The sequence below is a fragment of the Methylobacterium sp. WL9 genome (genome assembly GCF_008040035.1).
GTDB lineage: Bacteria > Pseudomonadota > Alphaproteobacteria > Rhizobiales > Beijerinckiaceae > Methylobacterium > Methylobacterium thuringiense.
Genome location: NZ_VRVE01000018.1, coordinates 1 through 50412 on the forward strand (window position 1 = coordinate 1; position 50412 = coordinate 50412).

A 50412-nucleotide genomic window follows, 5' to 3' on the forward strand; every position below is an offset into this window, starting at 1 on the left:
GCCGTGGCGGGCGGCGTTGGTGAGGCATTCCTGGGCGATGCGGTAGACGCTGACGGCCGCCTGCGCCGGCACGGCGGCGAGGTTGCCGGCGACGTCCAGGCGGAAGACCGAGCGCGGTTGGCCAAGATGTCGGCTTCTGGCGTTCCAGCCCGAGACGAGCTGGGCGAGGCTCGCCTCCAGGCCGAGCTCGTTGATGTCCTGGCTGCGCAGGCGCGACAGGGCCTCCTTGAGGCTCCCCATCATCCGGGCCGTCACCCGCGAGACCGAGCGGGCCTGGGTGGCGAGATCCGGCCGGTCGGGTTCGGCGCCGGCCTCGATCGCGGCGGCCAGCGCCGCGGTCGCGGTGAGGCACTGGCCGAACTCGTCGTGCAGGTCGCGGGCGAGCGCCCGGCGCTCCTCCTCCTGGACTTGGAACAGGCGCTTGGTGAGGGCGGCGCGCTCGGCGGTGGTGCGGGCGAGGCGGCCGGCAAGGTCCTCGACCGCGCGGCCGATATGGCGGAACTCCGCCGTGGCGAAGGCCGGAAGGCGCGGCCCGAATTCGCCGGCCTCCAGCCGGCGCAGGGCACGGGCGATGGTGCGGGCCGGCATCACGGCGTGGCCGATCAGCAGCGCCGCGAGCAGGCCGATCCCGGCCGCCATGGCGGCGGCGATGCCGGTGACGATCCGCACCTGCCCCCAGACCTGCCGCAAAGCCGCCGCCGGATCCGGCGCGGCGGTGATCGTGCCCGCCCTGAGCTGGCGCACCGTCAGGGGCACGCTCACCGAGGGATGCGCGCCGAAGGCCGTCTCGTAGACGCCGGCGAACCAGGCCGGCGGGCTCGCACCGACGCCCTCGACCTGGCTGCACAGCGGCTTCGCGCCCTGCACGGCGCTCGTGAGCGTGATGCAGATGCCGGGGGAGATGACGCGCAGCGTCTGCACGGCCTGCCATTCGGGCAACGGCAGCAGCGGCGCCTTCTCCATGCCGTCGCGCCAGAGCAGCTGGCGCCAGTACAGCACCGAGAGGTCGCGGGCGACGCGGGCGGCCGAGGCCTCGGTCTCGGCCCGGATGCCGTTCTTGGCGTCCCAGACGATCCAGCCGACCGCGCAGGCGAGACAGAGCAGCACCACGCCGACGAGGCGCAGGATCAGATGAGCCAACAGACGCATGGCGGCCTCCCCGGGATCGTGAGCGAGTTGGAGCGGGCCGTGACGGCCTTGGCAAGGCCGCGTCGGGGCCTTCGGTCAAATTGCCCGGCGGTAGGCGGGCACCCTGCCCTGTCGGCTACGGCTCCGCGCGGCGAGGTTCTGCGAGCCGAAACGGAGACGCCGATGCGACTGCCCCGCTTCATCCAGGTCTGGTTCGCCCTCGACCTGCTCCTGGCCCTGCTGCCGCCGCTGCACTGGCATCTCGGCGTGGCGGAGCCGGTGCTCGGGATGCCGTGCACCCTCGCCTACCTCTGGGGCGCGAGCCTGTTCATCGCGGCGAGCGTCGTCGCGGCCTATTTCGCCGATCCCGCGCGCGCCGTGGAGCGTTGACCCAATGGGCATCCTCGTCACCTACGGCGCGCTGGCGCTGTTCTTCGCCGCCGTCGTCCTCATCCTGCAGCGTTCCTACGTCGCCGACCGGAATTTCGCGGATTTCACAGTGGCCGGCCGCTCCTTCGGCGGCTTCTTCCAGGCGATGGCGTTCTTCAACACCTACCAGCCGGGCACGGTCTTCCTCGGTGCCTTCGGCTTCATCGTCGGCAACGGAGTCGTCGGCCTCGGCGTCTCGACCATGCTCGCGCCGGTGGTCATGTACCTGATGGCACAGCGGGTCTGGACCTGGGGCGCCCGCCACGACCTCAAGACGCAGCCCGACCTGATGGCGCTCCGCTACGGCTCGCGGGGGATCCGCGTGGTCGCGGCGCTGATCGGCGTGCTCGGGCTGTTTCCATGGATGGTGCTGGGGATGCAGTCCCTCGGCGCGGTGTTCTATGCCCTCGGCCTCGGACATCTTGGCTTCACCACTTCGGTGATCCTCGGCGTCGCGGTGATGTCGCTGCGCCAGGTCTGGACCATCCGCATGGGCATGCGCGGCATCGTCATCTCCGACGTCTTTCAGGGCATCGTCGCCTACATCGTCGGCAGCGGCCTGATGATCGGCCTCATCGTCTGGCTATTTTCGCAAGGGGCCTCGCTCGATGCCGTGCCGGCGACGAAGCTCGCCCTGCCGGGTGCGAACTCGGACGTGCCGCTGCTGTTCTTTTCGCTGACGCTCTTGCCGCTGCTCTGCTCGCTGTGCTGGCCGGACCTGTTCATCCGGCTCTACACCGGCTCCGGCGTCGAGGCGGTGAAGCGCTCCTCGGCCTATTGCGCGCCGCTGTCACTGGTCTTCGTCACGAGCCTCGGCTTCCTGGCGCTGCTGGCCTCCTCGCGCCCCGACGTGCTGGCGAGCCCGGAGACGGCGTGGTTCACGCTGAACCAGGCGGCCGGGGGCGTGCCGCTGCTGGCGCTCGCCGGCGTCATCGTGTTCGCGGCCTCCATGGGCAACATCGACGCCACCGTGCAGTCCATGGGCGCGCAGATCGCCAACGACGTGGTGCATCCCTACCGGCTCCTGAGCGAGCGCGGGCTCATGCTGACCTCCCAGATCGCCATAGCCGCTATCACCGCCCTCTCGGCCGTCATCGCCTGCCTGCCCCTGCCCTCGCTGTTCTCGATCGGCCTGTTCGCCTTCCAGGTGATGGTGCAGATTGCGGTACCGCTCTACCTCGGCATTTTCTCGAAGGCCGGCAACGCCGCCGGCGCTCTCACGGGCATGCTCGCCGGCATCGCGGTCGTGGCTGTGCTGCAACTGCTCTATCCGCTCGGCGTCCCCTGGGCCTGGGGCCTGACCTCCGGCTTCGTCGGGCTGATCGTCAATCTCGCGATTTTCTTGGGGGCGGCCGCATTGCTTCCCCGGAGCGCCGCCGAGCAGGCTCGGCTCGACACGCTGTTCGGCGAGGGCGGCAGCCCGTCCGCTGCGACCGATGCCGGACAGGGTCTGAGGGTTCGGCCGGCCTGACGACCTTGGTCGCTTGCGGGGAGTCGCGTCCTGTTCCAGGATCGCGGGTCCCCGTAAACCGGTGGCGCCCGGCCGCGCCGATCGAAAGCGCCCGATGACCCCTCCGCCGTGCCCGATCACCGGCGAGCCGGCGATCCGCCTCGTGCAGTGGGTCGGCGCCGGGTTCCTCGCCGACCTCTGGCGCATCACCCTGCGCGTGGACGCGCTGCCGAGCTTCAAGGGCACGACGCGCTTCGGGTTGTGGGAATCGGCGACGGGTCTCTACTTCTTCGACCCGATGCTGGAGGGCGATGCGGGATTCTACAGGTCGCTCTACGAGCGGCTGAGCAGCCGTTACTACCCGCGCGAGGGCCATCCGCGCTCCGAGTTCACCCTCGCCGCACGCCATATCCGCCCGAACGAGCGCGTCCTCGACGTCGGCTGCGGCTTCGGGGCCTTTCGCCATGCGGTGCACCACGCGCGCTATACCGGCCTCGATCCGCATTTCTCCGGCGAGCCCGGATCTGAGTGGGCCCGCATCGAGACGCTGACCGATCACCTCGCGGCCCATGCCGGCGCCTATGACGCCTGCACCGCGTTCCAGGTCCTCGAACATGTCGAGAACCCGGTGGCGATGCTCGGGACCATGATGCGGGCGGTCCGGCCCGGTGGGCGCGTCATCATCGGCGTGCCGCACGTGCCGGCGGCCCACACCAGGATTCCGAACTACCTGATCAACGCCGTGCCGCACCACCTGACCTGGTGGACTGCGGACGCGCTGACGGCGATCGCGGCCCGCGTCGGCCTCGTGAACGCGACGGTCGAGACGGCGCCCTGGGCCGATGTCGACGGACTGGTCTACTGGATGGCGCGCTGCTCGCCGGTGAAGTGCCGGGACCGGCACTACCGGCATTCCTGGGCCTGGCATGCCTCCACCGTGATCGGCTTCCTCGGCGGCTACGCGATGTGGACGATCAAGCCGACACCGAAGACGACGGACGAGGGCGCGTCGCTGCTGCTCGTGGCCGACACGCCGGCCGGATAGGCGGTCTCCCGACTGCGAAGCGGGTCACCGACCCTGGCCCGGCCGGAAGCGTTCGGCGACGGCGATGCCGCCGAGGACCAGGGCGAGGGCGGTCGCCTGCGTCGCGCCGAAGGGCTCGTCCAGGAGCATAACCGCGAGGCCTGCGCCGAAGACCGGTACGAGGTTCACGAACAGGCCGGCGCGGTTCGGTCCGATCAGCTCGACGCCGCGGATGAAGAAGAGCTGCGCGGCCAATGTCGGGCCGATCGCGACGAAGGCGACGACGGCCCAGCCCTTCGCGGTCGGCCAGATCAGGTGGCCGGCCGCCCATTCGACGGCGAGCGGCGGCAGCGAGGTGACGAGCGCCGTCGCGGCGATCGCCGTGAAGAAGGCCAGTCCCGCCACTCTGGGCCGGGAGGCCAGCCCCACGGTGTATCCGGCGTAGAACAGGCAGGCGGCGAGCATCAGCCCGTCGCCGAGATTGAACGAGAAGGTCCGCAGCACGCTCCAGTCGCCATGCGTCGCCGCCACGCCCGCGCCCATCAGAGTGATCGCTGCGCCGACGGCCTGTCCGCTGGTTACCGGTGTCCGGCTGACGAAAAAGTTCATCAGCATGACGAGCACGGGGATCGAACCCTGGAACAGGGCGACGTTGGTCGCGCTCGTATAGGTGCCGGCGAGGTAGAACAGGCTCGCATAGGCGGTGAAGCCGCTGGCGCCCATGGCGAACAGATAGACCGGCCGGCGCGCCAGCAGGCGCCAGTCCTCGGCCGACTGGCGCGGCGCGATCAGTGCGAGCACGGCGAAGCCGATCGCCCAGCGCAGCGTCGTCAGCACCTGCGGCGAGACCTCCCCCGTCGCCCATTTGCCGGCCACCGCGTTGCCCGCCCACATCAGCGTGGTCAGGACCAGCATGGAGTAGGCGAGCGCTGCCGGGTTGGAGCGGGCGGGGACAGGTAGGCTGGTGTGGGACTCCACGATCGCCTCGGCATGGTGGGACGCATTTTGACGAAAGCGATCGACCTAATAAGGTTGCCGGAATGTTCTCCGTCAACAAGGTCGCGCCGCTTTATGGGCCCCGAGGATAACGAACCGGTTCACTTGGTCGAGGAGCCGGAAACCGGCGATCGCTTTCTCGTGTACGCAACCGACAAAGGCCTTCGGCTGGACATCCGGTTTGTGGGCGAGGCGCTCTGGATGACGCAGGGGCAGATCGCTCAGCTTTTCGGTCGCGACGTCTCGACCATCTCCCGGCACATTGCCAACGTGTTCGAGGAGAAAGAGCTCGACGAATCGGCTTCTTTGCAAAAAGTGCAAACAACCACCGGTCGTCCGGCGTCCCTTTACAGCCTGGATATGGTCATCTCGGTTGGCTACCGTGTCTCCTCGGCGCAAGCAACGTTGTTCCGGCGATGGGCAACCGGCGTTCTGGTTCAATTCGCCAAGAAGGGTTTCGTGGTCGACGCACCACGTCTGAAGCAGCCCGACAACGCCGATCGGATCACGGAACTACGCGAAATCATTCGCGATATCAGGTCCGATGAGGCGAATGTCTACCGTGAGCTGCGTCAGATCTGCGCACTTTGCCGAGATTACGATGGAACGACAGCTGCCGCGAGAGAATTTTATCAGCATACGCAAGCGAAACTTGTTTACGCAGTAACCTCGCATACGCCAGCGGAAATCGTATCGACAAGAGCCGACCATTCTGCCGATAACATGGGCTTACAAGCTTGGCCAAATGATAGCATCAGAAAGGCCGATGTAAGTGTCTCGAAAAATTATCTCACGGAAAGGGAAATCAGAGAACTTAATAGACTTACAACAATATTGTTAGATATATTTGAAGACCAATTAGATCTAGGTAGAATTTTAATAATGGAAGACGCGAGAAGCCTTTTGGTTCGACAGCTGCAACAACTGGGTCGCGCTATTCTCCGGGCAGGCGGTCGCGTGAAGGCCTTGGATGCGAAGCGCCTGGCGGAGCAAGAATACGATCAGTTCGATTATCGGCGTAAGTTGGAACGTCAGCGGGAAGCGGACGAACGGATTTCCGCACTTGCAAAAGAGGCCAAAGCCCTCGGCAGGATACCGCGCAAGTAGAGAACCCCGCCGCCTTTGTCCGATCGCGGCAGAGCGCGTCTGGCCGCTGAGCCCCTATCGCATCTGCCCCGCCGGGCGAAGTGACCAGTTCGCGCGCGAAGAAGAGCTATCGCCGGACCGGCCGGTCGTCCCAGCGGATCGCCGGATCGTATTTGCGACAGCCCGCGATCATATCCTCCGGCGGCTTGCGCTCGACCCGGCTGCCGGAAAAGCCCTCCAGCACTTCCCAGCTATCGCTGTGGGAGAGAAAGTCTTGCAGGCGTTCCGGTGGCTTTGGCTCGGAAGGGGCGAGGCAGCCCCTTCGGCAAGGGCGCCGGAAGCTGCCGGGATCGCCCCAAGAGGATGAGCGCCGATCGTCCCGTCACGCGCCCGCCTTCCACAGCGACCATGCACTGCCCTCATTCCTACTCGCGGTCGCAGCGGAGGACGATGCGGTCCGCTGCCGTGAGGCTCAAGCCTGCCCGCGCCAGTCCCGGATATCGACGAAGCGGCCGGCCACCGCCGCCGCCGCCGCCATGGCCGGGGAGACGAGATGCGTGCGCCCGCGATGGCCCTGGCGGCCCTCGAAGTTGCGGTTCGATGTGGAGGCGCAGCGCTCCAGCGGGCTCAGCCGGTCGGCGTTCATGCCGAGGCACATCGAGCATCCGGGCTCACGCCAGTCGAAGCCGGCCTCCTTGAGGATGCGGTCGATGCCCTCGGCCTCGGCCTGCGCCTTCACCAAACCCGAACCCGGCACCACCATCGCCGAGATGCTCTCGTGCACCTTCCGACCCTCGACCATCTGCGCGACGATGCGCAGATCCTCGATGCGGCCGTTGGTGCAGGAGCCGATGAAGATGCGGTCAAGGGTGATGTCGGTCATCCGCGTGCCGGGGGTCAGGCCCATATAGGCGAGTGCTTGCTCCTTCGACTGCCGTTTGTTCTCGTCGGCGATGACGGCCGGGTCCGGCACCACGCCCTGGATCGAGACCACGTCCTCCGGGCTGGTGCCCCAAGAGACGATGGGCGGGAGGCTGGCCGCATCGAGCCGCACCTCGCGGTCGAAATGCGCGCCTTCGTCGGTGACGAGGCTTTCCCAATAGGCCCGCGCCTTGGCGAAAGCCGCGCCTTGCGGCGCCTTCGGCCGGCCCTCGACATAGGCGAAGGTGGTGGCGTCCGGCGCGACGAGGCCGGCCCGTGCGCCGCCTTCGATCGACATGTTGCAGATCGTCATCCGGCCTTCCATCGAGAGGGCGCGGATGGCCTCGCCGGCATATTCGATGACGTGGCCGGTGCCGCCGGCGGTGCCGATCTCGCCGATGATCGCGAGCACGATGTCCTTGGCGCTGACATGCGGCGGCAGGGTGCCGTCGACCGTCACGCGCATGTTCTTGGCCTTGCGCTGGATCAACGTCTGCGTGGCGAGCACGTGCTCGACCTCCGACGTGCCGATGCCGTGCGCGAGAGCCCCGAAGGCCCCGTGGGTCGAGGTGTGGCTGTCGCCGCAGACGATGGTCTGGCCGGGCTGGGTGAAACCCTGTTCGGGGCCGATGATGTGGACGATGCCCTGGCGCCGGTCGAGGGCGTCGTAGAACTCGATGCCGAAGTCGCGCACGTTCTCGGCCAAGGCCTCGAGCTGCGTGCGGCTCTCGGGATCCTCGATGCCCTTGGAGCGGTCCGAGGTCTGGACGTTGTGGTCCACCACCGCGAGCGTCTTTTCGGGAGCGCGCACCTTTCGGCCGGCGACGCGCAGTCCTTCGAACGCCTGGGGGCTCGTCACTTCGTGGACGAGGTGGCGGTCGATGTAGAGCAGCGTGTTGCCGTCCGGCAGGGTCTCGACGACGTGGTCGTCCCAGATCTTGTCGTAGAGGGTGCGGGGAGCGGTCATGGCGCTGTCGGTCGAAGGGCTGCGGGTGTCGGCCTCGCGGCGCGACTGATCGCGCGCACGGACTGGGATCGTTCCAGATCCCATCTAGTAGCGCTCCCGAGCGCGTTTCGGAAGAGGCCGGCTGTCATGCTCGACCGCGATGCCTGCAGCCGAAACTCAGGCTGGGTCGAAGCGCTGCTGGATTGTCCGTCGGCGAAATCACACGCTACAGTCGAGCCAAGAACACGCTCGGAGCCTCCGAGGGAGTGATGTCGAGACCGCTTGAGGCCTTCACGTTCCCTCACCGCCCGGTGATCGATCCGTTGGAGCACGGGACAACACCGCGCGCGTCGCTGGCGACCGCGATCCGCCGGGCCGTGGCGGCGCTCGGCTGGCGGCGCCGGACGGACGGGCATTGGGTGTTTCCGCTCGAGGCGGACGCGACGATCCCCGCCGACTACGTGCTGCTCCAGCACTATCTCGACCGGATCGACGAACCGCTGCAGGCGCGGATCGGCACCTATCTGCGACGCATTCAGGCAGACGAAGGCGGCTGGCCGATGCATCCGGGCGGCCGCTTCGACCTGTCGGTGAGCGTGAAGGCCTATTTCGCCCTCAATGGCGCCGGCTGACGGATCGAGCGGGGAGCAGGCCATGGATCGACGTTCTCTCCTGCGGGCCGGCGGTGCTGCCGGCTTGCTCCTCGCCCTGACCGCGTCCGCCCTTCGGGCCGAGGAGGCCAAACCGCTGCATCGCATCGCCCTCCAGGTCAGCTCCGCCGATCCGGCGCTGATGAATCTCGCCCTCACCAACATCGTGAACATCGCCAAGCACTACGCGGGCACGGGCGACAGCGTGGCCATCGACCTGACGGCGTTCGGGCCGGGTTACGCGATGGTGCGGGCGGATACCTCGCCGGTGAGGGCGCGGATCGCCGAGATCAGGCAGCGCTATCCGTTCGTGCGGTTCTCCGCCTGCCAGAACGCCCGGCGGGCCATGGCCGAGGCGGAGGGGAAGACGCCCGACGCGATCCCGCAGATCGCGGAGGCCGACGACGTCCCGGCCGGCGTCGTGCATCTCAGCGAGTTGCAGGAGCAGGGCTGGTCCTACCTGCGACCTTGACGCTCTCCCGAGCGGCTGCGCTGGACCGCCATGCAGCCCGGCGCTAAGCCGGCGGGAACCGCCATACGGGACTCCAGGCCAGTGCCCGATACCTCCGCGCCCGACATCCTGACGATCCGCCACCTGCAGCCCGACATCGTCGAGGCACTCGATGCCCGGTTCCGGATGAACCGCCTCGATCAGGCGCCCGACCGTGAGGCGTTCTTGAACGAGATCGGTCCGCGCATCCGCGGTCTCGCCGTCGGCTCCCAGACCGTGGTCGATGCCGCCTTGTTCGAGCGGCTGCCCAATCTCGAAATCGTCTCGAATTTCGGCGTCGGTTACGACACCATCGACGCGCTCGAGGCCGGACGGCGCGGCATCGTCGTCACCAACACGCCCGACGTTCTCTCCGACGAGGTCGCCGACCTGGCGCTCGGGCTGCTGTTGGCCACCGTGCGCCAGATCCCACAGGTCGACCGCTACCTGCGGGCCGGCCGCTGGCCGGAAAAGCCCTACCCGCTCACCGCAACCCTACGCGAGCGCCGGGTCGGCATCCTCGGGCTCGGCCGGATCGGGCAGGCAATCGCCCGGCGTCTCGAAGGCTTCGATGTCGCGATCCACTACCACGGCCGCAGCAGGAAGCCCGGCGTCGCCTACACCTACCACACTACCCTGATGGGGATGGCGAAGGCCGTCGACGTGCTGATGGTGGTGGCGCCCGGCGGACCCGGCACCGACGGCATGGTCGACGCCGCGGTGCTGGCGGCGCTCGGGCCGGACGGAATCGTGATCAACGTCGCCCGCGGCAGCATCATCGACGAGGCGGCACTGGCCGAGGCGCTGAGATCCGGCACGATCCACAGCGCCGGGCTGGACGTCTTCGCCAAGGAGCCGCACGTCTCGCCCGAACTCCTCGCCCTCGATCACGTCGTGCTGCTGCCTCATGTCGGCTCGGGCTCGGTCCACACGCGGAGGGCCATGGGCCGGCTGCTCGTCGACAACCTCGTCGCCTGGTTCGACGGCAAGGGGCCGCTGACGCCGGTGCCCGAGACGCCGTGGAGCCGCGGAGCATGATCCGCGGCTCGGCTGCCGGGCTCGCAATCCTGATCGCCGCCTGCCTGTCCCTGCAGGCACAGGAGACGCCGTTGCGCGGCGACGAGACGCCGGCAGCCGTGCCCGAGGTGCCGCCGACGCAGGCCGCTCCTCCCGTTTCTCCGCTCAAGACCCTGCCGGAAACCCTCGGGGACGCCGTCGGGATGTGGGACATGTCCCTCGACGGCAGCAACCGGCGCTGCGAGTTGACGCTCTCGGCCGATAGCGGGCCGGACGGCCGCGTGCTGCGTTTTCCCGCCGGTTGCCGGCGGGCGCTGCCGATCCTGTCCGAAGCGGCCGGTTGGCTGTTTGCCGAGAAGGGCATCCGCATCGTCGACCGCAACGTGCGACCGGTGATCACCTTCACGCCGCGTGCCGACCAGGGGAGCCTCGGCGGCCAGGCCGAGCACGGCGGCACCTACAGCCTCGTTCCGCTTCAGACGCTGGCGATGCTTCCGCCCCCGCCCGCGGTCGAGCCTGCAGCGCCGGACGGCGCCGTGGGCTCGAGTCTTTCCGACGTCGCACCGTCTCGCGACATTCCAGGCTCTCAGCCGGTACTGGGGGCGGGCATGCTCGCCAACCGGGAGGTGACCACCCGTGCCGAGTCGCAGGCCGGCCCGCGGCAGGACCGTTCCGGCCGGCCGGCCGTCGGGACCTACGCCCTCGACCGTTTCGCCGAGAAGGACGTCTGCCGGATCGCCCTGGAGTCCCGTCCTCCTGCCGCGAAGGCGGAGCGTGAGCCGATCAAGGAGCTTTCACCCGCCCGCATCCTGCCGGGCTGCCGCGACGGCGGCATCGCGACGTTCGATCCGGTCTCGTGGCGCTACGCCAGCGGCCACCTGACCCTGAAGGCGCGGCGCGGCCACGCCATCAACCTCGTCCCCACCGGCGAGGGAAGCTGGCGGCGCGATCCCGACACCGGCACGACGCTGGTGCTGCGCAAGGTCGAGCCTTGAACGACGAAGGGGAAGCGACGACGCTTCCCCTCTCGGTTTCCGCTCGGGGCGGTGGCTCGATCGGCCGGATGGTCCCTTGTGGACCGAACGCCGCCGCTCAGCGGTCTCGCAGGACCAGGTAGAGGGCGTGGATCGAGCCCGGGAGATAGAACAGCAGGCAGAGCAGGATGTTGAGCAGGAACTGCAGGCCGAAGCCGTTCGTCATCAGCACGGAGATCGGCGGCAGGAAGAATGCGATCAGGACTTGTACGAGTGTCGACACGATGGCTCCGCGCAAGAGGGTCGTCGCCAGAACGCAAGCCTGGGCATTCGGTTCCCATGGCGTCGGTCTGTCGATTTCGGTGGGCTCGAGTCCATGAACGGTCAGCCGGTTCACGGACGGTCTCGTCGCGCGCGGCGATACGGACGTGTCGGGCAACGACGGTAACCGCTGCCTCTCGCCGAAAGGGCGCGATACGCTCGTGCCCCTTCGATGATGCCCTGCCAGCAACTCTGACGCTTCGCCGCGATATGCCGGCTCGCCACAGGTCCCATTTCGCGACCGGTTACGGGAGACCGGCCGGGCAGCACTTTCGTTCGGCGGCTCAGGCCGCCTTCTTCTTCAACGCGTCGTAGAAGCGGCCGCCGCTCTCGGCCATGGCGGCCAGCGTGTCCGGCACCGCGAAACGCGGGCCGTGCTTGGCCTCCAGCTCCCGCGCCAGGGCGACAAAGCGCTTCGGCCCCATGAAGTCGATGTAGGACAGTGCCCCCCCGGTGAACGGCGCGAAGCCGAAGCCGAGGATCGAGCCGACATCCGCTTCTCGCGGATCGGTGATCACGCCCTCGCCGACCGTGCGTGCCGCCTCCAGCGCCTGAACCACGAGGAAACGGAGCTTCAACTCGGCCACGTCGATCTCGTCGGCCGGAAGGTGCGTCGCCTGCATGTCGCGGAGTGCAGGCCAGAGCCGCTTCTGACCGCCCTCCGGATAATCGTAAAAGCCCTTCCGATTCTTGCGGCCGAGCCGCCCCTGGTTCTCGACCAGTTCCGTGAGCAGCGCCTTCTGGACGGGATCGACGGCGTCGGGGCCGAGCTGCGCCTCGGTGGCCTTGAGGATCTTCAGGCCGAGGTCGATGCCGACCTCGTCGTTGAGGGAGAGCGGGCCGACCGGCATGCCGGCCATCTTGCCGGCATTCTCGATCATCGCCGGCGGTACGCCCTCGGCGAGCATCCGGTGCCCCTCGTCGAGATAGGCGATGACGCAGCGGTTGGCGAAGAAACCGCGCGAGTCGTTGACCACGATCGGCGTCTTCTTGATCGCGCGCACGAAGTCGAGGGCGGTGGCGATGGCCCGGTCGCCCGTCTCCTCGCCCTTGATGATCTCCACGAGCAGCATCTTCTCCACCGGCGAGAAGAAGTGGATTCCCACGAAATCCTTCGGCCGGGCGGAGGCCTTGGCCAGCCCCGAGATCGGCAGCGTCGAGGTGTTGGAGGCGAAGATCGCGCCCTCCCCGATCACCGCCTCGACCTTGGCGATCACCTCGGCTTTGACCTTCGGATCCTCGAACACCGCCTCGATCACCAGATCGCACTCGGCGAGGTCGGTATAGGCGTCGCTGGCGTGGATGCGGGCGAGCAAGGCGTCGCGGTCGGCGGCCTTGGCGCGGCCCTTGTTGACCCGGTCGGTGACGAGCTTCTGGGCGTGGGCCTTGCCCTTCTCGGCGGCCTCCAGGCTCTGGTCGACGAGCACCACCTCCATGCCGGCATCGGCGCTGACATAGGCGATGCCCGCCCCCATGAAGCCGGCGCCGACGATGCCGATCTTCTTGAGCTTGGTCGGCGGGATGTCCTTCGGGCGCCGGGCGCCCTTGTTGATCTCACCCATGGAGATGAACAGCGTCCGGATCATCGCCTGCGCTTCCTTGGTGCGCAAGATGTTGGTGAAATACCGGCTCTCGACCTTGAGGGCGAGATCCATCGGCAGCTGCAGGCCCTCGTAGACCGAGTGCAGGATCGCCTTGGCGGCCGGGTAATTGTCGTGCGTCTCGCGGCGGTAGATCGCATTGGCCGGCGGCCAGATCATCATGCCGGCCGGCGAGTAGACCTTGCCCGAGGGCGGCTTGAACTTCGGTACGTCCCAGGGGGCGACCGCCGAGCCGCCGGCCTTGATCCAGGCTTTCGCCGTCTCGACGATGTCCTCGCGCTTGGTGACGGCGTGGACGAGGCCCATGCCCTTGGCCATGGGGGCGCGGATCTGCTCGCCCTTGAACAGCATCTGCAGGGCGTCGCCCGTCTGCATCAGGCGCGGCACGCGCTGGGTGCCGCCGCCGCCGGGAAACAGCCCGACCTTGATCTCGGGCAGGCCGACGCGGGTCTTGTCGTCGTCGGACAGGACGCGGTGATGGCAGGACAGGGCGAGCTCGAAGGCGCCGCCGAGGCAGAGCCCGTGGATCGCCGCCGCAAACGGCTTGCCGCAGGTCTCGAGCCCGCGGAAGACGAGGTTGAGCCGGCGCGCACCGTCGAAGAAGAAGCGCATGGCCTCCTCCTCGCCGGCCGTGGCCTTGAGCTTTTCGTACTCGGCGCCGAGGCCCTGGAGCATGGTGAGGTCGGCGCCGCCGGAGAACGCCTCCTTGCCCGAGGTGATGACGCAGCCCTTGATCGCCGCATCGTCCGCGACCGCCTTCACGATCCGCTCCAGCTCGTCCATCACCTCCATGGTGATGACGTTCATCGAGCGGCCCGGCATGTCCCAGGTCGCCAGCGCGATCCCGTCGGCATCGGTCTCGAAGCGGAAATTCGTGTAGGCGCTCATCGCGGATCCTCTGGCGTGGGCGGCGGCCGGCGCCGTCGCTGCGTGCGGCGGGCGCGGCCTCGATGCCGCGCCCGCGAGCCGTAGGTCGTTCTGTTACTTCGGCATCTGCATCGGCTGCTGGCCGGGCACGCCGCCCTTCTGCTCGCCGGCCGCGGCCAGAGAGAGCATGTTCAGGAGGCGCGTGACGGCGGCCTGCGAGATCACGTTGATCTCCGACTTCGGATCGGCGTTGATCGCCTGATACTTCTGGTAGATCGGATCGTCGTAGATGCCCTGCAGGTGCTTCAGGTCGGCGAGGCTGAACTTTTCTGCGTAGTGCTTGGAGATGCCCTCGAGCAGCCCTTTGCGCTGGGTGTCGAATTCGGCGCGGGCGTCCTTGCGGACCTTCTCGGCCTTGTCCTCGGGCATCTGCGCGACGGTCTTTTCCAGGGCGCCGGCGAAGCCCGTATCGAGGGTCTTCAGGATCGTCTTGTCGACGAGCGTCTTCGCGACGGCGATCTTGTCGGCCGTCTCGTCGGCATGGGCCGCGAGCGGCATGCCGAGCGCGAGCACGAGGCCGGCGGTTGCGAACAGTCTCATCATCTTGGCGTTTCTCCGTTTCTTTACGCCGCACGCTCGAGCGTGCGGCGGGTGGCCGCCTTTACCAGCCTTTGCCGGCGGGCTGCCACCTCTCGGTCGTTCCTGCGGCGACGGTTCCCGGCGATGGTCGCCCTCGGCGACCGATCATCGGGCAAGCGCGACTGCGCGTCGCCGCCCGTGCGGCGGACGTCTCGCGATGCGACTGCGTCGTGAGACACCAGCGTTAAACTCTTTCGATGATCGTCGCGGTGCCCATGCCTGCGCCGATGCAGAGCGTGACGAGCGCCCGCTCTTTGCCGGTGCGCTCCAACTCGTCGAGCACGGTGCCCAAGATCATCGCGCCGGTAGCGCCCAGCGGATGGCCCATGGCGATGGCCCCGCCGTTGACGTTCACCCGGGCCGGGTCGAGGTCGAAAGCCTGCTGGAAGCGCAGGACGACGGCGGCGAAGGCCTCGTTGACCTCGAACAGGTCGATGTCGTCGAGGCTCATGCCGGCCCGCGCCAGAACCTTCCGCGTCACGTCGACCGGGCCGGTGAGCATCAGGGCCGGGTCCGAACCGATATTGGCGAACGCCCGAATGCGAGCACGCGGCTTCAAGCCGGCCGCTTGCCCGGCCTCGGCCGAGCCGATCAGCACGGCCGCGGCGCCGTCGACGATGCCGGACGAGTTGCCGGCATGGTGGACGTGGTTCACCGCCTCGACCTCCGGATGCGCGTCGATCGCCACGGCGTCGAAGCCGCCCATCTGGCCCATCTGCACGAAGGAGGCCTTGAGGCTCGCCAGCGACTGCATGTCGGTGGCGGGCCGCATGTGCTCGTCACGTCCCAGCAGCGTCAGGCCGTTGATATCGCGCACCGGCACGACCGAGCCGTCGAACAGGCCCTGGTCCCAGGACTGGCCCGAGCGCTGCTGCGACTGGACGGCGTAGGCGTCGCAATCGTCGCGCGAGAATCCGTATTTGGTTGCGATCAGATCGGCCGAGACGCCCTGCGGCATGAAGTAGGATTTCACCGCGATGGCCGGATCCACCGGCCAGGCGCCACCCGAAGCGCCCAAGCCCACGCGGCTCATCGACTCCACGCCGCCGCCGATCGTCATGTCGTGCTGGCCGGCCATGACCTGTGCCGCGGCGAAGTTGATCGCATCGAGCCCCGAGGCGCAGAAGCGGTTGATCTGCACGCCCGGCACGTGATTGCCGTAGTCGGCCACCAATGCGGCGGCACGGGCGATATCCCCGCCGGCCTCGCCGACGGGATCGACGCAGCCGAGCACCACGTCGTCGATTCGGCGCGTATCGAGATCGTTGCGCTCGGCGAGCGCGCGGAGCGCGGTCTCGGCGAGGCGCAGGGCCGTGACCTCGTGCAGCGCCCCGTCCGGCTTGCCGCGGCCGCGCGGCGTGCGGACGTGATCGTAGATGTAGGCGTCTGCCATGTGCGCTTCCTCTTGCTCACTAGCGCCAACCCCTCTCACCTCTGCGGGAGAGGGTAGCCCGCGAAGCGGGTCGGGAGAGGGGAGCGACATCTCCGGAGAGGGCGCTCCCCTCTCCCGCCTGCTCCACAGGCACCCTACCCCGCAGAGGGGGAGGGTTTCGTAGCGGGTCTAAAACGCCTCCGCCGCCAGCGCCATCGTCGTCTCCGAGCCCGCCTTGATGCGGGTCAGCCGCAGGGCCGTCTCCGGCAGCATCCGCTCCATGTAGAAGCGGCCGGTGATGCGCCGCGCCTCCATCCGCGCCGCGTCGCCGCCCTCGGCCGCGTTCACCGCGGCCGCCCTCGCGATCTTGGCCCACATATAGCCGATGGCGACGAGGCCGAGGAGGTGCATGTAGTCGGTGGCGCCGGCGCCGGCGTGGTCGGGCTTCGCCATCGCGTTCTGCATCAGCCACATCGTCGCCGCCTGCAAGTCGTTCACCGCGGCCTGCAACGGACCGGTGAAGGCTTTGAGCGCCTCGTCCTCATTGTGGTCCTTGATGAAGCCCTGGACCTCGCCCAAAAAGGTCATCATGGCGCGGCCTCCGTCCTTGGGCAGCTTGCGGCCGATCAGGTCCATGGCCTGGATGCCGTTGGCGCCCTCGTAGATCATGGCGATGCGGGCATCGCGCACGAACTGCGACATGCCCCATTCCTCGATGTAGCCGTGGCCGCCGAACATCTGCTGAGCCTCGACCGCGTTGGCGAAGCCCTTGTCGGTAAGCACGCCTTTCACCACCGGGGTCAGCAGCCCGAGCAGGTCGTCGGCGGTCCGGCGCTCTTTCTCGTCGCCCGAGCGGTGGGCGATGTCGGATTGCAGCGCGGTCCAGAGCACCAGCGCGCGGGCGCCCTCGTTGAAGGCGCGGATCTGCATCAGCGTGCGGCGCACGTCGGGATGCACGATGATCGGGTCGGCGGCCTTTTCGGGGTTCTTGGCGCCGGTGAGCGAGCGGCCCTGGAGCCGATCCTTCGCGTAGGCCACGGCGTTCTGGTAGGCCGCCTCGGATTGCGCGAGCCCCTGCACGCCGACGGCAAGACGCGCCTCGTTCATCATCACGAACATCGCAGCGAGGCCCCGGTTCGCCTCGCCGACGAGCCAGCCGGTGGCGCCGTCGTAGTTCATCACGCAGGTGGCGTTGCCGTGGATGCCCATCTTGTGCTCGATCGAGCCGCAGGACACGCCGTTGCGCTCGCCCACCGAACCGTCTGCGTTGACGAGGAACTTCGGCACGACGAACAGCGAGATGCCCTTGGTGCCGGCCGGCGCGCCTTCGATGCGGGCGATGACGAGGTGGACGATGTTCTCGGCGAGGTCGTGCTCGCCGGCAGAAATAAAGATCTTGGTTCCGGTCAGCGCGTAGGAGCCGTCGGCATTCGGCACGGCCTTGGTCTTCAGCATCCCGAGATCGGTGCCGCAATGCGGCTCGGTCAGGTTCATCGTGCCGGTCCAGGCACCCTCGACCATCTTCGGGATGTAGGTCTGTTTCTGCCCTGCGTTGCCGTGCACGAGAAGCGCCGCGACGGCTCCCTGCGTCAGGCCGGGATACATCGTCAGCGCGAGGTTGGCGCCCGATGCGAATTCCGAGATCGCGGTGTTGAGGACGTGCGGCAGGCCTTGCCCGCCGTATTCCTCCGGCACCGAGAGGCCGGCCCAGCCGCCCTCGGCATAGGCGTTGTAGGCGGCCTTGAAGCCTTTCGGGGTCGTGACGCTGCCGTCGGGATGGCGCTGGCAGCCCTGTTGGTCGCCCTCGAGGTTGACCGGCGCGAACACGCTGCCCGCAAGCTTGCCGCCCTCGTTGAGCAGCGCCTCGATCACGTCGTCCGAGGCGTCGGAAAACCCCGGCAGGTTGTCGTAGCGGCGGATCGCGAGGACGTCGTTCAGCAGGAACAGCACGTCCTCGACCGGTGCCCGATAGCTCGGCATCTCGTCATCTCCCCGTGCGCGTATCGCCGACGCGTCTCGATCGTTCATATGTAAACTATCGTAGGTCGTCCGGTAAAGGCCCGCAGCGGCGCCACCGACGGCACCGAACCCGGCTGCCGAGGCCTCGAGGCGATCACCCGGGGTATTAACCCGGAGTTTACCAAGATTGTTAAAGGTCTGCCGGACCGTTCCGGTGTTCGCCCGTTCTGCGCGTTGCTGCCAGTGGGAGAAGACCGACCGAACGACGCTTCCGACCCCGGGTCCGACGATGAGACGTACCGCGACGCTCAGCCTCGAAGGCTTCGATCCCGACGTGATCGAGGCGGCGCGCGAGGTCGCGCAGCGCGCCGGCGTTCCGCTGGAGACCTGGATCGAATCGGTGGTCTCCCCCGAGAAGCCGCAGGGGCGCTCGTCCGCGACCCGGCAGCGCAGCCGCGTCACGGTCCGCGAACCCGCCCTCCTCACCCCGCCTGAGGTCAAGGCTTCCGACGCCAAATCTGCCGGGGCCAAGTCTGCAGAGCCCAAGTTTGCAGAGCCCAAGTTTGCAGAGCCCAAGTTTGCAGAGCCCAAGTCTGCCGAGCCTAAGTCTGCCGAGCCCAAAGCTTCCGAGCCCAGGTCTGCCGAGCCTGCTCCGGCTCCCGCACCGACCCCTGCGGCTGGCGCGACGATCACGCCGCCGAAGCCGAGGGCCGTGAAGCCGTCGGAGCTCGCCCCCCCGGCCGCTCCCGCAGCCGAGCCTGCCGGCGGCTCGATCACCGAGATGATGCCTCGCCTCGATGCGCTCGACCGCTCGCTCAACGAGGACCGCAGCACCCCGCGCGCGGACGCGCAGGCCGGACACGCGGATCACGTCGCCGAGCGTCTCGCCGAGATCGAGCGCCGGATGGGCGATATCAGTGCTCAGATCGGCGGTCCGCGCCCACTCGGCCGCCGTGGCCGCCCCATCGCCGCAGAAATGCGCGAGGCCGTGGAAGAGGTTCGACGCCGCCAGCGCGAGCTCGATTCGGGATCGACGCAGGAGCCGGTCGCGCGCGCCGAGGCCGACGCGCACGTCCCCTCACCGGCCATCGCCGAATTGCAGGCCGAGACCACGCGACTGCGCGAATCGCTCGGCAGCCTCGCCACGGGCCGCGACGTCGGCGCGCTGGAGCAGGCCATGCGCTCGCTCTCCACCGACGTGCAGCGGGCCCGCGAGCCGGCCGAACTTTCCACGCCGATCGCCATGATGCGCCAGCAGGTCGAGAGCCTGGCGGAAGAGTTCGCCGACAACGTCCATGCCCGTCTGGCGGGCGAGGCCGAGCGGCTGGCGAGCCGCGCCGACGGCACGCTCGCCGCCGTCGCGAGCCATGCCGACCGCGGCGCACTCGATGGCGTCCATGGCGAACTCGACGAGATCCGCCAGATGATCGCGGGCCTCGCCGGCCCCGAGCGTATCCAGAGTCTCGCTCAGGGGCTGCAGGCGGTCAGCGGACAGATCGCCGAGCTCCAGAGCCATGTCGACGTCAATCCGGTCCGTGACCTGATCGGCAGGCTCGAGACGATCGGTGAGACCCTGCACCGGCCGGCCGTGCCCTCGGCCGACCTCGCCTCGATGCATACCCTGCTGCGCGGCCTCGCCGAGAAGGTCGACCGCGTCGGCGCCGGCGGCGGCAGCCTCGATGCCCTGGAGAGCCAGGTCGTCACCCTGGCTGAGCGGCTCGACACCCGCGGCGCCGACCCCGCCGTGGCGAGCCTGGAGCGCACCATGGGCGAACTGCTGACGCAGATCGTCTCGCTGCGCGACGAGACGTCCGTGGAGGCCGCCGTCGAGCGTGCCACGCGCAAGGCCCTCTCCGACGCCGTGGGCGGCCAGGGTCCGGCATCTGTCAAGATCGATACGTTCCGCGCCGATCTCGATGACCTGCGCGCCCGCCAGATCTCCGCCGACCAGCGCATGCAGGCGACGATGGAGGGTCTGAACGCGGTGCTGTCGCGGCTCGTCGACCGTCTCGGCATGGCGGAGACCGGCCCCGTCGTCCGCACGGCCGTGCCTGAAGAGACCATCGCGCTCGGCGACCAGCTGCGCGCCTCGACCACGCTCGGTGCGCCGAAGCCCGAGACCATTCCGGTCTCCGCCCCCCGCAGCCGCGTCGCCCGCCGGCCCGAGCCGTCCCTCGATTCCAGCGGCCTCGGCGACGAGCTGCTGGAGCCCGGCGCCGGCCGTCCGGCCCATTCCCGCGGCGCCGCGACCGATGCGTCGGGTGCGTCGGCAGCCGGCGACATCAAGACCAACTTCATCGCCGCCGCCCGCCGTGCGGCGCAGGCGGCTCAGGCGGACATCGTCGCCGAGGCGCCGTCCGCCCCCGAGAAGCGCGATGCCCCGCGCCCTCGTGTGACGCCGACGGCCTCTGCCGCTCCCGGCCTCGTCGGCCGGCTGCTCGGCAGCATCGAAAAGCGTCGCCGCCCTCTGATCCTCGGCCTTGCCGCCGTGGTTCTGGTGCTCGGTGCCTTCCAGGCCTACCAGATGAATTTTGCCGCTTCCGAGGCCGAGCATGCCGCCACCCCGGTGGCAGCTGCCAAGCCGGCTGCCGGCGAAGCGCCTGCTCCCGTGGCTGCGGCCGCTCCCGCCGCGCCGTCGGTGGCGACGGCTCCCGCTGGCGGTCCGCAGACGACGCAGTCGATTGCCGATGCCGCCCTCGTCGATGCGAAGCCCGCCGTGCCTGTCCGCGCCGAGGAGAACGAGGCCCCGGTTCCGCCGGCGCCGGTTCAGGCCGCGATCCCGAAGGTCGCGTCGATGGCCTCGCTCAGCCGCGAGCTGTCCACCGTCCCGGCGGGGCTCGCCAGCCTCAAGCAATCCGCCCTCGACGGCGACGGCGCCGCGATCTACGAGCTTGCCGCCCGCGAGGCCGATGGCCGCGGCATGCCGCGCGACCTCGCCCTCGCCGCCAGACTCTACGAGAAGCTGGCCGAGACCGGTTACGCGCCGGCCCAGTTCAAGCTCGGCAGCTTCTACGAGAAGGGCTCCGGCGTGATCCGCGACCTCGGCCAGGCCAAGACCTGGTACGGTCGCGCCGCCGATCACGGCAACATCCGCGCGATGCATAACCTCGCCGTCCTGAACGCCGAGAACCCGAGCGCCTCCGGCAAACCGGATTTCGCCACCGCCTCGTCCTGGTTCCGCCGCGCGGCGGAGTACGGCGTGCGCGACAGCCAGTACAATCTCGCTGTGCTCTACGCCCGCGGGCTCGGCCTCGCACAGGACCTGATCCAGTCCTATGCCTGGTTCTCGGCCGCCGCGGCACAGGGTGACGAGGAAGCCGGCAAGAAGCGCGACGACGTCGCGGCCAAGCTCTCCCCGAAGGACCTCGCTTCGGCCAAGGCCGTCGCCTCGGCCTACAAGCCTAAGGTCGCCGATCCGGCCGTCAACGATCTGCCGCCCGCCAAGGTCGCCGCCCCCGCGGCGATGTCGCTCCTCGGTGCGCCGCTGCCCGGCTCGCCGGCGGCTGCGCACTTCAACCCCTCCGCTTCGCGCACCGGCGTCTGATCCCGCGCGGCGCATCGATCCCGAAGGATCGTGGTTCTGCGCCCAAACGCCCCGGTTGCCGAAACCGGCCGTTTCTGCGCGTGTACTATCCATGATCGCGGCCGGGTTTCGAACGGCAGTCGGGTACGGCATCGGCCCGAAGCCGGGGTGCTGGTTTTTTAAAAAACGGATGTATTACAATAACTTAGAGCGTCCTCTCCGATACGGCCTCCATGAGGATGCTCTGCTGCGCGGGTCTCAGGCGTCGCTGACGGTTCGTAGCGCAGGACCTCCGCGACATCGGCGTCGAGGGCCATTCGTGTGATGTGTGGGCAGGGCCGACCGAGAGCGGGACCTCGCGACTGCTTGGACCGGGAGATCGCATGGCGCGCTTGACCCCGGTGCCGGTGGGCGCCGTCATGCTCGGTATCGCCGGGCTCATTCCGTTTCTCGGATTCGCGGCGCTCGCCGTCAGCGGTTCGGATGGCGGCCTGGGTACGATCGGTCTTTCGCCGCGCACGATCTTGTCCGCCTACGGTGCCGTGATCGCCTCCTTCCTCGGCGGGATCCGCTGGGGCGCGGCCGCGGCGCGGGGCGCCGGCAATGCCGACTACCTCCTGGCGGTGATCCCCTCGCTGCTCGCCTGGGCCGCGCTGGCCGCGCCCGCGCCGTGGGATCTGCGGATGCTGGGCGGGCTCGTGCTGCTCTGGGGCGTCATCGACCAGGACCTGACACGGCGCGGGCTGACGCCGGTCTGGATGGGGCGGCTGCGCCTGATCCTGTCGGGGCTCGCAGGCGTGACGCTGCTGATCGCGGCCTGACATCGACTCGCACCGAACTCCGCCGCTAGTCTCGCAAGCCGCGAACGGAGGTCGATCATGTCCCTTCCCACGCAAACCGAGGTCTTCGTCTGCGGAGCCGGCCCGGCCGGCCTCGCCCTGGCGATCGGCCTGTCCGTGAAGGGCGTTCCGTTCGTCCTCTGCGATCGGCTCGCCGAGGGCCAGAACACCTCGCGCGCCGCCGTCGTCCACGCCCGCACGCTGGAGCGCCTGGAGACGGTCGGGGTGAGCGCCCGTCTCGTCGCCGCCGGCAATCCCGTTCCCACCTTCGCCCTGTGCGCGGGCGACGAGCGCCTCCTGACGATCGATCTCGGCGGCTTGGAGACCGCCTATCCCTACGGCCTGATCGTGCCGCAGGACCGCACCGAGGCGATCCTGCGGGAGCGGCTCGCCGAGGGCGGAGCGGCCGTGAACTGGTGCAGCGAGGTCGTCGGAATCGAGCGGGGCGATGTCGGCGCGACCGTCGCCGTGCGCAGCGACGACGGCGCCGTCCGCGTCGTGCGGGCCCGATGGGTGATCGGCACGGACGGCTTCCACAGCACCGTGCGCGAGGCTGCAAGGATCCCGTTCGCGCACGGCACCTACGCGCAGTCCTTCATCCTCGGCGATGTCGAGGGACACTGGCCGCTGCCGCCGGACGTGATCGCGCTCTATCTCGACGCGGCCGGGCTGATGGTGGCGGCGCCCTTCGGCCCGGGGCATCTGCGGATCGTCGCGACCTGCGACGAGGCCCCGGAGCATCCGTCCCTCGACGCGCTCAACGCCATCGCCCGTGCACGCGGTCCGAAGGGCGCGCGGTTCGAGCGGCTGATCTGGTCGTCGCGCTTCCGCGTCCACCACGGCGTCGCCGCCCGCTATCGCGACGGACCGTTCCTGCTCGCGGGCGACGCTGCCCATGTCCACAGCCCGGCCGGCGGCCAGGGCATGAACACCGGTATCCAGGATGCCCTCAGGCTCGCGGAGCTGCTGGCCGAGACGATCCGCGACGGCCGGCCCGGCGCCCTCGACGCCTACGAGCGCGAACGCCGGCCGGTGGCCGAGGCCGTGGTGCGGATGACGGACCGGATGACCCGCATCGCCTCACTGACCGGCCCGCTGAGCTCCGGTCTGCGCAACCTCGCCCTGCGGGCCGCCGGGACCAGTCCCGGCATCCGCCGTAGGATCGCCGTGCAGCTCGCCGAGCTGAACGCGTGATACCGCTTCCGATCGATCCGTTCGATGCCACGGCCCTTTCCTGGACGCCTGCAGCGAAGCGGACGGTGATCCGGGCAAAGGACGTTCCGAGGGAGCGGATCGACCGGGAGCGGTCTAATCCTTCCCCAGCATGTTGCGGCCGATCGCGAACACCCGCCCGTCGCCGAGGAGGTGGGCCGTAAAACCCTTCGGAAACAGCGGCTCGAAGGCCGCGGCGCGGACGTTGAGCCCACCGGTGAAGGCGCCGAAGGCCGGCATGACGAGGCGGCGTTCGTCCGTGACGAAGCAGCGGCGGCGCACGGAGCGGCCGCGCATGGTGACCTTGCCGCAGGGATGGAGATGGCCGGCGATCTCGCCTTCGCCCCCATCGGCCGCGGGCTCGTGCCGCAGCGTTAGGCCGCCGATCGCCAGGGTCCCGGCATAGCGGCCGCCCACGCCTTCGCTGACCTTCGCGTCGTGGTTCCCGGCGATCCAGATCCAGTCGCGGCCCTCCTGGAGGGCGGCGACCATGGCGCGGTCGCCCGGCTCCAGCCGCTCCGGTCCGCGGGCATCGTGGAAGGAATCGCCGAGCGCGACGACGCAGGCCGGATCGAGCCTGCAGATCACCTCGTGCAGGCAGGCCAGGGTCTCGCGGGTGTCGTAGGGCGGCAGGAACTGGCCCGAGCGCACGGCGAAGGACGAGCCCTTCTCCAGGTGCAGGTCGGAGACGACGAGGGTGCGGTGCGCCGCCAGCCAGAGCGCCCCGGAGCGGTCGAGGGTGAGGGCTTCGCCGGCGAGCATCAGGCCCGCCGCCTTGGTGGTCTTTTCGAGTCTCAGGCCGAGCGCCAAGATTTCGTCCTCATCCATGCATCGCCCCGCGCCATGACCTTTGGCCCGCGGAGAAAGGTGATGCGAAAGCAACATCCAACGGCAGTCCTCTGCCGACGCCAGGGACGCGCCGCTCACGCCAGAGCCTCTCCGAGAAGCTCCGCTTCGGCCTCGGCCAGAATCTCGTCGGCCCCCTCCCCGTAGACCCGCTCGCGCCCGATCTCGAGCATGACGGACACGGAGAGCGGCGAGACGCGGTCGAGTGCCTTGTGGGTGATTCGCCCCTTGATGCGCCTCAGCATCATGCCGAGGCGGGCCACGTCGAGGAGTCCGGTTGCCGCATCCTGCCGCGCCGCGGTGAGCAGCAGGTGATCCGGCTGGTGCTTGCGCAGTACGTCGTAGATCAGGTCGGTCGAGATCGTGACCTGCCGTCCGGTCTTTTTCTGACCTGGGAACCGGCGTTCGATGAGGCCGGCGATGACCGCGCATTGGCGAAACGTCCGCTTCATCATCGCGGATTCGTCGAGCCAGGCTTCGAGGTCGTCGCCGAGCATGTCCTCGTCGAACAGGGCCGCGGTGAAGCCCGGCGCCATGGCGATGCGTTCGCTGACGTCCCGGCTCGTCCAGATCGCGATGCCGTAGTCGTTGGCGGCGAAGCCCAGCGGCCGCAGCCCGGCCCGTTCCAGCCGGCGGGTCAGCAGCATCCCGAGGGTCTGGTGCGCGAGCCGGCCCTCGAACGGGAAGGCGGTGAGGTAGAAGCGGTTGCCGCGCGGAAAGGTCTCGACCAGCAGGTCCTTCTCGCCCGGCAGGACGGAGTGCTTGCGCTGCTGCAGCAGATACTTCGCGAGCTGCGGCGGCAGCCGGTCCCATTCGAATGGGTCGGCGATGATCGCCCGCACCCGTGCGGCGAGAAACGTCGAGAGCGGGAATTTCGAGCCGGCATAGGAGGGGATCGCCGGGTCCTCGGCGCCCTTGGCGCGGGTGACGAGGCATTCGTCTTCCGCCAGCCCTTCGAAGCGCAGGATCTCGCCGGCGAAGAGGAAGGTGTCGCCCACCGTCAGCGTCTCGCCGAACTCTTCCTCGATCTCGCCGAGCACGCGACCAGACTTCGGAACCACCGTGCCGGGTTTGCCGCGAAGATGCCGGGTCATCCGGACCTTGATGCGGGCCGATTCGACGATGGTGCCGACATTCATGCGGTATTGCTGGGCCGTGCGCGCATCGCGCACCCGCCATTTCCCGTCGGTCCCGCGAAGAATTTTTGCGAAGCGCTCGTAGGCACGCAGCGCGTAGCCGCCGGTGGCGACGTAGTCGACGACGCCTTCGAAGGCCTCCCAAGTCAGCCCCTCGTAGGGCGCGGCCGAGACGATCTCGTCGTAGAGGTCGACCGGGTCGAAGGCGTCGGCGCAGGCCATGCCGAGGACGTGCTGGGCGAGCACGTCGAGGCCGCCGAGGCGCGCGTCCGGCGTGTCCTGCGCGGCCTCCTCGACAGCGTCGAGGGCGGCGCGGCATTCGAGCATCTCGAAGCGGTTGCCGGGCACGAGATAGGCTTTCGAGGGCTCGTCCATGCGGTGGTTGGCGCGGCCGATCCGCTGCATGATCCGGCTCGCGCCCTTCGGCGCACCGATATTCACGACGAGGTCGACGTCGCCCCAGTCGATGCCGAGATCGAGCGTCGCCGTGCAGACGATGGCGCGCAGTTGGCCCGCCGCCATCGCCGCCTCGACCCGGCGGCGCTGGGCGGCGTCGAGGGAGCCGTGATGGATCGCGATCGGCAGTGTGTCGTCGTTGAGCCGCCAGAGCTCCTGGAAGGTGTATTCGGCCTGGAGCCGGGTATTGACGAAGACAAGCACCGTGCGGTGCTTGCGGATCAACTGATAGATCGCCGGCATCGACTGCCAGGCGGTGTGGCCGGCGAGCGGCAGGGTCAGGCCGGTATCGAGCATGTGCAGGTCGGCCTTGGCGCTGCCCTGCACGACGATGAGGTCGGCCATGGCCGGGCCATTCCCCTCCCCCCTGTGGGGAGGGGTCAGGGGTGGGGGTGGTGCAGGATCGAGCGTTGTGGTGCCGCCTGCAACACCCCCACCTCCAACGCCTCCCCACAGGGGGGAGGAGAGCGCGTCTGAGGCGCTCTGCGCCACCAGATAGCGCCGCAGCGCGTCCGGCTCGCGCACCGTCGCCGAGAGCCCGATCGTGGTCGCCTCCGGGCTCAGCCGGTGCAGCCGGGCCAGAGCCAGTGAGAGCAGGTCGCCGCGCTTGGAGGTGACGAGGGCGTGCAGCTCGTCGAGCACGATGTGCCGGAGGCCGCCGAGCAACTCCGCCGCCTCGCGGTGCGCCAGCAGCAGCGAGAGCTGCTCGGGCGTCGTCAGCAGGATGTCCGGCGGTTTCGCGATCTGCCGGGTGCGCTTGTGGGCCGGGGTGTCGCCGGTGCGGGTCTCGACACGGATGTCGAGGCCCATCCCGGTGACGGGCGCATCGAGATTGCGCGCGATGTCGACGGCCAGCGCCTTCAGCGGCGAGACGTAGAGCGTGTGCAGCCTCGGCTTCCTGCGAGGGCCCGCCTCGGAGAGGCCGACGAGGCTCGGCAGGAAGCCGGCGAGCGTCTTGCCGGCGCCCGTGGGGGCGACGAGCAGGGCCGAGCGGCCGGCGCGTGCGGTGGCGAGCAAGTCGAGCTGATGCGCCCGCGGCTCCCAGCCGCGGGCGGCGAACCACGCCGCGAAGGCGGGCGGCAGCGGGCCGGCCGCGACGCGCCGTCGTGTCGTGGACGTGCTGGGGGACGTGGACGGACCCGGCATGCTCTCCAGCCGTGGGCATGCGGCACAGGCGTGTCGGCCTACGCTATCAGATCTTCCGGACTTCCGTCAGGAACACCGAGACCGCACCCACGATGTCGTTCATCTGCCGCTCGATCCGATCGGTGGCCGACAGCGAGGTTTCCGCCGAGTGCGAGGATTGCGCCGCCGTGAGCGCCACGGCCTCGATGCTGCTGCCGACCTTCGCCGTGAGGCCGGCGGCGATCCGCGCGCTCCGCCCGATCTCGCCTGCAGCCGCGGCCTGCTCTTCCGCGGTGACGGCGACGGCGGTCGCGGTCTGGTTGATGCCGTCGATCACGGTGCCGATCCGGTCCATCACGGCCGAGGTCTGGTTCGTCGCGTCCTGGATCAGGCCGACCTGATGCGCGATGTCGGCGGTGGCCTTCGCGGTCTGCCCGGCCAGAGCCTTGACCTCGGAGGCCACCACGGCGAAGCCGCGACCGGCCTCGCCGGCCCGGGCCGCCTCGATGGTGGCGTTGAGCGCCAGAAGATTGGTCTGCGCGGCGATCTTGCTGATCATGCCGACCACTTCGCCGATGGTGTGGGACGCCGTCGAGAGGGTCTGGACCCGCTCGCGGGCGCGCCGTGCTTCCTCGACCGCCTCGCCGGTGGCGCGGTTGCTGGCGCTCATCTGCCGCATGATCTCGGCATTCGAGGCGTTGAGCTCCTCCACCGCGGCGGCGACCGACTGGACCGTCGCAACGGTTTCGGCGGCGCCGGCGCTCGCCGCCGAGGCCGAACCCGCCGTCTGGCGCGTCGTGTCGAGGGCCGCGTCGGCCGCGCTGCGCATGGAGCTGGTGGCCTGCTCGGCCTCGGCGACGGCCGCCGTCATCGTGGAATCGAAGCGCCCGATGGCGTCGGCCAGCGAGGTGACGTCGGCCCAGGTCAGCAGGGCGGCAAGATAGTCCCCCGACGTGGAGCGGACGGCCGTGACGTGCAGATCGAGGGTCTTCGGGCCGAGGCGGATCTTGGTGCGCCAGGGTAGGCGATCGGGGTTGCCGACGATCGCGCGTTGATGGGCCGGGTTCTTGTGAAACACGTCCATGGACGATCCGACCATCGCCATCGGATCGACGGTGGCGGGAAGATGCTCGCGCAATCCCTGGAGCGTCTGGACGCTGTAGCGGTTCGCGTAGGTGATCTCGGCGGTAATCGGGTCGAGCAGCAGCACGTTGACGGGAAGGAAATCCATCACGGCTGCATAGTCGATGGCGCGGACGGTTGCGGGTGAGACGGGACGAGGTTTCGCCTGAAGAATTCGCGGAAGTGCCATGGTCAAACCTTTCGGGAAACGCACGACATTTATGACTATCGTATAGTTAACAAGATACTAATTGTCTTCGAAAGAATAGATTTTTGTTTTTATTAAATCCATGATTTCATTGAGATTTAAGCGGTTGTAGCGCGGGCTGGCGCGTTGCGGCGCGTTACGCCAGCGCGAACCGCTCGCTCAAGTCCTGCGCCCGTTCGGTGACCCGACCGACCGCCGCGCCAAGGTGCTCAGCCTCACCGCTGCCGGTCAGGCGGTCTACGTCCAGATCGAAGCCGACCTGAGACAACTGCGGGAAACGGTCTTCGGGGACGTGAGCGCCGCCGACATCGAGGCGGGCATGCACGTGTTCCAGGTCCTGAAGGCCTACGGACGGGCGATGCCCGACGTCGTCGAAAACGCGATCACGCCAGCGCCATCAAAAACCGCTCGCTCAATTCCTGAGCCCGCTCGGTGAGCGGTCCCGGATGGCGGATGAAGACGTGGCAGCCGCCGGGATAGATCGCGGTGTGGCCGCCGTTGCCGGCCGCGGCCCAGCGAGCGGACATGTAGAGCGTGTCGTCGAGGAGAGCGTCGCAGGTGCCGACGGAGAACAGCGCCGGCGGCAGGCCCTTGAGGTCGGCGTAGAGCGGCGAGACGTCGGGCTGGCGGCGGTCGACTTCGCCGCCGCAGAAGCCGTCGGCGAAGGTTTTCAGGTCTCGGGTGTTGTTGACGAGGCGCTCCTCGCCCCAGGCGCGCACGCTCGGCGTCAGGCCGAGATCGAAGAAGCCGCAGTTCAGGTTGGCGCCGCGGAAGGCGCGGGGCTGCTTGTGGTGGTCGCGCAGGCGCAGCAGCGTCGAGACCGCGAGATGCGCCCCGACCGACTCGCCGCCGATGGTGAGCGCCGAGACGTTCAGCGCTGCCTTGCCGGGGCCGGCGAGCCAGAGCGCAGCCGCCTCGCAATCCTCGAGGGCGGCCGGATAGAGGTGCTCGGGCGCGAGCCGGTAGCCCACCGACAGGCAGACGAAGCCGCAGGTGTCGGCGATGCGCTCCAACCAGGGGTCCTGCTCGTCGGAGGCGCCGAATACCCAGCCGCCGCTGTGGAGGTGCAGGTAGGCGCCGCGCGGCTTGCCAACCGCCCTGCCCGCCATCTTGCCCTGCGGGCGGATGACCCGGAGGTCGATCGGGCCGGCCGGCCCGTCGATGGTGATGGTCTCGGCGCGCGACGAGCGCGGCAGCAGCGGAAACGCCTTCGAGCCCTTGGCCCGGAGCGCCCGCGCCTCGGCGATCGGCATCGACCACGGGTCGGGCTGGGCGGCCTGGTCGGCGCGGATCTCCGCGTTGATCCGCCGGGTCTCCGGGTCGATCGTCGCCGGGTCGAACAAGGCGTGATCGATCATGGAGGTTCCCCGGTCGAGACCGGCGCGCGGGCTGCGCCTCTCGATCGTATCGAATTGGACCCGCCCGTTCCGGGTTGCATCTCGTACGGGTCCGCGAAAAGTCGTAACGCTCTGGCCGATGCGCGGTTTCCCGGCGCTGTGTCGCGCGGGCCACGCTCGGTGCGGCTCACAAGGCTCCCAACGAGCGGTGGTCTTTCCTCTGGCCACCGCAGCGGGCGTTTCGTGAGAGAGGCCCACGGCGGCTCCGCGCCCGCGATGCGGCGGCGTTGAGAATCGCGGCCGGGCGCATACCTCTTCGCTTTCAGGGTACGAGACGGGACACGAGGCATGATCGGCGACCAGGATCGACGCAGCCGGGCCACGCCCTACCAGGATCTGCCCGAGGTCGGCGATCCGCGCGCCTACGGGCGGCGGCGTTCCGGCCTGCGCCGCTTCCTCGGCGGCTCGCCGACGGCGGTCTTCCTGAAGCTGTTGTTCCTCTCCGTCCTCGTCGGCGCGGCGATGGCCATGCTCGGCCTCACCCCCGGCCTGCTGTTCTGGCGCCTCTACGATGCCGGCCGCGCCCTGATCGATCTCGGCCTCGAGACCTTCCACGATTTCGGCCGCTGGATCCTGGCCGGCGCCGTGGTGGTGGTGCCGCTCTGGCTGCTCTCGCGGTTTTTCGCGATGGGGAAGTGACGTCCTGCCGGCCCATGAAGCCGACGCCTCACGGGCCGTACGCGGCATAGGCGGCGGCGCACAGCCGCGCTCGCCGACGGCCGGAGGCCTTCGGAGCGGCACGATTTTTCAGGCCGTCCGGCGCTGTTCTGCCGGGCAAAACAAATGATCCGAAGCCGCCGAAACGTGGCTTGCAACGCCCGGCGGAATGGTGTTTAGAGAGCGCCGTTCGGGTCCGCCAGTCACCGCGGACCTGCTGCGAGCGGGTGTAGCTCAGGGGTAGAGCACAACCTTGCCAAGGTTGGGGTCGAGGGTTCGAATCCCTTCGCCCGCTCCAGTTTCTCTTAGTCGAGACGAACGATGTTGAGGCCGCCGCTGGGCGGCCTTTTTCGTTTCCGCCGTGCCGTGAGGCCGACCGGCATTCGTTTCGTTGCGACGCAAGAGGATCACGGCATGGCGATCAAGGCACTCAACGACCGCAAGAAGCTGTCGAGCGATTTCAACGAGGCCAACGATGCCTTCATCGACGAGGTTCTGGGCGCGCTCCAGGCGGGCCGGATCCCGGTCGACCTCGCCCGCGCCTACCTCGCGCATCCGGTGGCGATGATGCACTCCGAGGGCGCGCAGGCGGTCGCCGGATACTTCGACCGGATGCTGGCGCAGCGCCCGAACATCGACTGGACGCCGGGGGAGTAGTCTTACCGGTTTCGGATGGCGCCCGAGCGCCATCGCCGAGACCATCGCCTACTTGCGCGCATGCGAGCGGCGCGCGAAAGTCGGGCATGTCCTACGAGACGATGCACCAGTTCCAGGATCCGCACCCGAACCACCCGCTCTTTGCCGAGCTGAGCGTCGTCGAGACCCTGCGCCCCGTCGAGACCGACGACGGCCGGCCGGTGCCGGCCGGTTCGCGTGGGACGATCGTCGCCGTCTACGGCGGCGGCAAAGCCTACGAGGTCGAGTTCGCGCGCCCCGTCGTGGGCAACTGCACCTTGCGGGCCGACGCCTTGCAGGCGGTCTGAGCTTTCCCGTGCCCGAGTCCGACGACGGGACGCCCGGCCTGACGATCGCCGATCCCAAGATCGGCGACTACCTGCTGAATACCGAGCACCCCGAAGGCGGTGGCAAAGCCAAGTTCTTCCTTGCCCACGGCTTCGGATCGGACGTGCCGGACCTCTTCCTGGCGTCGCTGTTCGCTCATGCCCGACCGAGCCACCTCGCCGGCGAACAGGCCACCGGTTTCGGCACCAAGTTCGTCTACGAAGGCCCCATGATCATGCCGGACGGCTCGACTTGGCGGATCCGCTCGGTCTGGCATCGGCCGTTGGGAGAGACCCGGCGTTTCCTCGTGACCGCCTACCCGTTCTGAGCCCGGCTACGGTCCGATCCGGTCCAGCACCCCTTTGAGGTCGTCCGAGACCGGCGGGGTGCCCTGGCGGTCGTAGAGGTCGCGGAGCTGGCGGCCGATGTCGGCGAGGCTGAGCGAGCCCTTGATGATGAGGCGGTCGGCCTGGTCGTCGAGGCTGGCCTTCTCCTCCCGGGTGATCTCCTTGGCGGTGAGCACCACCACGGGCACGTCGCCGTCGGGGCGGCCGCGCAGCGCCCGCAGGAAGGCGAAGCCGTCCATCACCGGCATCATCAGGTCGAGCAGGATCAGGCTCGGGCGGGCCTCGTCGAGGCGCTCCAGGGCGACGGATCCGTTCTCGGCCTCGCGCACCTGCCAGCCTTCGCGGGTCAATGTGCGGCGCAGGCGCTCGCGGGCGTCGGCGTCGTCGTCGACGAGGAGCACGCTGCCGTCGCGACCGGCGGGGCGGTAGCGCTCCATCGTGTCCTTCAGGGCGTTCCAGTCGATCGGCTTCACGAGATAGTCGGTGGCGCCGAGGACGTGGGCGAGGCTCATCTCGTTGACGACGCTGGTGATGATCACCGGCGTGTCGGCGATCTCCGGGTCGGTGCGGATGGCGTGCAGCACGGCCCAGCCGTCCATGCGCGGCATCTCGATGTCGAGCAGGATCGCCCGGGGCTTCAGCGCGCGCGCCAGCGTCAGCCCGGCGCGTCCGTCGTTGGCGGTGCGGACGCGGAACCCCTCGCGTTCGAGGAAGCGCTGCAGCAGTTCGCGGGCGGAGGGGTCATCGTCGACGAGGAGCACCACGTCCTGGTGGGCGTTCTCCTCGGCGGTGATCCGGCGCACGAGCTCGGTCACGCTCGCGGCCTGCGCCTCCTCTTCTTCGGAGGCCAGCGTCACGGGCACGCGGATCGTGAAGGTCGCGCCCTCGCCGAAGGTGCTCTCGACGCCGATCGCGCCGCCCATGCGCTCGCAGAAGGCGCGGGTGATGGCGAGACCTAAGCCCGAGCCGCCGAACTGGCGCGTGGTGGATTCGTCGGCCTGGGCGAAGCGCTCGAACAGCCGCCCCATCTGTTCCTCGGTCAGCCCGATGCCGCTGTCGGTCACGGAGAATTGCAGCCAGTCGGCGTCGGCGTCGCTGTAGCGTTCGGCCTTCAGCGTGATCCGGCCGTCCTCGGTGAACTTCGCGGCATTGCCGATCAGGTTGATCAGCGCCTGGCGCAGCTTGAGCTGGTCCTGGTGCATCGCGCCGAGATCGGGGGCGAGATCGAGGCCGAAGCTGTTGCGCTTCTTGGCGATGAGCGATTGCGTCGCCGCGGTGACGTCCTCGATCAGGGCGTCGACGGCGAAGGTCTCGGCCGAGAGCGTCATGCGCCCGGCCTCGATCTTCGAGATATCGAGCACGTCGTTGATCATGCCGAGCAGGTGCCGGGCCGACGCCTCGATCTTGCGCAGGTCCGGCAGCAGGCCCGGCTGGTCGAGGTCTTCGAGTTCCTCGGCCAACATCTCGGAATAGCCGATCACGGCCGAGAGCGGCGTACGCAGTTCGTGGCTCATGTTGGCCAGGAACTGGCTCTTGGCGAGGTTGGCGGCCTCGGCCGCGGCGCGGGCGCGCTCGGATTCGGCCTCGGCCTCCTTGCGGGCTGTGATGTCGATGTTGATGCCGACCCATTCACGGATGCTGCCGTCCATGGCGAGCACCGGCACGCCGCGGACCTCGAGGTCGCGCCATTCCCCGTCGTGGCGGAGCAGGCGGTAGTCGATCGCGTAGGGCTGTACGCTTTCGACGCAATTCGCCCAGACTTCGGCCGCCCGCGCCCGGTCGTCCGGATGCACGGCCTCGATCCAGCCCCAGCCCTGGTAGGCCTCCTCGGTCTGGCCGGTATAGGCGGCCCAGCGCGGCTGCGGCGGCAGCAATTCGCCCTGCGCGTTGGTGTTCCAGATCACGGCGGCCGAGGCGTCGATCAGGGCGCGGAAACGCTCCTCCGACAAACGAAGGCGTTCCTCGGCCTCGCGAGTCTCGGTGATATCGGTGTTGGTGCCGTACCAGCGCCGGATCCCGCCATCCGCGTCGCGCACCGGCACGGCCAGCGACAGGAACCAGCGGTAGCTGCCATCGGCGGCGCGCAGCGGAAAGGTGTCCTCCCACGGTTCGCCACGGGCGATCGAGCGCGCGAAGGTGTTGGCAGCGCGCTCCAGGTGGTCGGGATGGTGGACCTTGCGCCAGCCCGCGCCCTGCATCGCCTCGGGCGTAGTGCCGGTGTAGTCGTACCAGCGCCGGTTGTACCAGACGAGGCTGCCATCCGGCTCCGCGATCCAGGCGAATTGCGGCATCGCATCCGCGAGGTTGCGGAAGTCGGCCTCGCTCGGCGCGAGGTCGGGTTTCGGATCGTTGGGTTCCGCTGTCACGACTGCGTCCCCTCTCTCATTGTGATGTTGCGTGTGATCTGGCGGCGGTCGTGGTCAGGCGCCATCACCGCCGCAGCCTGTTGCCGAGCACGAAGCCGAACAGGCCGAGCAGGACGATGCCGAGCGCGCCCTCGATGCCGACCAGCAGGTTCGTCACCCGCCCCATCGGCTTCAGGCCGATCTCCGGCGGGTTGGCCGTCAGCATGTTGAGGGCGCTGTAGCTCACGAGGTCGATCACGTTGTAGGTCGGCCGGTGCTCGGGCCCTTCCAGCAGCAGGCCGCCGGTGAGCCAGTAGCCCGCCGCGAACAATCCGATGGCGATGGCGAAGGCCCGCGCGATCCGCGACAGGCTCTCGCCGTAGTCGCAGAGCCATTCGACGAAGCGGTCGGCGAGCCAGCGGTAGCCGAAGCGCAGGAGCCCGCGGCCGTCGCGCCCCTCCCAGGCCTCCCGCGCCTGCGAGCCGGCATGGCGCCGGCCCATGCGGCGCTGGCGTTTGTAGGCCCAGCTCGCGCCGTCGTGGCTACCGATGCTCTTGAGGTTGCGCTCCAGCGCGAGATAGCTCGCCTGCGCCGCCTCGTACTCGCCGGCGATCTCTTCGCCGACCGCCCCGCCGAGCTGCTCCACCCGAAAGCGCGTGCCCTCCAGCCAGGCCCCGGCGAAGCGCGCGTGGCGCAGCCGGCAGGTTGAGAGGTCGAGCCGCACCAGCGTCGTGTCGGCGAGGTCGGCTTCCGAGAGATCCGCGCCGTCGAGCTTCGCCCCGGACAGGTTCGCGCCGCGCAACCGCGAGCCGACGAACCGGGTCTTCTTCAGGCTCGCGCCCTCGAAATCGGCATGGGTCAGGTTCACGTCGCTGAAATTCGCCTCGTCGAGCCGCGCGCCGCGAAACACCGTGTAGTCGGCATCCGCCCCTGAGACATCGGCGCCCCAGAGGTCGGCTTCGACGAAGCGCGCGCCATCGAGGAGCGCGCGGTTGAGCTTGGCGAAGCGCATGGTCGCGCCGCCGAAATCGGCGTCCTCGAGCATGGCGTCGCAAAAACTCGCCTGGCCGGCGGCGATCCGTCCGAAGCGCGCGCCGCTGAGATCGGCCCCCGAGAGATCGGCTTCCTCAAGGTTCGCCCCATCGAACCGGGCGGAGCGCCCGAGGGCGCCCTTCAGCGTCGCCTTCCTCAGGTTCGCCCCAGACAGGTCGGTCTCTTCGAGATCGGCCTCCGAGAGGTCGGCTCCGGCGATGTCGAGGCCGCCGGTGTCCGCCGCCCACCAGCCCGGCGCGGGAGCGGCCGGGTCGAGCCGCGCCGCCAGATCGTCCTTGCCGAGACGCAGCCGCGCCAGGGCCGCCGGCTCGGCCGACGTGAACGGGGCGCCATGGAGCCCGCCGATCAGCGACAGAAGCGCATCGACGCGGGTTGTCTCCCGATCCGGGGCCTCATCCTGTTGCACCGCCACACCCAACGCCATATCGCGACACGTCGCTCCCATCCGCCCATAGACCGCACGCAGCCGCGTGGCGCTACCGGATCCATCCGGCACCGCCACCGACATAGCCGGCCTGCAACGGATGGCGAGCCAATTGCGACCGTAATGCTGCGGCGCGCGTTGGGCCGGTGCGTGAGAAGAGGGATGGCGGCGTGTCGGGCAAGATCTTGCTGGTGGAAGACCACGAGGAGATCTGGGATTTCCTGTCCCGGCGTCTCAGGCGCCGGGGCTACGAGGTGATCCTGTCTCACGATGGGGAGGCCGGGGTGCAGCAGGCGCGGGCCTCGCAGCCCGACGTGATCCTGCTCGACATGAACCTGCCCGTGCTCGACGGCTGGTCGGCGGCGCGCGCGCTCAAGGCCGCGGCCGACACGCGCGGCATCCCGATCATCGCGCTCACCGCGCATGCCATGTCCGGCGACCGCGACAAGGCGATCCAGGCCGGCTGCGACGACTACCACCCCAAGCCCATCGATTTTTCCAGGCTGCTCAGCCAGATCGCGGCGGCCATCGGCACCGCCGCTTGAGCGCCGGGGGCGCGACGCCGCTGTGGGGTAGCCAGTCATGACCGACGATCCCGTCACGACGCGGCTGCTGCGGCGGGCGCTTCCGACGATCATCATGCTGGCGTCGCTGCTGATCGTGGTGACGCTGGCGAGCGCGCTCTATCTCGGCCGGTCAATCCTGGTGCCGATCGCGCTGGCGATCCTGCTCAGCTTCGTCCTGCTGCCGGCGGTGCGCGGCCTGCGGGGCCTGCGCGTGCCGCGGGCCCCTGCGGTGCTGATCGTCGTGCTGCTGACCTTCGGCCTCCTCGGCGCGATCGGCTCGCTGATCGCCCGCGAGGCCGGACAGCTCGCCGCCGACCTGCCGCGCTACTCGATGACGCTGCGCGAGAAGATGACGGCCCTCCGCGCCGCGACCGGCCAGGAGAACGGGCTGTCCGCGACCTTCTCCGGCCTGTTCGACATGGCCGACGACATCGGCAAGGCGCTGCAGCCCGCCGCGACGACGGCCCCCGAGAGCGCCGAGATCGGCACGCTGCAGCGGCCGATGCAGGTCGAGGTCCAGCCCGCGCGCACCAGCGTGCTGACCACGCTGTCGAGCGTGGCGGGCGACATCCTGCATCCGCTGGCGACCACCGGCTTGATCCTGCTCTTCACCGTGTTCATCCTGCTCCAGCGCGAAGACTTGCGGAACCGGGCGATCCGGCTCGCCGGGTCGAGCGACCTGCGCCGGACCACCGCCGCGATCGACGACGCCACCGCCCGGCTCAGCCGGTTCTTCCTCGCCCAGCTCGCCCTCAACGTCGCCTTCGGCGTGGTGATCGGCGTCGGGCTCTGGCTGATCGGCCTGCCGAGCCCGATCCTGTTCGGCGTCATCGCCGGGCTGCTCCGCTTCGTGCCGTATATCGGTGCGGCGATCGGCGCCGTGCTGCCCCTCGGCGTGGCAGTGGCGATCGATCCGGGCTGGTCGATGGTGATCGCGGTGGCGGTGCTGTTCGTGGTCGTCGAGCCGATTGCCGGCCACGTGCTCGAACCGCTGCTCTACGGCCATTCGACCGGCCTCTCGCCGATCGCCGTGATCATGGCGGCGACGATCTGGACCTTCCTGTGGGGGCCGATCGGGCTGGTGCTGGCGACGCCGCTGACCGTCTGCCTCGTCGTGCTCGGGCGGCACGTCGAACGGCTCTGGTTCCTCGACGTGCTGCTCGGCGACGGGCCGGCGCTCGACCCGCCGGAGACGTTCTACCAGCGCATGCTGGCCGGCGACCCGGCCGAAGCGATCGAGCAGGGCCGGCAGTTCCTGAAGGAGCGGGCGCTCATCACCTATTACGACGAGGTCGTGCTGGCGGGCCTGCGTCTCGCCGAGGCGGATCTCGCGCGCGGCACCCTCGACCGCTCCCGGCAGATGAAGCTCGGCGAGAGCTTTCGCACCGTCGTCGACCGCCTCGGCCAGCCGCGCCGCAGCTGGACCCGGAGCTCCGTCGGCGCCGAGGCGGCGGCGACGCTGGCCCTCGTCGGGCCGGACCCGAAGGCCGCCATGGTCGTACTGAAGCCCGACGATCTCGGGCCGAATTGGCGCGGGACCGCGCCAGTGCTCTGCGTGTCGAGCCGCGGCGTGTTCGATGAGACGGCGACGCTGATGCTGAGCCAGATCCTGGCACGGCATGGGATCGGCGCCCGCGCCCGGCCGTCCAAGGGGCTGACCGAGGCCGATGTGCGCGACCAGGGCATCGCCATGGTCTGCTTCTCCTATCTCGATCCGATCAGCCTGTCGCAGATCCGCCTCACCATCCGCCAGACCCGCCGCGCCATCCCCGGCGTGAAGATCCTCGTCGGGTTCTGGCGCGAGCGCGATCCGGCCTCGCTGGACCGCCTCCGCCGCGCCACCTCGGCCGACCTGCTCGTGACCTCGCTGAGCGATGCACTGCAGGCGGCCCTCGATCTGGCCCAGGCGGCGCCTGCCTCCGCCAAGGCCCCGTCGGGCCGGCGTGTCCTGAAAGCCGCCGAATAGGCCGTGCCAATCCGCCACGTCCGCATCGGCGGCCGCGTTTACGCTCTGGAAACCATAAGCGACCGATGCTCAGCGCTTAGAGCAGGCTGCGAAGAAGCGGCAACGACCTTTCGCGCGAAGCCTGCTCTAAACTTTTGAATCGATTGCGTTTTTTGCGGTTTGATCGATTCGATCGAAACGCGGCGTGATCCAGCAGAAACGCGGAGACGGCTCGTGACGTCAGTACTGAACGAGGACATGTGTCCGGTCCCCCTGGAACTGCTCGGCGCCCTCTACCGGGCCGACCAGGAACAGCTCGACGAGATGCTCGACGCGATCGCCGAGCCGACGCGGGCGCGGCTCGCGGTCTATCTCTACGGGCGCAGCCACACCCACGGGCTCGGGCTGAAGATCGCGGCGGGCTGCGAGGGCTCGACGCTCCGGCGCGCCTGCGGCCTGATCGGCAACGTGCTGTTCGAGCAATCGCGCCGCAACCCGGTCGTGCAGACCTTCGGGAGCCGGATCCTGCCCTCGAAGCGGGTCAGCCTCGGCGGTTCGCGGGGCGCGGCGGGCCTGAGGGCATGAATCCGACGGTCGTACACGCCGGTTGTTGCGGCCTCCGGCCGGCGGCAAGCGCGACGGCGCGCCGCCGCCCATGCGGCGGACCGCTCGCGAGCCGTCAGGCTCGGGAGCCACGCACATGAGCCTGCTGCACAGCATGCTCAGCCGGTTCAACCTGAGCGTGGCGGCCTATGCCGGCGACGAGCCGCTGATGCAGGCGTCGGTCTCGGCGGCGGCCAACGTCATCGTCGCCGACGGCGAGATGTCGGGCGACGAGTTCGACGCGGCGATCCAGGGCATGACCTCCAACCCGATCCTGGAGAAGGGCTACGACGCCCTGATGCTGGAGAGCGAACTCTACGACGGCGTCGCCCGCGCCAGGACCCGCGCCGGACGGGTCGAGAACCTGCGCCGCATCGCGGCCATCATCGAGCGGCCGCTGCAGCAGCGGCACGACGTCTTCCTGATCGCCGCCGACGTCGCCGACCAGGAGGGCATCAGCCCGATCGAGGACCGCGCGCTCGTCGAGATCGCAGCGGCGCTCGACGTCGACAAGGCGGCGCTCCTGCAGGTCGCGCTGGCCAAGCCGATGCCGGCCGCCTTGGTGTAGCGGCTCACCTCCAACCTCACCCTGCCCCAGCTTGGCGCTGAAGATGCATGGGCCGCGGCGCGCTGCGGCGGCCCGGACGGGCGACGCATCCTGGCGCGAGGGATCGCCGGGCGTGCGGGCACGCGCCGGCTCACGAGGTGGATTTGAGCGACATCGACCGGTGGGCCGAGCGGCGCCGCATTGCCGAGCAGGGGCGCTGCGAGCGCGCCTGGTCGCTCTGGGGCCCGTATCTCAGCGAGCGGCAATGGGGGACGGTCCGCGAGGATTACAGCGCCGACGGCAACGCCTGGCGCTCCCTGACGCATGAGGATGCGCGCTCGCGGGCTTATCGCTGGGGCGAGGACGGCATCGCGGGCCTCAGCGACGACCACGGCCTGCTCAACCTGTCGCTCTGCCTCTGGAACGGGCGCGACCGCATCCTGAAGGAGCGGCTCTACGGCGTCACCAACGAGGAGGGGAACCACGGCGAGGACGTCAAGGAGGTCTACCATTACCTCGATGCCGTCCCGAGCCACGCCTATCTCAAGTATCTCTATAAGTATCCGCACGGGCCCTTCCCCTACGACGACCTCAGGAACGAGAGCTGGCGGCGGCGGCGCGACGAGCCGGAATACGAGATCGAGGACACCGGCACCTTCGATCAGGACCGCTTCTTCGCGGTCACCGTCGAGTACGCGAAGGAGGATGCCGACGACATCCACATGACCGTGACCGCGGTGAACCGCGGCGCCGAGACGGCCGAGCTGCACCTCGTGCCGCAGCTCTGGTTCCGCAACACCTGGGGCTGGCGCGACGGCGCCATCGCCTGGAAGCCCTGGCTCGAAATGGGGGCCGACGGGCGGGTCGCCTGCAACCATTCCCGGCTCGGCTCCTACCGTCTGTCCTTCGACGGCGAACCGGAGCTGCTGTTCTGCGAGAACGAGACCAACCTGCGCCTGCATGGCGGCCGGCCCGATGCGCCGGGTCCGTTCAAGGACGGGCTCGACGCGGCCATCGTCCGGGGCGACCGCGAGGCAGTCTCGGCGACGAAAGGCACGAAGCTCGGCCTGCACTACCGCTTCACCCTGGAGCCCGGCGCGCGGGCCGTGGTGCGCCTGCGGCTCTATGCCGGCACGCGGCCCCGCCTCGTCGACGGACAGGGCGCCCTCACTCGGCAGCGGGTCGAGGAGGCGGATGCCTTCTACGACACGCTTCAGGACGGCATCGTCTGCGTCGATCGCCAGCGCATCTTCCGGCAGGCGGCGGCCGGGCTGATCTGGACGAAGCAGCTCTACCGCTACGACGTGCGAACCTGGCTGATGGGCGACCCGCTCCAGCCGGCCCCGCCCCCGGACCGCCGGCACGGCCGCAACGCCATCTGGAAGAACTTTGCCGCCGCCGACGTGCTCTCGATGCCGGACGCCTGGGAATACCCCTGGTTCGCCGCCTGGGACCTCGCCTTCCACTGCCTGCCGCTGGCGCTGCTCGATCCCGACTTCGCCAAGAGCCAGCTGCTGCTCCTCACCCGCGAATGGTACATGCATCCGAACGGCCAGCTCCCCGCCTACGAATGGGAGCTCGGCGACACCAACCCGCCGGTCCATGCCTGGGCGACGTTCCGGGTCTTCGAGATCGACCGGGACCGGCGCGGCGGCCGCGGCGACATCGCCTTCCTCGAAGGCGTGTTCCACAAGCTCCTGATCAACTTCACCTGGTGGGTGAACCGCAAGGACGCCGACGGCCGAAACGTCTTCCAGGGCGGCTTTTTGGGCCTCGACAATGTCGGCGTGTTCGACCGCTCGCGTCCGCCGCCCGGTTTCGGCGTGGTGCATCAGGCCGACGGCACCGCCTGGATGGCGATGTACGCGCTGAACATGATGCGCATCGCCCTCGAACTCGCGCTCCACAACGACGTCTACGAGAGCACCGCCTCGAAGTTCTTCGAGCACTTCCTCGGCATCGCCGAGGCGATGACCGACATGGGCGGCGAGGGTTTCGGTCTCTGGGACGAGCAGGACGCGTTCTTCTACGACGAGGTCGACATGCCCGGCGGCGTCATGCTGCCGCTGCGCGTGCGCTCCATGGTCGGGCTGGTGCCGCTCTTCGCCGTCGAGGTGATCGATCCGAAGATGCTGCAGCGGCTGCCGGACTTCGCCCGCCGGATGAACTGGGTGCTGGAGAACCGCCCGCACCTCGCCCAGCTCGTTTCCCGCTGGGACGAGGGCGGCGCCGGGGACCGCAAGCTGCTCTCGCTGCTGCGCGGCCATCGCATGAAGGCGCTCCTCAAGCGCATGCTCGACGAGGCCGAATTCCTCTCGGATTACGGCATCCGCTCGCTCTCGAAGGCGCACAAGGATGCGCCTTTCCACCTCGAAGCCTTCGGCGCTTCTTTCAGCGTGCGCTACGACCCGGCGGATTCCACCTCGAACATGTTCGGCGGCAACTCGAACTGGCGCGGGCCGGTCTGGATGCCGATGAACTACCTGATCGTGGAGGCTCTGCGCCGCTTCCACACCTATTACGGCGACGACTTTCTGGTGGAGTATCCAACCGGGTCGGGGCAGGAACGGACGCTGGAGGCCATCGCGGACGCCCTCGAAGACCGGCTGATCGCACTCTTCACCAAGGGTGAGGACGGCCGCCGCCCGTTCTTCGGCACTGCGAACCGCAGCCACGCCGACAAGGACGAAGACGAGGCCCTGCTCTTCCACGAGTTCTTCGACGGCGACACCGGCCGCGGCCTCGGCGCCTCGCACCAGACCGGCTGGACCGCGCTGATCCTCAACCTGCTGCACCACAAGGCGCGGCGGTAACGGGAGGCGGCGACATTCGTCCAGCCGTCATACCGTTCCCGAAGGAACGGCATCGATCGATGCGAGCGCTCTCCTCCCCCTTGCGGGGAGGAGCCGGAGGTGGGGGTGGTGCAAGCGGCACCGCAGCGCCCGCTTCTGAGCCACCGCCTCCCCTACCCTTCCTCGCAAGGAGGACGGCAAGGAGGATAGGATGTGAGGCTCGACCCGATCCGATCGACCGGAGGCGGTATCAGACGGCCGCCCGCAGAGGGGCCGCCTGGAACGCCGGGCTCGCCACCACGCCCTTGCGATAGAGCCCGCGATGGCCTCCGTCCGGCACGAGCGCGTCGGTGAGGCCGATCACGGTCTCGGCCGCGCCGAGCAGCACGGCACCGTCGGGCGCGAGCGATTTCGCGATCCGGTGCAGCACGTCGCTCTTCGTCGCCATGTCGAAATAGATCAGCACGTTGCGGCAGAAGACGATGTCGAACGCGCCGAGCTGGTCGAAGGGCTGCAGCAGGTTGAGCTGACGGAAATCGATCATGCCGCCGAGGCCCGGATCGATCCGCCAGCGGTCTCCGACCTGCGTGAAGTGCTTGACGAGGAGCTGCGCCGGCAGGCCGCGCTGCACCTCGAAATGGCTGTAGAGGCCGGCCTTGGCCTTCTCCAGCATCTCCGTCGAGAGGTCGGTGGCGACGATCTCGACATGCCAGCCGGCGAGCCGCGGTGCGGCCTCGCGCAGCAGCATGGCCAGGGAGTACGGCTCCTGGCCGCTCGACGAGGCGGCGCTCCAGATGCGCAGGCGCCGGGTCCCGGCGCGGGCCGTGATCGCGCGCGGCAGCAGCACGTCGCGGAACATGTCGAACGGCACGCGGTCGCGGAAGAAGAAGGTCTCGTTGGTGGTCATCGCCTCCACCACCGCCTGCTCGACTCCGGCACGGTGCATCCGCAGCGCCGTGCAGAGGTCGGCGAGGCTCGCGAGGCCGAAGCGGCGGCAGACCGGGCCGAGGCGGCTCTCGATGAGGTAGAGTTTCTCGGGGCCCAGCGCGAGGCCCGAGCGCTCCTTGAGGTAGACCCGCAGGAAATCGAAGGCGACGTCGCTCATCGTCCCTGCCCCATGAGGTGCGCCTTGAGGGCCGGCCCGATCTCGGGCAGCGGCAGAACGCCGTGGGCGAGGCCGGCCTTGGCGATGCTGCCCGGCATGCCCCAGACCGTACTCGTGGCCTCGTCCTGCGCCAGCAGGGTGCCGCCGGCCTCGACGAGGGCGCGGGCTCCGGCGGTGCCGTCGGCGCCCATGCCGGTGAGCACGACGCTCAGGGTCGCCGCCCCGAACACGGCCGCCGCATCGAAGAACATCACGTCGACGGCCGGCCGGCAGAAGTTCACCACCGGCCCGTCGTCGAGCCGGATCACCGGCTCGCCGCGGGCGAGGCCCATATGGCGGCCACCCGGAGCCACGTAGATCCGGCCGGCTTGCAGGCGCTCGTCCGCCTTCGCTTCGGCCGCCGGCAATCCGACGCGGGCGCCGAGATGCTCGGCGAAGACCGCGGTGAAGACCGGCGGCATGTGCTGGACGATCAGGACGGGCACGCTGCGCAGGGTCGCGGCGCCGATCTTCTCCAGCACGTCTCCGACAGCGCGTGGGCCGCCCGTGGACGCGCCGATCAGGAGACAGCGCGGGGCGACCGTCGTTCGTGGTTTCTGCCGCAGCACGATCGGCGTGGCCGCGCGTGCGGCCGGCGCCGCGAGCGGCGTGGCACCGAGGCTCGTGGGGATCGACGACGCGCGTCGCGTGCGCTTGCCGCCGAACAGCCGCACCCGCTCGATCAGGTCGCTGCGGAAGGCGTCGGAGGTGGTGACGCCCCGGCCGCTCTCGGGCTTCGGCAGGTAGTCGACGGCGCCGAGCGCCAGGCATTTCAGGGAGATGTCGGCGTTGCGCTGCGTCAGCGTCGACATCATCACGATCTGGAGGCCGGGGACGCGCGCCAGCATCAGCGGCAGCGCCTGCGTGCCGTCGAGTTCCGGCATGTCGATGTCGAGAAGTACGACGTCGGGATCGTGGCGCGTCAGCGCGTCGAGGGCGATGCGGCCGTTCGAGGCGGTGGCGACGACCTCAAAGCCGGCCTCCGCCAGCCAGCGCGCGACGAGGCCGCGCACCACGGCCGAATCGTCTGCGATCAGGACGCGGATCGGCGCGGATGCGGCCGAGGCCGGACCGGAATGGGGAGTGGCGGCGAGGGCGGCCGGCATGGGATGGGCGCTTCCAGGCAGGATCGAGGGAGTCGGGGGCGACGGACCTGCAAGCCGGAGACGGCCGGCGCGGGATCGGGGCGGCAGATCTCGGCCTTGCGGCCTCAGGCGGCGTGTGCCTCTCGGCCGAGCCCGACCTGTTCGAGTTTGGTCATCAGGATGTCCCGGTCGAAGGGCTTCATGATGTATTCGTCGGCGCCGCCGTGGAGGGCGCGGGCGATGGCGCCGACGTCGTTCTCGGTGGTGCAGAACAGCACCTTGGGTTGGCCGCCCCCGGGCGAGGCGCGCAAGGCCTTGAGGAACTCGTAGCCGTCCATCTTCGGCATGGTCCAATCGAGCAGGATCACGTCCGGCATCTCGGCCATGCAGAGCGCGAGGGCGGTCTCGCCGTCCTCGGCATCGGAGACCTGGAGATTCGCGGTCTCGAGAATGCGCCGGGCCACCTTCCGGATGACGGCGGAATCGTCGACGATCAGAGCGGTTCTCATGTCGGGTCTCTGTCTGGAATCATGAGGGTGTCAGGCCGCGAGCGCTTCGCCGAAGGCGAGCAGCGCGCCGATGTCGAGGATCACCAGCAGGCGCCCGTTGAGCCGGTGGACGCCGCTGGCGAGGTTGCGCCAGCGGGCGTCGAGGTTGATCGGTACCGGCTCTGAGGTCTCCGCGCCGAGCTTCAGCACCTCGCCGACGCCGTCGGTGACGAGGGCGAAGGTCTCGGCGCCCTGTTCCAGGCCGATCGCCATGCACGCGGCGCCCGGCGCACGGTCGGGCAGGCCGAGGCGGCGGCGCAGGCAGAGCGCCGTGACGACACGGCCGCGCAGGTTGATCAGGCCGACGATCTCGCGCGGCGCCAGGGGCACTCCGGTGATGCCGGTCGGCACGAACACGTCGTGGACGCGCTCGATGGCCAGTCCGAACATGGCGTCGCCGACGAGGACGGTGACGTATTCGCGGGGGCCCGCCGTGACGGCGGCCTCGGAGGCGTTGGTGTTGGCGGCCTGCATGGGAGCGGTTCCGGTGGACATGGGGATCAGGCGGCCTGGTCGAGGGGCGCAGCGTCGAGGTCGGCGAGCGCCGCGACGAGGCCGCTGCGGTCGAACTTGGCCACGAGGTCGCTGATGGCGAGCGTGCGGGCGCGGGTGACGGAGTCGGGTCCGATCGCGCCCGAGAGCGCGATCACCGGCAGGGCCGAGATCCGGCCACCGCCCTTGCGCATCTCGGCGACGAGGTCGAAGCCGCTGCGGCCCGGCATCTCCAGGTCGGCCACGACGACGCTGATCTCCGGATCGGCCTTGAGCCGGGCGATGGCCTCGTCGGCGCCCGCCGCCGTGGCGACGTCGTATCCGGCGGCCTTGAGCACCGGCGTGAGCAGGTTGCGGAAGAAGGCCGAGTCGTCGACGAGCAGCAAGGTCGGGTTCTTGGCCTTGGCGGCGCGCGGCCCGCGCGCCCAGTCGTCGTAGGCGAGCGGCAGGAAGTGGGCGACGTCGACGATGTCGGTGGCCCGGCCGCGCAGTACCGCCGACCCGATCAGGTCGGAGCGCTCGGCGACGATCTCGACGTTCAGGTGATCCTCGACGATGTCGACGATCTCGTCGACCACGAGGCCCATCGCGCGGTCGCCGTCGGAGAACACCACGAGCGCCTGCATGCCCTGCGAGCGGATCTGGATGGCCGGGTCGGCCGGCACCAGCGGCATCAGCTTGCCGCGGTACTGGATCAGCGGACGGCCCGCGAGCCACTCGATCTTGCTCGCATCGATCTCCTCGATGCGGGTGACGAGGGAGAGCGGCACCGCCTTGAAGCTGCCGCCGCCCTTGAAGACGAGCAGCGTCGCCTTGTCCAAGGCGGCCTCGGCCGCCTCGTCGACCTGCGTCGCGCTATCGCTGGACACGGCACCCTGCCCGACCTTGCGGGCGATGCCGTTGGGATCGACGATCAGAACCACGGCGCCGTCGCCGAGGATGGTGTTGCCGGCAAACAGCGGGATGTGCCGCAGCTTGGAGGACATCGGCTTCACGACGATCTCTTCCGTATGGAAGACCTCGTCGACGAGGATGCCGAAGCGCTGGCGCCCGACCTGGGCGACCACGACGAAGCCGGAGATCGGCGCGTCGCCGACGGCGGCGTCGGCCTGCATGACGCCGGCGAGCGAGGTGATCGGCAGTAGGCGTTCGCGCAGGCGCAGCACCGGAGCGCCGTTGATGTGCTCGACCCGGTTGGTGCCCTCGGCTTCGATCCGCACGAGTTCGAGCACGGCGATCTGCGGCACCGCGTAGCGCTGGCCGCTCGCCTCGACGATGAGCGCCGAGATGATGGCGAGGGTCAGCGGGATCTTGATGGTGAAGGTGGTGCCTTGGCCACGCTGGGTGGCGATATCGATCATGCCGCCGATCGACTCGATGTTTGTCTTGACGACGTCCATGCCGACGCCGCGGCCCGACACCGAGGTCACGGTCTGCGCCGTGGAGAAGCCGGCGTGGAAGATGAACTTCGCCACGTCGGAATCGCTCATGCGCTCGACGTCGGCCTGGCTGGCGATGCCGCGATCCACCGCCTTGCGCCGGATGGCGGCGAGGTCGAGGCCGCGGCCGTCGTCGGCGATCTCGATCGAGATGGTGCCGCCCTCGTGATAGGCGGAGAGGCGGATGGTGCCGCCGGCCGGCTTGCCGGCCCGGATGCGCTCGCCCGTCGACTCGATGCCGTGATCGGCCGAGTTGCGGACCATGTGCGTCAGCGGGTCCTTGATGAGTTCGAGCACCTGCCGGTCGAGCTCGGTCTCGGCGCCGAGCATCACCAGATCGATGCCCTTCGACAGTTCTGCCGAGAGGTCGCGCACCACGCGCGGCAGCTTCTGCCAGGCGTTGCCGACCGGCTGCATGCGGGTCTTCATCACGCCGTCCTGAAGTTCGGCGGTGACGTGTGAGAGGCGCTGCAGCGGGACCTTGTAGCTCGAATCCTCGTGGCGGCGGGCGATCTCAAGGAGCTGGTTGCGCGTCAGCACCAGTTCCGAGACCATGGTCATCAGGTGCTCGAGGGTCTCGACGTTGACCCGGATCGTGCGGTTCTTCTGCGCGGCCGCCTCGGCCTCGGGGGTCATCTCGACCGGCTTCGCCTCGGCGGCGGCGGCGGGCGCGGCTGGAGCCGGGGCCGTCGCGGCAGCGGGAACCGGAGGAGCCGCCACCACGGCAGCGGGCGCTTCGGCCACGGGAGCGAGCGGGGCGAGCGGCGGCAGCTCGTCGGGGCCCTCGGCCTCCATGAAGGCGCGCTCGAGATCGTCCAGCGAGACCTCACCGGGCTTGAGCTCGCGCTGGAGCGCCTGGACCACCAGCGGGGCGGACACGGGCACAGCCGCCGCGGCCGGCTCCTGGGACATGGCGTCGAGGGCCTCGATCAGGTCCGCATCCGACCCCGCGGGCTCGGTGCCGCCGGCTTCGAGATCGGCCAGGATCGCCTTGAGGCGATCGAGGGTCGCCAGGATCAGGCTGACCGACGCCGAGCTGACCGGAAGGCCGTCGCGATAACGGCCCATGAGGTTTTCGGCCGCGTGGGCCAGGGCTTCGAGCCGCGGCAGCCCGAGAAATCCGCAGGTTCCCTTGATCGTGTGAACCAAGCGGAAGATGTTGCGGAGGATCGGCTGGTTGTTGGGGTCCTGTTCGAACTTCACCAACTCCGCGTCGACGGTATCGAGATGCTCTGCGCTCTCGGTCAGAAATTCGCGAAGCAGATCGTCCATCGTCCAATACTCGGTCAAGGCGCAGGCACATGCCGTGCAATCAGGAGCCTGCCGCAATTGGGTTAGGGAACCGTTGCAGTCCTCTGCCCGCGGTCGTCCTGTCTCTGGTCATCTTGGCAAGATTTCGCGCGATCCGGATCTCGTGCGATCCGGCTGTGGATCAATCCTTAAAAGTCTTGTTAACGTGCCGGTCACCATGAATGAACGTCGATTTTCTTGACGCACGTAGAAGATGCAACTGCGTCGGCGATCACGACTTGACCGTTATATCGGCCATGCGGGACTGCGCCATGCTTGCTTTCGGACCTTTGCCTTCGGCGACCGTCGATCTGGTCACCTTGTCCGGGCGCTGCACGATCGGCGAGGACAGGGAGTTCGCCTGCGTCGTCCACCTCCCCGATAGCGAGACGGCCGAGGTGACCTGCGACTACCTCGCCTCCGCCGCCGATATCGGCCGCGAGGCGATCTGCTACGTCGACGGCATCGGCCTGATCGCCGGCAGCATCCGCGAACTCACCGAGAACGGCTTCGTCGTCGGCGTCGAGGTGAATGCCGGCCGTCAGGCACGGATCGAGGCGCGCCTGACCTGGCTGCGCGAGCATGTCGACGGTCTCTCAGACCGTCGCGTCGGCACCCGCATCGTGCCCAGGCACTGCCGCACCACGGTGAAATGGCCGGATGGCCGCTCCCTCGACGCCGAGATCGCCGACCTGTCGATGACGGGAGCCGGCCTCGTGCTCGCCGACAAGCCGAGCATCGGCGCCGTGGTCACCGTCGGCAAGCGCTACGCCACCGTCATCCGCCACAAGGACGACGGCATCGGCGTCACCTTCCGGCTGCCGTTCAGCGCCGAGACGTTCAACGAACAGGTGGTGCTGTAACGGTCATTGCACGGTCTGGCTTGGCGTCGTCGTTCCGCTGCCGCCCTACGGCACACGGAACGACGTATGGCTCGCCCTACGCGAGCGCCGTATCCGAGGGCTCGCTGTCGGAGGGCCGGTCATCCTCGGACGTCGGGGCGTTCGCCGGGGCCGGCTCCACGGCGGCCTCGGTCGGCACGGCGCGGATCGTGACCGCGTCGCCCTCGATCGAGAACGTCACCGTCATCGCGGCGGCGCGGGCGACGAGGCCGGCGTAGTAGGCGAGGATCCCGTGGGAATCGACCGAGCCGGCCTCGGGCGTGCCGGCGATCAGCTCCTCGGCATGGGGCGGAATGCGGGCATGCGAGCCCTTGGCCACGATCACGATTTCGGGTGCGTCGCCGTCGCCGGTGACCTTCACGTCGATCAGGCCGCCGCGCGGAATCGCGGTGTTGGAGATCACCACGAGATTCAGCAGAAGCTTGACCTTGTTCTTCGGAAACAGCGCCACCGGCGCGCTCCAGGCGATGTCCGGCTTCTCCTCCGCGAACATGTTGCGCGTCAGCTTCTCGGCGTCGGCGAGGTCGATCGCCGCGCCGGCCGAGCCCGAGGCGCCGAAGGCGATGCGGGCGAACTGGACGCGGGCCGAGGCGGTGCGCGCGCTCTTGCGGATCAGGTCGAGGGCGAATTCGCGCATCGACGGGTCGTTGTCGTCCTCCAGCACCTCGAGCCCGTTGTTGATCGCGCCGACCGGGCTGATCAGGTCGTGGCAGACCCGCGAGCACAGCAGCGCCGAGAGATCGAGGGCGTCGAGGGTGAGGCTGGCCATGGAGCGGCTCCGCGATGGGTTCTGTTGCACGTCCGCTGCGGGTGCGCCGGGATCGGTGCAGCGGGCCGCGGCGTGCGTGCTCCGGCACCGATAGACACCGTTGCCTGCTTTGAAAAGCGCCGGTACTTCGCGACGAGGTGTGTCGACAAGCGCCGGCCTTCGGGGCATGACCGCAGGGATGAGCGCTTCCGCCTCACAACCGCGTCCCGCGTCCCGCCCTCGCCTGACCGCGCCCGTCTCCGGGCCGGTGCGCGACGCCATCGCGGCGGGCCTCGCCGAGATCGCCTGCGGGGCCGGCGAGATTCTGCGCGGCTACCATGGTGGCGACTGCCCCCATAAGCTCAAGCCCGACGGCTCGCCGGCCAGCCTCGCCGACGCCCGCTCTGAAGAGTTCATCGTCGCGGCGCTGACCCAGCGCTGGCCCGGCATCCCGGTCATCGCCGAGGAGAACAGCTGCGAGGCCGCGACGGCGGAGCTGTTCTTCCTGGTCGATCCCCTCGACGGCACCCGCGACTTTCTGGCCGGCGTGCCCGAATACAGCGTTAATATCGGCCTGATCTGGAACGACCGGCCGATTGCCGCGGCCCTCGCGGCGCCGGGGCTGTTCCGGGTCTGGTATGCCGGCACCACGGCCGTCGAGGCGCCGATCCGCAACGGGCGGCCCGGTCATCGGCGGCACCGGAAGCGACACGATCACCGCGCTCGGCGGCAACGACGTCATCCTGGGC

At 69.2% G+C, this 50412-nt stretch carries 43 protein-coding genes and 1 tRNA gene; 23 read left to right on the plus strand and 21 right to left on the minus strand.

Annotated features, from left to right (window positions below; translation table 11 throughout):
• On the minus strand, nucleotides 1-1149 hold a 1149-nt coding region (locus FV217_RS08525), incomplete at its 3' end, for a histidine kinase (protein WP_147816769.1).
• Between the two features lie 162 nt (nucleotides 1150-1311).
• On the opposite strand from FV217_RS08525, the gene FV217_RS08530 reads away from it, so the two are divergent.
• From FV217_RS08530 to FV217_RS08540, 3 genes are all read left to right on the plus strand, one after another.
• Entirely contained in the window at nucleotides 1312-1518 is a 207-nt protein-coding gene (locus tag FV217_RS08530; RefSeq protein ID WP_147816770.1) for a hypothetical protein, read from the plus strand.
• 4 nt (nucleotides 1519-1522) lie between these two features.
• Complete coding sequence (locus FV217_RS08535; RefSeq protein WP_147816771.1) at nucleotides 1523-3028, plus strand: sodium:solute symporter family protein; 1506 nt, start codon at nucleotides 1523-1525, stop codon at nucleotides 3026-3028.
• Between the two features lie 94 nt (nucleotides 3029-3122).
• Nucleotides 3123-4052, plus strand: coding sequence for a class I SAM-dependent methyltransferase (locus FV217_RS08540; RefSeq protein ID WP_147816772.1), 930 nt, complete (start codon nucleotides 3123-3125; stop codon nucleotides 4050-4052).
• 24 nt (nucleotides 4053-4076) lie between these two features.
• Here the strand turns inward: FV217_RS08540 and FV217_RS08545 are convergent, their stop codons facing one another.
• On the minus strand, nucleotides 4077-4946 hold the full coding sequence (locus tag FV217_RS08545) for a DMT family transporter (RefSeq protein WP_147816803.1): 870 nt from the start codon (nucleotides 4944-4946) through the stop codon (nucleotides 4077-4079).
• 75 nt (nucleotides 4947-5021) lie between these two features.
• Here FV217_RS08545 and rhuM point away from each other — a divergent pair, with 75 nt between their 5' ends.
• Entirely contained in the window at nucleotides 5022-6134 is a 1113-nt protein-coding gene (rhuM, locus tag FV217_RS08550) for a RhuM family protein (RefSeq protein WP_238231876.1), read from the plus strand.
• A gap of 451 nt (nucleotides 6135-6585) precedes the next feature.
• Here the strand turns inward: rhuM and leuC are convergent, their stop codons facing one another.
• Nucleotides 6586-8001, minus strand: coding sequence for a 3-isopropylmalate dehydratase large subunit (gene leuC / locus FV217_RS08555; RefSeq protein WP_147816773.1), 1416 nt, complete (start codon nucleotides 7999-8001; stop codon nucleotides 6586-6588).
• A 248-nt stretch (nucleotides 8002-8249) separates the two neighbouring features.
• Here leuC and FV217_RS08560 point away from each other — a divergent pair, with 248 nt between their 5' ends.
• From FV217_RS08560 to FV217_RS08575, 4 genes are all read left to right on the plus strand, one after another.
• Entirely contained in the window at nucleotides 8250-8612 is a 363-nt protein-coding gene (locus tag FV217_RS08560) for a prenyltransferase/squalene oxidase repeat-containing protein (protein ID WP_147816774.1), read from the plus strand.
• A gap of 22 nt (nucleotides 8613-8634) precedes the next feature.
• Nucleotides 8635-9102: a hypothetical protein gene (locus FV217_RS08565; protein WP_147816775.1), complete on the plus strand. Its 468-nt coding sequence runs from the start codon at nucleotides 8635-8637 to the stop codon at nucleotides 9100-9102.
• A gap of 81 nt (nucleotides 9103-9183) precedes the next feature.
• Nucleotides 9184-10158, plus strand: coding sequence for a 2-hydroxyacid dehydrogenase (locus tag FV217_RS08570; RefSeq protein WP_238231875.1), 975 nt, complete (start codon nucleotides 9184-9186; stop codon nucleotides 10156-10158).
• Nucleotides 10155-11132, plus strand: coding sequence for an AprI/Inh family metalloprotease inhibitor (locus FV217_RS08575; RefSeq protein ID WP_147816777.1), 978 nt, complete (start codon nucleotides 10155-10157; stop codon nucleotides 11130-11132). Before FV217_RS08570 ends, FV217_RS08575 begins: the two co-directional genes overlap by 4 nt.
• Before the next feature lie 97 nt (nucleotides 11133-11229).
• On the opposite strand, the gene FV217_RS08580 is transcribed toward FV217_RS08575, so the two are convergent.
• The 5 genes from FV217_RS08580 to FV217_RS08600 form a co-directional block, all read right to left on the minus strand.
• Nucleotides 11230-11394: a YqaE/Pmp3 family membrane protein gene (locus tag FV217_RS08580; RefSeq protein WP_147078374.1), complete on the minus strand. Its 165-nt coding sequence runs from the start codon at nucleotides 11392-11394 to the stop codon at nucleotides 11230-11232.
• 322 nt (nucleotides 11395-11716) lie between these two features.
• On the minus strand, nucleotides 11717-13921 hold the full coding sequence (locus FV217_RS08585) for a 3-hydroxyacyl-CoA dehydrogenase NAD-binding domain-containing protein (protein ID WP_147816778.1): 2205 nt from the start codon (nucleotides 13919-13921) through the stop codon (nucleotides 11717-11719).
• A 93-nt stretch (nucleotides 13922-14014) separates the two neighbouring features.
• On the minus strand, nucleotides 14015-14503 hold the full coding sequence (locus FV217_RS08590; protein ID WP_147816779.1) for a hypothetical protein: 489 nt from the start codon (nucleotides 14501-14503) through the stop codon (nucleotides 14015-14017).
• 220 nt (nucleotides 14504-14723) lie between these two features.
• Nucleotides 14724-15932 (minus strand): acetyl-CoA C-acetyltransferase, encoded by a 1209-nt coding sequence (locus FV217_RS08595; RefSeq protein WP_147816780.1) that lies wholly within the window; start codon nucleotides 15930-15932, stop codon nucleotides 14724-14726.
• 168 nt (nucleotides 15933-16100) lie between these two features.
• A complete protein-coding gene (locus tag FV217_RS08600; protein ID WP_147816781.1) occupies nucleotides 16101-17891 on the minus strand; it encodes an acyl-CoA dehydrogenase C-terminal domain-containing protein in 1791 nt (596 codons plus the stop codon).
• 268 nt (nucleotides 17892-18159) lie between these two features.
• Here FV217_RS08600 and FV217_RS08605 point away from each other — a divergent pair, with 268 nt between their 5' ends.
• The 3 genes from FV217_RS08605 (at nucleotide 18160) to FV217_RS08615 (ending at nucleotide 23426) form a co-directional block, all read left to right on the plus strand.
• On the plus strand, nucleotides 18160-21414 hold the full coding sequence (locus tag FV217_RS08605) for an SEL1-like repeat protein (protein WP_147816782.1): 3255 nt from the start codon (nucleotides 18160-18162) through the stop codon (nucleotides 21412-21414).
• A 362-nt stretch (nucleotides 21415-21776) separates the two neighbouring features.
• Entirely contained in the window at nucleotides 21777-22214 is a 438-nt protein-coding gene (locus FV217_RS08610; protein WP_147816783.1) for a DUF3429 domain-containing protein, read from the plus strand.
• 57 nt (nucleotides 22215-22271) lie between these two features.
• Nucleotides 22272-23426 (plus strand): FAD-dependent monooxygenase, encoded by a 1155-nt coding sequence (locus FV217_RS08615; protein ID WP_147816784.1) that lies wholly within the window; start codon nucleotides 22272-22274, stop codon nucleotides 23424-23426.
• Between the two features lie 114 nt (nucleotides 23427-23540).
• On the opposite strand, the gene pdeM is transcribed toward FV217_RS08615, so the two are convergent.
• The 5 genes from pdeM to FV217_RS08640 all read right to left on the minus strand — a co-directional run bounded on the left by pdeM (nucleotide 23541) and on the right by FV217_RS08640 (nucleotide 29695).
• Complete coding sequence (pdeM, locus tag FV217_RS08620) at nucleotides 23541-24254, minus strand: ligase-associated DNA damage response endonuclease PdeM (RefSeq protein WP_147816805.1); 714 nt, start codon at nucleotides 24252-24254, stop codon at nucleotides 23541-23543.
• A 113-nt stretch (nucleotides 24255-24367) separates the two neighbouring features.
• Nucleotides 24368-27028, minus strand: a complete 2661-nt coding sequence (locus tag FV217_RS08625) for a ligase-associated DNA damage response DEXH box helicase (protein ID WP_147816785.1) — start codon at nucleotides 27026-27028, stop codon at nucleotides 24368-24370.
• A 46-nt stretch (nucleotides 27029-27074) separates the two neighbouring features.
• Nucleotides 27075-28238 (minus strand): methyl-accepting chemotaxis protein, encoded by a 1164-nt coding sequence (locus FV217_RS08630; RefSeq protein WP_238231872.1) that lies wholly within the window; start codon nucleotides 28236-28238, stop codon nucleotides 27075-27077.
• A gap of 235 nt (nucleotides 28239-28473) precedes the next feature.
• A complete protein-coding gene (locus FV217_RS22805) occupies nucleotides 28474-28662 on the minus strand; it encodes a hypothetical protein (RefSeq protein ID WP_187272485.1) in 189 nt (62 codons plus the stop codon).
• Between the two features lie 58 nt (nucleotides 28663-28720).
• Nucleotides 28721-29695: an alpha/beta hydrolase gene (locus FV217_RS08640; protein ID WP_147816787.1), complete on the minus strand. Its 975-nt coding sequence runs from the start codon at nucleotides 29693-29695 to the stop codon at nucleotides 28721-28723.
• A gap of 327 nt (nucleotides 29696-30022) precedes the next feature.
• On the opposite strand from FV217_RS08640, the gene FV217_RS08645 reads away from it, so the two are divergent.
• The 5 genes from FV217_RS08645 (at nucleotide 30023) to FV217_RS08665 (ending at nucleotide 31721) form a co-directional block, all read left to right on the plus strand.
• On the plus strand, nucleotides 30023-30373 hold the full coding sequence (locus FV217_RS08645) for a DUF6460 domain-containing protein (RefSeq protein WP_147816788.1): 351 nt from the start codon (nucleotides 30023-30025) through the stop codon (nucleotides 30371-30373).
• Nucleotides 30374-30614: 241 nt separating this feature from the next.
• Nucleotides 30615-30689: transfer RNA gene (locus tag FV217_RS08650), tRNA-Gly, on the plus strand.
• 116 nt (nucleotides 30690-30805) lie between these two features.
• Nucleotides 30806-31048 carry a hypothetical protein gene (locus FV217_RS08655; protein ID WP_147816789.1) on the plus strand — a complete coding sequence of 81 codons (243 nt, stop codon included), beginning with the start codon at nucleotides 30806-30808 and terminating at the stop codon, nucleotides 31046-31048.
• Between the two features lie 86 nt (nucleotides 31049-31134).
• Nucleotides 31135-31374, plus strand: a complete 240-nt coding sequence (locus FV217_RS08660) for a DUF4926 domain-containing protein (protein ID WP_238231870.1) — start codon at nucleotides 31135-31137, stop codon at nucleotides 31372-31374.
• Between the two features lie 8 nt (nucleotides 31375-31382).
• The gene (locus FV217_RS08665) at nucleotides 31383-31721 is read left to right on the plus strand and encodes a DUF6883 domain-containing protein (protein WP_147816790.1); all 339 of its coding nucleotides are present in this window, start codon (nucleotides 31383-31385) and stop codon (nucleotides 31719-31721) included.
• Nucleotides 31722-31727: 6 nt separating this feature from the next.
• Here the strand turns inward: FV217_RS08665 and FV217_RS08670 are convergent, their stop codons facing one another.
• Nucleotides 31728-34106 (minus strand): PAS domain-containing hybrid sensor histidine kinase/response regulator, encoded by a 2379-nt coding sequence (locus FV217_RS08670; protein ID WP_238231868.1) that lies wholly within the window; start codon nucleotides 34104-34106, stop codon nucleotides 31728-31730.
• Between the two features lie 64 nt (nucleotides 34107-34170).
• A complete protein-coding gene (locus FV217_RS08675; RefSeq protein ID WP_147816791.1) occupies nucleotides 34171-35544 on the minus strand; it encodes a pentapeptide repeat-containing protein in 1374 nt (457 codons plus the stop codon).
• A gap of 188 nt (nucleotides 35545-35732) precedes the next feature.
• Here FV217_RS08675 and FV217_RS08680 point away from each other — a divergent pair, with 188 nt between their 5' ends.
• From FV217_RS08680 to FV217_RS08700, 5 genes are all read left to right on the plus strand, one after another.
• Nucleotides 35733-36107 carry a response regulator gene (locus FV217_RS08680; RefSeq protein ID WP_147816792.1) on the plus strand — a complete coding sequence of 125 codons (375 nt, stop codon included), beginning with the start codon at nucleotides 35733-35735 and terminating at the stop codon, nucleotides 36105-36107.
• A 37-nt stretch (nucleotides 36108-36144) separates the two neighbouring features.
• Nucleotides 36145-38094: an AI-2E family transporter gene (locus FV217_RS08685; RefSeq protein ID WP_147816793.1), complete on the plus strand. Its 1950-nt coding sequence runs from the start codon at nucleotides 36145-36147 to the stop codon at nucleotides 38092-38094.
• A 213-nt stretch (nucleotides 38095-38307) separates the two neighbouring features.
• A complete protein-coding gene (locus tag FV217_RS08690) occupies nucleotides 38308-38658 on the plus strand; it encodes a hypothetical protein (RefSeq protein WP_238231865.1) in 351 nt (116 codons plus the stop codon).
• A 115-nt stretch (nucleotides 38659-38773) separates the two neighbouring features.
• Nucleotides 38774-39244, plus strand: coding sequence for a tellurite resistance TerB family protein (locus FV217_RS08695; RefSeq protein ID WP_147816794.1), 471 nt, complete (start codon nucleotides 38774-38776; stop codon nucleotides 39242-39244).
• A 143-nt stretch (nucleotides 39245-39387) separates the two neighbouring features.
• Nucleotides 39388-42036, plus strand: coding sequence for a glucosidase (locus FV217_RS08700; protein WP_147816795.1), 2649 nt, complete (start codon nucleotides 39388-39390; stop codon nucleotides 42034-42036).
• Between the two features lie 229 nt (nucleotides 42037-42265).
• On the opposite strand, the gene FV217_RS08705 is transcribed toward FV217_RS08700, so the two are convergent.
• The 5 genes from FV217_RS08705 to FV217_RS08725 all read right to left on the minus strand — a co-directional run bounded on the left by FV217_RS08705 (nucleotide 42266) and on the right by FV217_RS08725 (nucleotide 47995).
• Entirely contained in the window at nucleotides 42266-43120 is an 855-nt protein-coding gene (locus FV217_RS08705) for a protein-glutamate O-methyltransferase CheR (protein ID WP_147816796.1), read from the minus strand.
• Nucleotides 43117-44265, minus strand: coding sequence for a chemotaxis response regulator protein-glutamate methylesterase (locus FV217_RS08710; RefSeq protein WP_147816797.1), 1149 nt, complete (start codon nucleotides 44263-44265; stop codon nucleotides 43117-43119). The genes FV217_RS08705 and FV217_RS08710 overlap by 4 nt, the downstream gene beginning before the upstream one ends.
• Before the next feature lie 104 nt (nucleotides 44266-44369).
• Entirely contained in the window at nucleotides 44370-44753 is a 384-nt protein-coding gene (locus tag FV217_RS08715; RefSeq protein ID WP_147816798.1) for a response regulator, read from the minus strand.
• A gap of 30 nt (nucleotides 44754-44783) precedes the next feature.
• Nucleotides 44784-45266 carry a chemotaxis protein CheW gene (locus FV217_RS08720; RefSeq protein WP_147816799.1) on the minus strand — a complete coding sequence of 161 codons (483 nt, stop codon included), beginning with the start codon at nucleotides 45264-45266 and terminating at the stop codon, nucleotides 44784-44786.
• Between the two features lie 26 nt (nucleotides 45267-45292).
• Nucleotides 45293-47995, minus strand: coding sequence for a hybrid sensor histidine kinase/response regulator (locus FV217_RS08725; protein WP_147816800.1), 2703 nt, complete (start codon nucleotides 47993-47995; stop codon nucleotides 45293-45295).
• 290 nt (nucleotides 47996-48285) lie between these two features.
• On the opposite strand from FV217_RS08725, the gene FV217_RS08730 reads away from it, so the two are divergent.
• Nucleotides 48286-48876 (plus strand): PilZ domain-containing protein, encoded by a 591-nt coding sequence (locus FV217_RS08730; protein WP_147816801.1) that lies wholly within the window; start codon nucleotides 48286-48288, stop codon nucleotides 48874-48876.
• 76 nt (nucleotides 48877-48952) lie between these two features.
• Here the strand turns inward: FV217_RS08730 and FV217_RS08735 are convergent, their stop codons facing one another.
• Entirely contained in the window at nucleotides 48953-49684 is a 732-nt protein-coding gene (locus FV217_RS08735) for a histidine phosphotransferase family protein (RefSeq protein ID WP_147816802.1), read from the minus strand.
• 178 nt (nucleotides 49685-49862) lie between these two features.
• On the opposite strand from FV217_RS08735, the gene FV217_RS08740 reads away from it, so the two are divergent.
• Nucleotides 49863-50412: inositol monophosphatase family protein (locus FV217_RS08740; RefSeq protein WP_281407159.1), on the plus strand; the 550-nt coding region annotated here is incomplete at its 3' end.

What these genes read in the sequence shown, in the direction of transcription:
- FV217_RS08530 (WP_147816770.1), top strand. Translation starts at nt 1,312, where the DNA reads ATGCGACTGCCCCGCTTCATCCAGGTCTGGTTCGCCCTCGACCTGCTC.
- FV217_RS08535 (WP_147816771.1), top strand. Translation starts at nt 1,523, where the DNA reads ATGGGCATCCTCGTCACCTACGGCGCGCTGGCGCTGTTCTTCGCCGCC.
- FV217_RS08540 (WP_147816772.1), top strand. Translation starts at nt 3,123, where the DNA reads ATGACCCCTCCGCCGTGCCCGATCACCGGCGAGCCGGCGATCCGCCTC.
- FV217_RS08545 (WP_147816803.1), bottom strand. Translation starts at nt 4,946, where the DNA reads ATGCTGGTCCTGACCACGCTGATGTGGGCGGGCAACGCGGTGGCCGGC.
- rhuM (WP_238231876.1), top strand. Translation starts at nt 5,022, where the DNA reads ATGGTGGGACGCATTTTGACGAAAGCGATCGACCTAATAAGGTTGCCG.
- leuC (WP_147816773.1), bottom strand. Translation starts at nt 8,001, where the DNA reads ATGACCGCTCCCCGCACCCTCTACGACAAGATCTGGGACGACCACGTC.
- FV217_RS08560 (WP_147816774.1), top strand. Translation starts at nt 8,250, where the DNA reads ATGTCGAGACCGCTTGAGGCCTTCACGTTCCCTCACCGCCCGGTGATC.
- FV217_RS08565 (WP_147816775.1), top strand. Translation starts at nt 8,635, where the DNA reads ATGGATCGACGTTCTCTCCTGCGGGCCGGCGGTGCTGCCGGCTTGCTC.
- FV217_RS08575 (WP_147816777.1), top strand. Translation starts at nt 10,155, where the DNA reads ATGATCCGCGGCTCGGCTGCCGGGCTCGCAATCCTGATCGCCGCCTGC.
- FV217_RS08585 (WP_147816778.1), bottom strand. Translation starts at nt 13,921, where the DNA reads ATGAGCGCCTACACGAATTTCCGCTTCGAGACCGATGCCGACGGGATC.
- FV217_RS08590 (WP_147816779.1), bottom strand. Translation starts at nt 14,503, where the DNA reads ATGATGAGACTGTTCGCAACCGCCGGCCTCGTGCTCGCGCTCGGCATG.
- FV217_RS08595 (WP_147816780.1), bottom strand. Translation starts at nt 15,932, where the DNA reads ATGGCAGACGCCTACATCTACGATCACGTCCGCACGCCGCGCGGCCGC.
- FV217_RS08600 (WP_147816781.1), bottom strand. Translation starts at nt 17,891, where the DNA reads ATGCCGAGCTATCGGGCACCGGTCGAGGACGTGCTGTTCCTGCTGAAC.
- FV217_RS08605 (WP_147816782.1), top strand. Translation starts at nt 18,160, where the DNA reads ATGAGACGTACCGCGACGCTCAGCCTCGAAGGCTTCGATCCCGACGTG.
- FV217_RS08610 (WP_147816783.1), top strand. Translation starts at nt 21,777, where the DNA reads ATGGCGCGCTTGACCCCGGTGCCGGTGGGCGCCGTCATGCTCGGTATC.
- FV217_RS08615 (WP_147816784.1), top strand. Translation starts at nt 22,272, where the DNA reads ATGTCCCTTCCCACGCAAACCGAGGTCTTCGTCTGCGGAGCCGGCCCG.
- FV217_RS08625 (WP_147816785.1), bottom strand. Translation starts at nt 27,028, where the DNA reads ATGCCGGGTCCGTCCACGTCCCCCAGCACGTCCACGACACGACGGCGC.
- FV217_RS08630 (WP_238231872.1), bottom strand. Translation starts at nt 28,238, where the DNA reads ATGGATTTCCTTCCCGTCAACGTGCTGCTGCTCGACCCGATTACCGCC.
- FV217_RS08640 (WP_147816787.1), bottom strand. Translation starts at nt 29,695, where the DNA reads ATGATCGATCACGCCTTGTTCGACCCGGCGACGATCGACCCGGAGACC.
- FV217_RS08645 (WP_147816788.1), top strand. Translation starts at nt 30,023, where the DNA reads ATGATCGGCGACCAGGATCGACGCAGCCGGGCCACGCCCTACCAGGAT.
- FV217_RS08655 (WP_147816789.1), top strand. Translation starts at nt 30,806, where the DNA reads ATGGCGATCAAGGCACTCAACGACCGCAAGAAGCTGTCGAGCGATTTC.
- FV217_RS08660 (WP_238231870.1), top strand. Translation starts at nt 31,135, where the DNA reads ATGTCCTACGAGACGATGCACCAGTTCCAGGATCCGCACCCGAACCAC.
- FV217_RS08685 (WP_147816793.1), top strand. Translation starts at nt 36,145, where the DNA reads ATGACCGACGATCCCGTCACGACGCGGCTGCTGCGGCGGGCGCTTCCG.
- FV217_RS08695 (WP_147816794.1), top strand. Translation starts at nt 38,774, where the DNA reads ATGAGCCTGCTGCACAGCATGCTCAGCCGGTTCAACCTGAGCGTGGCG.
- FV217_RS08705 (WP_147816796.1), bottom strand. Translation starts at nt 43,120, where the DNA reads ATGAGCGACGTCGCCTTCGATTTCCTGCGGGTCTACCTCAAGGAGCGC.
- FV217_RS08710 (WP_147816797.1), bottom strand. Translation starts at nt 44,265, where the DNA reads ATGCCGGCCGCCCTCGCCGCCACTCCCCATTCCGGTCCGGCCTCGGCC.
- FV217_RS08715 (WP_147816798.1), bottom strand. Translation starts at nt 44,753, where the DNA reads ATGAGAACCGCTCTGATCGTCGACGATTCCGCCGTCATCCGGAAGGTG.
- FV217_RS08720 (WP_147816799.1), bottom strand. Translation starts at nt 45,266, where the DNA reads ATGCAGGCCGCCAACACCAACGCCTCCGAGGCCGCCGTCACGGCGGGC.
- FV217_RS08725 (WP_147816800.1), bottom strand. Translation starts at nt 47,995, where the DNA reads ATGGACGATCTGCTTCGCGAATTTCTGACCGAGAGCGCAGAGCATCTC.
- FV217_RS08730 (WP_147816801.1), top strand. Translation starts at nt 48,286, where the DNA reads ATGCTTGCTTTCGGACCTTTGCCTTCGGCGACCGTCGATCTGGTCACC.
- FV217_RS08735 (WP_147816802.1), bottom strand. Translation starts at nt 49,684, where the DNA reads ATGGCCAGCCTCACCCTCGACGCCCTCGATCTCTCGGCGCTGCTGTGC.